This is a genomic window from Amycolatopsis sp. TNS106 (genome assembly GCF_019330265.1).
Lineage (GTDB): Bacteria > Actinomycetota > Actinomycetes > Mycobacteriales > Pseudonocardiaceae > Amycolatopsis > Amycolatopsis lurida.
The window spans coordinates 506,608-564,278 of sequence record NZ_CP024972.1 but is presented as its reverse complement, the minus strand read 5'-3'; the positions used below and the strand labels follow the sequence as shown (position 1 = coordinate 564,278).

49 protein-coding genes (2 of these 49 only partly in view) are annotated in these 57,671 nt (G+C 68.9%); 25 read left to right on the top strand and 24 right to left on the bottom strand.

Going from position 1 to position 57,671, the window contains the following annotated elements:
• From CVV72_RS02760 to CVV72_RS02740, 5 genes are all read left to right on the top strand, one after another.
• Positions 1-1,878, top strand: partial view of an alpha/beta fold hydrolase gene (locus CVV72_RS02760; RefSeq protein WP_219150891.1) — the 3' portion only. The gene continues 1,032 nt to the left of window position 1, outside the view; 1,878 of the gene's 2,910 nt are visible here — the last part of the coding sequence; its start codon lies beyond the left edge, outside the window; it ends in the stop codon at positions 1,876-1,878.
• On the top strand, positions 1,871-2,830 hold the full coding sequence (locus CVV72_RS02755; protein ID WP_219150890.1) for an ABC transporter permease: 960 nt from the start codon (positions 1,871-1,873) through the stop codon (positions 2,828-2,830). The genes CVV72_RS02760 and CVV72_RS02755 overlap by 8 nt, the downstream gene beginning before the upstream one ends.
• Before the next feature lie 257 nt (positions 2,831-3,087).
• Entirely contained in the window at positions 3,088-3,510 is a 423-nt protein-coding gene (locus tag CVV72_RS02750) for a hypothetical protein (RefSeq protein ID WP_034316212.1), read from the top strand.
• Between the two features lie 42 nt (positions 3,511-3,552).
• Positions 3,553-4,326 (top strand): enoyl-CoA hydratase/isomerase family protein, encoded by a 774-nt coding sequence (locus CVV72_RS02745; protein WP_219150889.1) that lies wholly within the window; start codon positions 3,553-3,555, stop codon positions 4,324-4,326.
• Positions 4,327-4,395: 69 nt separating this feature from the next.
• Complete coding sequence (locus CVV72_RS02740) at positions 4,396-5,805, top strand: S28 family serine protease (RefSeq protein WP_219150888.1); 1,410 nt, start codon at positions 4,396-4,398, stop codon at positions 5,803-5,805.
• 229 nt (positions 5,806-6,034) lie between these two features.
• Here CVV72_RS02740 and uvrB read toward each other — a convergent pair whose 3' ends face one another.
• Positions 6,035-8,191 carry an excinuclease ABC subunit UvrB gene (uvrB, locus tag CVV72_RS02735; RefSeq protein WP_304511367.1) on the bottom strand — a complete coding sequence of 719 codons (2,157 nt, stop codon included), beginning with the start codon at positions 8,189-8,191 and terminating at the stop codon, positions 6,035-6,037.
• A gap of 51 nt (positions 8,192-8,242) precedes the next feature.
• On the bottom strand, positions 8,243-9,508 hold the full coding sequence (locus tag CVV72_RS02730; protein WP_219150887.1) for a DUF5685 family protein: 1,266 nt from the start codon (positions 9,506-9,508) through the stop codon (positions 8,243-8,245).
• A 143-nt stretch (positions 9,509-9,651) separates the two neighbouring features.
• Between CVV72_RS02730 and CVV72_RS02725 the strand changes: the two genes are divergently transcribed.
• The 3 genes from CVV72_RS02725 to CVV72_RS02715 all read left to right on the top strand — a co-directional run bounded on the left by CVV72_RS02725 (position 9,652) and on the right by CVV72_RS02715 (position 13,448).
• Positions 9,652-10,167, top strand: coding sequence for a DUF402 domain-containing protein (locus CVV72_RS02725; protein WP_219150886.1), 516 nt, complete (start codon positions 9,652-9,654; stop codon positions 10,165-10,167).
• 138 nt (positions 10,168-10,305) lie between these two features.
• Complete coding sequence (locus tag CVV72_RS02720) at positions 10,306-11,838, top strand: glycosyltransferase family 39 protein (protein WP_219150885.1); 1,533 nt, start codon at positions 10,306-10,308, stop codon at positions 11,836-11,838.
• 89 nt (positions 11,839-11,927) lie between these two features.
• On the top strand, positions 11,928-13,448 hold the full coding sequence (locus CVV72_RS02715; protein ID WP_219150884.1) for a glycosyltransferase family 39 protein: 1,521 nt from the start codon (positions 11,928-11,930) through the stop codon (positions 13,446-13,448).
• 127 nt (positions 13,449-13,575) lie between these two features.
• Here CVV72_RS02715 and coaE read toward each other — a convergent pair whose 3' ends face one another.
• Complete coding sequence (gene coaE, locus CVV72_RS02710; protein ID WP_219150883.1) at positions 13,576-14,760, bottom strand: dephospho-CoA kinase; 1,185 nt, start codon at positions 14,758-14,760, stop codon at positions 13,576-13,578.
• 197 nt (positions 14,761-14,957) lie between these two features.
• Between coaE and CVV72_RS02705 the strand changes: the two genes are divergently transcribed.
• Positions 14,958-15,191 (top strand): hypothetical protein, encoded by a 234-nt coding sequence (locus tag CVV72_RS02705; protein ID WP_219150882.1) that lies wholly within the window; start codon positions 14,958-14,960, stop codon positions 15,189-15,191.
• 137 nt (positions 15,192-15,328) lie between these two features.
• Here the strand turns inward: CVV72_RS02705 and rpsA are convergent, their stop codons facing one another.
• Positions 15,329-16,828, bottom strand: coding sequence for a 30S ribosomal protein S1 (rpsA, locus tag CVV72_RS02700; RefSeq protein ID WP_192741575.1), 1,500 nt, complete (start codon positions 16,826-16,828; stop codon positions 15,329-15,331).
• 304 nt (positions 16,829-17,132) lie between these two features.
• Between rpsA and CVV72_RS02695 the strand changes: the two genes are divergently transcribed.
• The 6 genes from CVV72_RS02695 to CVV72_RS02670 all read left to right on the top strand — a co-directional run bounded on the left by CVV72_RS02695 (position 17,133) and on the right by CVV72_RS02670 (position 23,126).
• Positions 17,133-17,984, top strand: coding sequence for a class I SAM-dependent methyltransferase (locus tag CVV72_RS02695; protein WP_219150881.1), 852 nt, complete (start codon positions 17,133-17,135; stop codon positions 17,982-17,984).
• The gene (locus CVV72_RS02690; protein WP_219150880.1) at positions 17,981-18,883 is read left to right on the top strand and encodes a GNAT family N-acetyltransferase; all 903 of its coding nucleotides are present in this window, start codon (positions 17,981-17,983) and stop codon (positions 18,881-18,883) included. The genes CVV72_RS02695 and CVV72_RS02690 overlap by 4 nt, the downstream gene beginning before the upstream one ends.
• A gap of 20 nt (positions 18,884-18,903) precedes the next feature.
• Entirely contained in the window at positions 18,904-19,833 is a 930-nt protein-coding gene (locus tag CVV72_RS02685; RefSeq protein ID WP_219150879.1) for a GNAT family N-acetyltransferase, read from the top strand.
• 136 nt (positions 19,834-19,969) lie between these two features.
• Entirely contained in the window at positions 19,970-20,659 is a 690-nt protein-coding gene (locus CVV72_RS02680; RefSeq protein ID WP_219153783.1) for an ABC transporter ATP-binding protein, read from the top strand.
• The gene (locus CVV72_RS02675) at positions 20,656-22,551 is read left to right on the top strand and encodes a YhgE/Pip domain-containing protein (protein WP_219150878.1); all 1,896 of its coding nucleotides are present in this window, start codon (positions 20,656-20,658) and stop codon (positions 22,549-22,551) included. The genes CVV72_RS02680 and CVV72_RS02675 overlap by 4 nt, the downstream gene beginning before the upstream one ends.
• Positions 22,548-23,126, top strand: a complete 579-nt coding sequence (locus CVV72_RS02670; RefSeq protein ID WP_034315955.1) for a TetR/AcrR family transcriptional regulator — start codon at positions 22,548-22,550, stop codon at positions 23,124-23,126. The genes CVV72_RS02675 and CVV72_RS02670 overlap by 4 nt, the downstream gene beginning before the upstream one ends.
• Positions 23,127-23,283: 157 nt before the next feature.
• On the opposite strand, the gene CVV72_RS02665 is transcribed toward CVV72_RS02670, so the two are convergent.
• The 7 genes from CVV72_RS02665 to polA all read right to left on the bottom strand — a co-directional run bounded on the left by CVV72_RS02665 (position 23,284) and on the right by polA (position 34,064).
• Complete coding sequence (locus CVV72_RS02665) at positions 23,284-23,607, bottom strand: CU044_2847 family protein (RefSeq protein WP_219150877.1); 324 nt, start codon at positions 23,605-23,607, stop codon at positions 23,284-23,286.
• A 9-nt stretch (positions 23,608-23,616) separates the two neighbouring features.
• Positions 23,617-24,906 carry an ABC transporter substrate-binding protein gene (locus CVV72_RS02660; RefSeq protein WP_219150876.1) on the bottom strand — a complete coding sequence of 430 codons (1,290 nt, stop codon included), beginning with the start codon at positions 24,904-24,906 and terminating at the stop codon, positions 23,617-23,619.
• Positions 24,903-25,991, bottom strand: coding sequence for a hypothetical protein (locus tag CVV72_RS02655; RefSeq protein ID WP_219150875.1), 1,089 nt, complete (start codon positions 25,989-25,991; stop codon positions 24,903-24,905). Before CVV72_RS02655 ends, CVV72_RS02660 begins: the two co-directional genes overlap by 4 nt.
• Complete coding sequence (locus CVV72_RS02650) at positions 25,988-27,403, bottom strand: VWA domain-containing protein (protein WP_219150874.1); 1,416 nt, start codon at positions 27,401-27,403, stop codon at positions 25,988-25,990. Before CVV72_RS02650 ends, CVV72_RS02655 begins: the two co-directional genes overlap by 4 nt.
• Before the next feature lie 10 nt (positions 27,404-27,413).
• Positions 27,414-29,657: a serine/threonine-protein kinase gene (locus tag CVV72_RS02645; RefSeq protein WP_219150873.1), complete on the bottom strand. Its 2,244-nt coding sequence runs from the start codon at positions 29,655-29,657 to the stop codon at positions 27,414-27,416.
• Entirely contained in the window at positions 29,654-31,258 is a 1,605-nt protein-coding gene (locus CVV72_RS02640; RefSeq protein ID WP_255632477.1) for a serine protease, read from the bottom strand. The genes CVV72_RS02645 and CVV72_RS02640 overlap by 4 nt, the downstream gene beginning before the upstream one ends.
• A 64-nt stretch (positions 31,259-31,322) precedes the next feature.
• Positions 31,323-34,064 carry a DNA polymerase I gene (gene polA / locus CVV72_RS02635; RefSeq protein WP_219150872.1) on the bottom strand — a complete coding sequence of 914 codons (2,742 nt, stop codon included), beginning with the start codon at positions 34,062-34,064 and terminating at the stop codon, positions 31,323-31,325.
• Positions 34,065-34,248: 184 nt separating this feature from the next.
• On the opposite strand from polA, the gene CVV72_RS02630 reads away from it, so the two are divergent.
• Together CVV72_RS02630 and CVV72_RS02625 are read left to right on the top strand one after the other, a co-directional pair.
• Positions 34,249-34,677: a PaaI family thioesterase gene (locus CVV72_RS02630; protein ID WP_219150871.1), complete on the top strand. Its 429-nt coding sequence runs from the start codon at positions 34,249-34,251 to the stop codon at positions 34,675-34,677.
• 65 nt (positions 34,678-34,742) lie between these two features.
• Positions 34,743-35,711: a LysR family transcriptional regulator gene (locus CVV72_RS02625; protein ID WP_219150870.1), complete on the top strand. Its 969-nt coding sequence runs from the start codon at positions 34,743-34,745 to the stop codon at positions 35,709-35,711.
• Here CVV72_RS02625 and CVV72_RS02620 read toward each other — a convergent pair.
• Positions 35,706-36,539: a S9 family peptidase gene (locus CVV72_RS02620; protein WP_219150869.1), complete on the bottom strand. Its 834-nt coding sequence runs from the start codon at positions 36,537-36,539 to the stop codon at positions 35,706-35,708. The two genes, CVV72_RS02625 and CVV72_RS02620, sit on opposite strands and share 6 nt — an antisense overlap.
• Before the next feature lie 435 nt (positions 36,540-36,974).
• Here CVV72_RS02620 and CVV72_RS02615 point away from each other — a divergent pair, with 435 nt between their 5' ends.
• The 5 genes from CVV72_RS02615 (at position 36,975) to CVV72_RS02595 (ending at position 41,824) form a co-directional block, all read left to right on the top strand.
• Positions 36,975-38,129 (top strand): branched-chain amino acid ABC transporter substrate-binding protein, encoded by a 1,155-nt coding sequence (locus tag CVV72_RS02615; protein WP_219150868.1) that lies wholly within the window; start codon positions 36,975-36,977, stop codon positions 38,127-38,129.
• A 114-nt stretch (positions 38,130-38,243) separates the two neighbouring features.
• Positions 38,244-39,215: a branched-chain amino acid ABC transporter permease gene (locus tag CVV72_RS02610; RefSeq protein WP_034315979.1), complete on the top strand. Its 972-nt coding sequence runs from the start codon at positions 38,244-38,246 to the stop codon at positions 39,213-39,215.
• Positions 39,212-40,351: a branched-chain amino acid ABC transporter permease gene (locus tag CVV72_RS02605; RefSeq protein WP_219150867.1), complete on the top strand. Its 1,140-nt coding sequence runs from the start codon at positions 39,212-39,214 to the stop codon at positions 40,349-40,351. Before CVV72_RS02610 ends, CVV72_RS02605 begins: the two co-directional genes overlap by 4 nt.
• Entirely contained in the window at positions 40,348-41,121 is a 774-nt protein-coding gene (locus CVV72_RS02600) for an ABC transporter ATP-binding protein (protein ID WP_219150866.1), read from the top strand. Before CVV72_RS02605 ends, CVV72_RS02600 begins: the two co-directional genes overlap by 4 nt.
• Positions 41,111-41,824 (top strand): ABC transporter ATP-binding protein, encoded by a 714-nt coding sequence (locus CVV72_RS02595; RefSeq protein WP_219150865.1) that lies wholly within the window; start codon positions 41,111-41,113, stop codon positions 41,822-41,824. Before CVV72_RS02600 ends, CVV72_RS02595 begins: the two co-directional genes overlap by 11 nt.
• Positions 41,825-42,239: 415 nt before the next feature.
• On the opposite strand, the gene CVV72_RS02590 is transcribed toward CVV72_RS02595, so the two are convergent.
• Both CVV72_RS02590 and CVV72_RS02585 read right to left on the bottom strand, forming a co-directional pair.
• Positions 42,240-42,773, bottom strand: coding sequence for a DUF4352 domain-containing protein (locus CVV72_RS02590; RefSeq protein ID WP_219150864.1), 534 nt, complete (start codon positions 42,771-42,773; stop codon positions 42,240-42,242).
• A complete protein-coding gene (locus tag CVV72_RS02585) occupies positions 42,770-43,363 on the bottom strand; it encodes an ATP-binding protein (protein WP_219150863.1) in 594 nt (197 codons plus the stop codon). The genes CVV72_RS02590 and CVV72_RS02585 overlap by 4 nt, the downstream gene beginning before the upstream one ends.
• Positions 43,364-43,395: 32 nt before the next feature.
• On the opposite strand from CVV72_RS02585, the gene CVV72_RS02580 reads away from it, so the two are divergent.
• Together CVV72_RS02580 and CVV72_RS02575 are read left to right on the top strand one after the other, a co-directional pair.
• Complete coding sequence (locus tag CVV72_RS02580; RefSeq protein ID WP_255632475.1) at positions 43,396-44,220, top strand: LysR family transcriptional regulator; 825 nt, start codon at positions 43,396-43,398, stop codon at positions 44,218-44,220.
• A 141-nt stretch (positions 44,221-44,361) separates the two neighbouring features.
• The gene (locus CVV72_RS02575; RefSeq protein WP_219150862.1) at positions 44,362-44,664 is read left to right on the top strand and encodes a DUF6506 family protein; all 303 of its coding nucleotides are present in this window, start codon (positions 44,362-44,364) and stop codon (positions 44,662-44,664) included.
• Here CVV72_RS02575 and CVV72_RS02570 read toward each other — a convergent pair.
• Positions 44,661-45,140, bottom strand: a complete 480-nt coding sequence (locus CVV72_RS02570; protein WP_219150861.1) for a MarR family winged helix-turn-helix transcriptional regulator — start codon at positions 45,138-45,140, stop codon at positions 44,661-44,663. The two genes, CVV72_RS02575 and CVV72_RS02570, sit on opposite strands and share 4 nt — an antisense overlap.
• Before the next feature lie 82 nt (positions 45,141-45,222).
• Here CVV72_RS02570 and CVV72_RS02565 point away from each other — a divergent pair, with 82 nt between their 5' ends.
• On the top strand, positions 45,223-45,864 hold the full coding sequence (locus CVV72_RS02565) for an FMN-dependent NADH-azoreductase (RefSeq protein ID WP_219150860.1): 642 nt from the start codon (positions 45,223-45,225) through the stop codon (positions 45,862-45,864).
• A 50-nt stretch (positions 45,865-45,914) separates the two neighbouring features.
• Here the strand turns inward: CVV72_RS02565 and CVV72_RS02560 are convergent, their stop codons facing one another.
• From CVV72_RS02560 to CVV72_RS02520, 9 genes are all read right to left on the bottom strand, one after another.
• Positions 45,915-49,049: a TIM-barrel domain-containing protein gene (locus tag CVV72_RS02560; protein WP_255632474.1), complete on the bottom strand. Its 3,135-nt coding sequence runs from the start codon at positions 49,047-49,049 to the stop codon at positions 45,915-45,917.
• Between the two features lie 450 nt (positions 49,050-49,499).
• Entirely contained in the window at positions 49,500-50,285 is a 786-nt protein-coding gene (locus tag CVV72_RS02555; RefSeq protein WP_034316006.1) for a DeoR/GlpR family DNA-binding transcription regulator, read from the bottom strand.
• A gap of 126 nt (positions 50,286-50,411) precedes the next feature.
• Positions 50,412-52,268 (bottom strand): DUF5107 domain-containing protein, encoded by a 1,857-nt coding sequence (locus tag CVV72_RS02550; RefSeq protein WP_219150859.1) that lies wholly within the window; start codon positions 52,266-52,268, stop codon positions 50,412-50,414.
• Entirely contained in the window at positions 52,265-53,332 is a 1,068-nt protein-coding gene (locus CVV72_RS02545) for an ABC transporter ATP-binding protein (protein WP_219150858.1), read from the bottom strand. The genes CVV72_RS02550 and CVV72_RS02545 overlap by 4 nt, the downstream gene beginning before the upstream one ends.
• Before the next feature lie 6 nt (positions 53,333-53,338).
• Positions 53,339-54,268: a carbohydrate ABC transporter permease gene (locus tag CVV72_RS02540; RefSeq protein ID WP_125682212.1), complete on the bottom strand. Its 930-nt coding sequence runs from the start codon at positions 54,266-54,268 to the stop codon at positions 53,339-53,341.
• 10 nt (positions 54,269-54,278) lie between these two features.
• Positions 54,279-55,238, bottom strand: coding sequence for a carbohydrate ABC transporter permease (locus CVV72_RS02535; protein ID WP_219150857.1), 960 nt, complete (start codon positions 55,236-55,238; stop codon positions 54,279-54,281).
• Positions 55,238-56,638, bottom strand: a complete 1,401-nt coding sequence (locus CVV72_RS02530; protein WP_219150856.1) for an ABC transporter substrate-binding protein — start codon at positions 56,636-56,638, stop codon at positions 55,238-55,240. Before CVV72_RS02530 ends, CVV72_RS02535 begins: the two co-directional genes overlap by 1 nt.
• Positions 56,639-56,719: 81 nt before the next feature.
• The gene (locus tag CVV72_RS02525) at positions 56,720-57,601 is read right to left on the bottom strand and encodes a class II fructose-bisphosphate aldolase (RefSeq protein ID WP_219150855.1); all 882 of its coding nucleotides are present in this window, start codon (positions 57,599-57,601) and stop codon (positions 56,720-56,722) included.
• 10 nt (positions 57,602-57,611) lie between these two features.
• On the bottom strand, positions 57,612-57,671 hold the final stretch of the coding sequence (locus tag CVV72_RS02520; protein WP_219150854.1) for a 1-phosphofructokinase family hexose kinase. Its footprint extends 831 nt past the window's final position; the window shows 60 of its 891 coding nt (coding positions 832-891); its start codon lies beyond the right edge, outside the window — the gene reads right to left on this strand; it ends in the stop codon at positions 57,612-57,614.

The window sequence follows — 57,671 nt, the reverse complement described above, 5'->3', positions numbered from 1 at the left end:
ACGCTGTTCGGCTTGGACCAGTCCGACGCGACCGCCCGGCAGATCACCGCGGCGGGCGGCAAGGTCCGCACGATCTGGTACACCGGCGGCCACGACGGCGGGAAGCCCGGGCAGAAACTGCGCGCGCAGATCGCCGACTTCCTCAAGTTCTCCCTCACCGGGCAGGGCACCGATCCCGGCACCGGGTTCAGCTACGACATCCAGGGCACCCTGCGGGCCAACGGCGCCCCCTCGGTCCGGACCGTGACCGCCCCGGCGTACCCGGGAGCGACCGGGGGCGCCACCGAGCGGCGGCAGTTCACCCTGGCCGGCCCGGCCCAGCCGGTCGTGCGCCCCGCCGGTGGCAATCCCGCCGCGGTGAGCGGGATCCCCGGGCTGAACGGAGCGGTGGCGGGTTCGTCCCGTCTGTCCGGACTGTTCAGTCTGGACCCGCCGGGGCAGGCCGCGCAGTTCGCGACACCGCCGCTCGACGCGCAGACGATCGCGGCCGGTTCGTCGACGGTCCGGCTCCAGATCTCGGCCGACCCCTCCACCGCGGCTCCGCAGAAGGAAGCCGTCCTGTTCGCGAAGCTCTACGACGTCAACTCGGAAGGTGTCCGCACGCTTCCGGCCAACTCCGTCGCCCCCTTCCGGGTCTCCGGTCTGCCCGCCGACGGCAGCCCGGTCGAGGTGACGGTGACCCTGCCGGGCATCGTGCGGCCCTTGGAAGCGGGGCACACGCTGCGGCTGGTCGTCGCCACGACGGACCAGGCGTTCGCGACGCCGGTCGAGCCCGCCGTGTTCCGCATCGGGCTGGCGGACGGCGGGCGGCTCGGCGTGCCGGTCGTCCCCGGTAACTCGGTCGGCGCGGGCGCGCCCACCGCGCAGTTGCTCGGGATCGCCGGAACGCTGCTGGCGGGGATCGCGATCACCGTGATCGCCGCGTTCCGCCGCCGCCGTGCCCACGACGTCGACGAGAGCCTGGCGAAGACCCCGCTGGTGATCGAAGGTCTGCGCAAGGCCTACGCGGGCGGGTTCGTCGCGGTGAAGGATCTGTCGTTCCGGGTCGAACCCGGTCAGGTGCTCGGACTGCTCGGGCCGAACGGCGCGGGCAAGACGACGACCCTTCGCATGCTGATGGGGCTCATCACCCCGACCGCGGGCACCATCCGCGTGTTCGGCCATCTGATCGCGCCCGGCGCGCCGGTGCTGTCCCGGATCGGGTCCTTTGTGGAGGGTTCCGGCTTCCTGCCGCATCTGTCCGGCAAGGAGAACCTGGAGCTGTACTGGGCGAGCACGGGCCGCCCGCGGGACAAGGCGCATTTCGCCGAGGCACTGGAGATCGCCGGCCTCGGCGACGCGGTGAACCGGCGGGTCCGCACGTACAGCCAGGGCATGCGGCAACGGCTCGCGATCGCGCAGGCGATGCTCGGCCTGCCGGAGCTCATGGTGCTCGACGAACCGACCAACGGGCTCGACCCGCCACAGATCCACCAGATGCGCGAGGTGCTCCAGCGCTACGCGGCGACCGGGCGCACCGTGGTGGTCTCGAGCCACCTGCTGGCCGAGGTCGAGCAGACCTGTACGCACGTGGTCGTGATGCACCGCGGCATGCTGGTCGCCTCGGGTGAGGTCGGCGAGCTGGCCGCGTCCAGTGGCGAGGCGACGTTCCGCGTCGACAAGCCCGCCGAAGCGGCCGAAGCGCTGCGGAAGGTCGGCGGCGTTTCCGGCGTCGACGTCGACGGCGAACTCGTCCACGCGGATCTCGACGGTCTCGCGCGTGCCGAGGCGGTCGCCGTCCTGGTGCGGGCCGGGGTGGCGGTCGAGCAGGCCGGGCCGCGGCGCCGTCTGGAAGACGCGTTCCTGCAGCTGGTCGGAGAGGACTCGAAGGGTGAGTAAGACCAATGGTTCCGGCCCGGTGACCCGGGCGGATCACGGCGTGCACACCGATCCGGCGGCACTGCTGGAGCTGACCGAGGTCGCGTCGCACGAACCGACCGAGGTCGGCCCCGACGGCGCCGTGGCGGGGTACCGCGCCGACCGGACGCTGCGGCTCGGCGTCGAACTGAAACGGCAGCTCAAACGGCGGCGGACCCAGCTGATGCTGGGGTTCGTCGCGCTGCTGCCGTTCATCCTGGTGATCGCGTTCGAGATCGGGCAGGCCAACCCGAACCGCCGCAGCGGCGGCTTCGTCGACCTCGCCACCGCGAGCGCGCCGAACTTCGTGGTGCTCGCGCTGTTCGTCTCGGGGACGTTCCTGCTCCCGATGATCGTGGCGTTGTTCTACGGCGACACGATCGCGAGCGAGGCGTCGTGGTCGAGCCTGAAGTACCTGCTCGCGATGCCGGTCCCCCGGCATCGGGTGCTGCGGCAGAAGGCGATCGTCTCCGGCATCCTGTCCGCGGTCGCGCTGATCCTGTTGCCGCTGGTTTCCCTGGTGGTCGGCGTCATCTGGTACGGCGCGGGCGACGCGATCAGCCCGACCGGGGACGCGGTGTCGTTCGGCGACAGTCTCGTCGCCATGGGTCTCGCGACGATCTACATCATCCTGCAGCTGGCGTGGGTGGCCGGTCTGGCGATGCTGCTCTCGGTCGCCACCGACGCCCCGCTGGGCGCGGTCGGCGGCGCGGTGATCGTCGCGATCGTCTCGCAGATCCTCGACCAGATCACCGCGTTGGAGGGGTTGCGCGACTACCTGCCGACACATTTCGCGTTCTCGTGGATGGACCTGATCTCGACCGACATCGACTGGACCAACATGGCCAACGGCATGCTGTCCGCGGCCTTGTACGGCACGGTCTTCTTCCTTCTGGCCGGCCGCCGGTTCGCGACGAAGGACATCACCAGCTGAGAGCGTTTCCGTACCGGAAAAGCACCGGGGTCCACCGGGAAGACGAAAACCTCTTCCCTGGTGGGCCCCGGTTTTCACTGGCCGTGGTGACCTTCACCCATTAGCGCCGGTAACCGGTGTTTCATGCGCATGAGAACATCGATTTTCCGATCATCGACCCATTGGGTGAAAACCTCGCATTCATCTTCGGAGAGCTCCGGGAAATCCTTATCTTCAGTGGAAAGGTGCCGACGCGAGCGGAAAGCGGGGATGTCACCATGACCCAGTCAGTCGAGACTCCGGTCCAAGAATTCTCTCTTGATTGGACCATGAGCGCGGGCAAGGGCGGCCGGGTCGGATTCGCCGTCTCGGGCCAGGTGACACTTCTCGACAACAATCGGTTCTACAAGATCGACGGGGTCCTCTACATCTCCGAAGGCAGCGCCTACTGCCGCGAAATCGGAAATCCGCATCTCTTCGTCCGGCGCAACGGCGTCGAGGAGAGCGGCAGGCAGTGGGGCTGGGAGACGATCTGCAACCGCAAGTCCTGCGCCAGGCTGTGTTCGATGGACGCCTACTTCGTGCGCACCGGCTACTGGGCGCCCGCCGACCGCGCCATCCAGCTCAGCATCGGCGCCGAGACCGGCTGGAACCGCAAGCGGTCCTTCAGCCCGACGGTCACCGTGCGGCTGAGGGACTAGCGGTCCACTGTAGATCCTCGCGGGCTCGGGTACGGTCGGGCCATGGCCACCTCTTCGATCCGCGTGGACGACGAAGGCGGGATCGCCGTCGTCACCCTGCAGCACGGCAAGGCGAACACCCTCGACACCGAGTTCTGCCAGGAACTGATCGTCCGGCTCGAAGACGTCCAGCTCGGCGGCCATCGCGGCGTCGTGCTGACCGGAACCGGCGGCATCTTCTCGGCGGGTGTCGACCTGCGACGAGTACACGACGGCGGCGCGGACTATCTCGAGGACTTCCTGCCCGCGCTGTCGGACGCGTTCCTCTCGGTCTTCGGTTTCCCCGGGCCGGTGGTCGCGGCCGTCAACGGGCACGCGATCGCCGGCGGGGCGGTACTGGCCGCCGCCTGCGACCGCCGTGTCCTCGCCGACGGACCCGGCCGGATCGGGATCACCGAACTGCTCGTCGGCGTGCCGTTCCCGTTGGCGGCGCTGGAGATCCTGCGGTCCGGGTTCGGTGCCGACGTCCTCGCCGAACTCGCGTTCCTCGGCGAAACCCACCTGCCCGCGGACGCGCTCCGGCTCGGCCTGGTGAACGAGGTGACCGCGCCCGGGAACGTCGTCGAGCGGGCGGTGGAGGTGGCCAGGAAGCTCGCCGAGATCCCGGCGGCCGCGTACGCGCACACGAAGGCACAACTGCACCGGCCGTTCCACGAGCGCATCGCCGAGCACCGCACCGGCGACGACGCCCACGTCCTCGACCTGTGGAGCTCCCCCGAAGCCATCGCCGCCATCAAGGCCTACGTCGAGAGGGTCCTGCGCGGCTCGACCGGATAGGCGATTGCCCACCGGCGGGGACTCTGTGAGTATCCGACCGCTCAACAGGTCCCGATGGGGAGGGCATGGATGCGGAAGCTCACGGCCGCGTGGTCGGTTCTGGCGACAACCGTTCTCGCACTGGCCGGGCTGACCCCGGCCGCGCAGGCGGCACCCGGGGACATCGAGGACGCGCTCGGGCGGATACCCGGGCTGACCGTCGTCTCGGAGAATCCGGCGCCGACCGGGTACCGGTTCTTCAAACTCGCCTACACTCAGCCGGTCGACCACCGCAGGCCGGACCGCGGCACCTTCCAGCAGCGGTTCACCTTGCTGCACAAGGAATTCCGGTCGCCGACCGTGGTGTACACGAGCGGGTACAACGTCTCGCAATCACCCAACCGCTCGGAGCCGACCCAGATCGTCGACGGCAACCAGCTGTCCATGGAGTACCGGTTCTTCACCCCCTCCCGGCCGGACCGTCCGGACTGGGGCAAGCAGCTGACGATCTGGCAGGCCGCCGCCGATCAGCACCGCGCCGTCGAGGCGTTCAAGCGGATCTATCCGGGCAAGTGGCTCGCGACGGGCGGCAGCAAGGGCGGCATGACGGCGACCTACTTCCGTAGGTTTTTCCCGGAAGACGTCGACGCGACGATCCCGTACGTCGCGCCCAACGACGTCATCAACGCGCACGACCGCTACAACCGCTTCCTGGCGAACGTCGGCGACGATCCGGCCTGCCGGTCGGCGCTGAAGGCGATCCAGCGTGACGTGCTGACCCGGCGGTCCGAGTTCGCGGCGCTCGCCGCCGCCGACGCGGCCAAGAACGGCTACACGTTCAAGACCGTCGGCTCGGCGGACGTGTCGCTGGAGATCTCCGTGATCGACTCGTACTTCGCCTTCTGGCAGTACCAACGGCAATCGGACTGCGCGACAATCCCGAAGGCGGGCGCTCCGGCGGCGGAGGTCTACGCCTGGTTCGAACGCGTCGAGAGCCTCAACACCTACTCCGACCAGAACCTCGAGGTTTACGTCCCGTACTACTTCCAGGCGTCCTACCAGCTCGGCGCCCCCGAGTCCTACGAAGGCTATCTGCGGGATCTGCTGCGCTATCCCGGCTCCAACGTGTCGCGGACGTTCGTGCCGAAGTCGGTCGACATCCCGCGGTTCGACCATCTGGCGATGCCCGACATCGACTTCTGGGTGAAATCCCAGGGGAAGCGGCTGATGTTCGTCAACGGCGAGAACGACCCGTGGAGTGCCGAGCCGTTCAAGCTCGGCTTCGGCACGAAGGACTCCTACAGCTACACGGTGCCGGGCGGGAACCACGGCGCCCGGATCTCGCAGCTTCCCGCGGCCCAGGCCGCCGAAGCGACGAACACCGTGCGGCGGTGGGCCGGTCTGCCTCCGGTCTCTCCGGGCGTCAGCACGCGTTCGGTGCCCGCCGGGTTCCCGGACTTCGACGCCGACCTGACCATGCTGGACCGCCGTCGCCTCTGACCCGCCGTCGTGATCCGGTGGACGACACGCGTGATTGCACGGACGACACGCGTGATCAGACGGACGACTCGTGGCCGAACCCGGCCGCGGTCGTGTCGTCCATCCAGTCACGCGTGTCGTCCGCCGGATCACGTGTGTCGTCCGGTCAGTCACGTGACATCGCCGGTGCTGGACCTCGTGAGTGGCAAGGACGGTGAGAGCCGCCCTTGCCGCCCACGAGGCCATGCGGCTACTTGATGCCGGCGGCGTCCATGCCCCGGAGTTCCTTCTTGAGGTCCGCGACCTCGTCCCGCAGCCGGGCGGCCAGCTCGAACTGCAGGTCGCGCGCGGCCTGCATCATCTGGTCGGTCATCTGCTGGATGAGATCCGCCAGTTCGGCGCGCGGCATCCCGGCGACGTCCTTGTCCGCGAGCATCCCGGAACTGCGCACACGGTCGCCCTGCTCGGGCTTCTTGCCGCGCGAGGAGTTCCGGCCCGAGCCGCCGACGGCGACGGATTCCGTGTCCTCCGCCTCGCTGTAGACGCGGTCCAGGATGTCGGCGATCTTCTTCCGCAGGGGCTGCGGGTCGACACCCCGCTCCTTGTTGTAGGCGACCTGCTTGGCGCGGCGGCGATCGGTCTCGTCGATGGCGTGCTGCATCGAGTCGGTGATCTTGTCCGCGTACATGTGCACCTCGCCCGACACGTTCCGGGCGGCGCGGCCGATCGTCTGGATCAGCGACGTGCCACTGCGGAGGAAGCCCTCCTTGTCGGCGTCGAGGATCGCGACCAGCGAGACCTCGGGCAGGTCGAGACCCTCACGGAGCAGGTTGATGCCGACCAGCACGTCGTAATCGCCCGCGCGCAGCTGCCGCAGCAGCTCGACCCGGCGCAGCGTGTCCACCTCGGAGTGCAGGTACCGCACCCGGATGCCCAGCTCCAGCAGGTAGTCGGTGAGGTCCTCGGCCATCTTCTTGGTGAGCGTGGTGACCAGGACGCGCTCGTCCTTCTCGGCCCGTTCGCGGATCTCGTGCACCAGGTCGTCGATCTGGCCCTCGGTGGGCTTCACGACCACCTTCGGGTCGACCAGGCCGGTGGGCCGGATGACCTGTTCGACGAACTCGCCGCCCGCCTGCCCCATCTCGTACGGCCCCGGCGTCGCCGACAGGTACACCGTCTGTCCGATCCGGTCGGTGAACTCCTCCCAGGTCAGCGGCCGGTTGTCGACCGCGCTGGGCAGCCGGAACCCGAAGTCGACCAGGTTCCGCTTCCGCGACATGTCGCCTTCGAACATGCCGCCGATCTGCGGGACGGTCTGGTGCGACTCGTCGATGACCAGCAGGAAGTCTTCCGGGAAGTAGTCGATGAGGGTCGCGGGCGCGGTGCCGGCGCCGCGGCCGTCGATATGGCGCGAGTAGTTCTCGATACCGGAACAGAACCCGACCTGGCGCATCATCTCGATGTCGTACGCGGTGCGCATCCGCAGCCGCTGGGCCTCGAGCAGTTTGCCCTGCTTCTCCAGCTCCGCCAGCCGCTCCTCGAGCTCGGCCTCGATGCCGCCGATGGCCTTCTCCATCCGCTCCGGGCCCGCCACGTAGTGGGTGGCCGGGAAGATGCGGACCTCGTCGACCTCTTTGACGATGTCTCCGGTGAGCGGGTGCAGGTAGTACAGCTTCTCGATCTCGTCGCCGAAGAACTCGACGCGGATCGCCAGCTCCTCGTACGCCGGGATGATCTCGACCGTGTCCCCTCGGGCGCGGAAGGTGCCGCGCGCGAAGGCGATGTCGTTGCGGGTGTACTGCACGTCCACCAGCGCGCGAAGGAAGACGTCCCGGTCGAGCTGCTCGCCGACCTTCAGTTTCGTCGACCGGTCGAGGTACGACTGCGGCGTGCCGAGACCGTAGATGCACGAGACGCTCGCGACCACGATGACGTCGCGGCGGGACAGCAGGTTCATCGTCGCCGAGTGCCGCAGCCGCTCGACGTCGTCGTTGATCGACGAGTCCTTCTCGATGTAGGTGTCCGTCTGCGCGATGTACGCCTCGGGCTGGTAGTAGTCGTAGTAACTGACGAAGTATTCGACCGCGTTGTGCGGGAACAGCTCCCTCAGCTCGTTCGCCAGCTGCGCGGCGAGCGTCTTGTTCGGCGCCATCACCAGCGTCGGACGCTGGACGCGCTCGATCAGCCAGGCCGTCGTCGCCGACTTGCCGGTACCCGTGGCGCCGAGCAGCACGACGTCCTTCTCGCCCGCGTTGATCCTGCGCTCGAGCTCGTCGATGGCCGCCGGCTGGTCACCGGCGGGTTTGTACTCGCTGACCACCTCGAACCGGCCGCCTGTCCGGGGGATGTCCGTGACGGGGCGGAAGTCCGACTGGGCGAGCACGGGGTGTTCGGTTGCGAAAGCCACGTCCACCAGAGTAAGCGCTGGGTCCGACAGTTTCCGTTTCGCCTGGTCGGATCAGCAGGAACAGTCACAGCAGGAACAGCAGTCACAGTCGCAGTCACAGCTGCTGTTGGGCTTGCCGCTCCACGGGCCGGGGAAGGGATCGCGGCAGCAGAACTGGCACGAACAGCACATGTAGGTCGCCACGGCGCAGCCGAAGAAGAAGTTCCTCGGCTTCGGCGGGACCCGGAACTTCGGGACCCAGCAGCCACCGCCCTGACCGTCGACCGGTCCGCCGTCGCCGCGGTGCCTGCCCTTCTTCTTCGGCGGCTCCTGCGGTGGACCTCCGCCACCGGGAGCGCCCGCCGGCGGAGGCGGCGGCTGGTGACCGCCCTGCCGGTACTGCTGGGGCGGATAAGGCTGGTGGGGATGCTGTTGCGGCTGAGGTCCGGGTCCGATCCAGCCCGGCGGCGGTTGCTGCGGGCCGTGGCCGTGGCCGAAGGCGCGCCGCACCGCCTGCCGCAGTTCGTGGACCAGCAGCGCGTGCACCAGCTTGGGCTGGTCGAACTTCACCTCGCGAAGGGCGAGTTCGACACCGAGCACGGCGTCGTCGCACAGCCGCCGAGCCTCGGCGAGCCCGGTCCCGGTGACCGTCAGCGGGTTCCACGCGCCGGCGGCCTCGTCCTCCGCGAGGTCTTCGACGGCGTCGAGCAGATGCGCGGCCCTGCCGAACAGGCGGCCGGCCTCGGCCAGCGGCGCCGCGTTCCCGGGGCGGCCCGCCAGGACGGCGGTGTGCGCGAACGCGGCCGCCGTCGCCAGTTCGGCGGGTTCGGTGGCGAGGACGGCCGAATCACCGAGGCGGACGGCGTTTTCGATCTCGGCCTGCCGGTCGACGGCCTCGGTCAGGACCGTCGTGTCGAAGCCGACCCGGATCCCCGTACGGCTTCCCTGATCCGCCCAGCGCGTCGCGACCCGCCTCGCGGCGAGTGCGACGGAACGCCGCGCGAAGGCGCCGTCGCGGTCCTCGACGTGGTCGCTGATCTTGGCCGAGGCCAGCACGAGGGAGACCGCCGCCGCCAGCTGGGCACCACCGCCCTTCGCGACCGAAGTCCCCTTCATCGCCCGAAGCGGGCAAGGGCCGGCGTCACGACGGCCTTCCGCACGCGGCGACTGCGCTTCGACGAGCGCCGAGATGATCAGTCCGTCGTAGTTCGTCACCATTCGGGCGAGATGTCCGTGTTCGTCCCGCAACGCCAGGCAAAGGCCGCAGAGATGGGCGAGCCAGTCCGCGTGCAGACCCGCGGAAAGCCGGTGGCGGCACGGCCTGATGATCCCGAACATACGTCGACTCCCCACTCACCCCACTGGCGGAACCAGCGCACCTTATCCGGACGGGCGCCGCCGTTCCTCCGAAACCCGCGAACCGTGATCGTCCACCCGGTTGGGCGGTGGCCGCGGGCGGCGCCGCCTTCCAAGATGGGCGGATGACCGCGCTGCATCCGCCCAAGGTCGAGTACTTCGACCCGGCCGCGAAGACCAACACGGATCCCAAAGGCATCGTGAGGGACGTCGAGGAATATCGCGAAGAACCCTTCGGCCTCTACATGGCGCGGCCGACGCCGGGGCGGACCCAGTTCCACTACATCGAGTCCTGGCTGCTGCCGGATCTCGGCCTGCGGATCACCGACTTCTGGTTCACTCCGGGCCACGAACGCGATCAGGACTTCTACCTCGACGTCGTCGACATCCGCCGCGAGGACGGCGTCTGGGTGGCCACCGACCTCTATCTCGACCTCGTCCTGCGGGACAAGAAATCCGTCCAGGTGATCGACACCGACGAACTCCTCGCCGCGGTCACCGCCGGGCTGCTCTCCCCCGCCGACGCCGAACGCGCGCTCGGCGTCAGCCACACGACGGTCGACGGACTGGCCACGCACGGCCACGACCTGCGCGGCTGGCTGTCCACAAAGGACATCACACTCGGCTGGCGACGGCACTGATCCTCCGCATCCATCGATCGGTTGATCCTGGCTCATCCCTTGGGTGAGCCGATCCTGACCGGCCGATGGATCCCCGGAGGGGCGGCGCCGCGGGACTCTCGATCAAGGGCGTAACCGATCGAGAGGGGGCGGATACCCGTGGTCTTGGAGGCCGAGGGACTCCGGGAACGGTCCGGTGGACGGCAACACGCGGAGGTCGCGTCGTTCGCCAGGACACCGGTGCTGGTGATCGCCGGAGCGATGGGGGCGGTCCTCGCGGCGACGGCCGGTCGCTACGGCTATTTCGGCGACGAGTTGTACTTCCTGGCGGCCGGTCGGCATCTGGACTGGGGGTATGCCGACCAGCCACCGCTGTTGCCGCTGCTGGCCAGCCTGATGGACGCGTTCGGCGCCGATTCACCGTTCGTCCTGCGGATCCCGGCGATGCTGGCGATGGTGGCGGGCGTCGTGCTGACCGCGCTCATCGCCAGGGAACTGGGCGGCGGCCGCAAAGCGCAGACCATCGCGGCGGCGACGTTCGCGGTGTCCATCCAGATGCTCGGCAGCGGGCACTACCTGGCGACCAGCACGATCGACCCGTTCCTGTGGACGCTGCTGCTCTGGCTGCTCGTCCGCTGGGTGCGGACCCGGACGGACAAGCTCCTGGTCTGGGCCGGTGTGGTGACCGGGGTCGCCCTGAACACGAAGTTCCTCGTCGGGGGCTTCTGGGTCGTCGTACTGGCCGCCGCGGTGGCGTTCGGACCGCGTGACCTCGTCCGCCGTCCGGCGCTGTGGCTCGGCGCGGTGATCGCCACCGCGATGATCGCGCCCACCCTCGTCTGGCAGGCGGCGAACGGATGGCCGCAACTGACCATGGGCGTGGCGATCTCCCAGGAGGTCTCGGAAGGCTGGGGCGGGCGGGTCACCTTCGTCCCGACGCTGGTGCTGAGCGCCGGAGTACCGGTGGGAGCGATCCTGGTCTGCTACGGACTGTGGCGCCTGCTGCGGTCCGAAAGCCTGCGGCCGTACCGGTTCCTCGGCTGGACCGCGCTCGGCATCCTCGCCCTGTTCCTGCTGGCGAACGGGCGCTACTACTACGCGGCCGGGATGTTCGCCCCGCTGTTCGCCGCGGCGGCGGTGGAGATCGAGGCAGGCCAGGCGTCGAAGTACTGGCGCTGGATCGCCACCTGGCCGGCGTACCTCGTGGCCGCGGTGATCGCGATCCCCCAGGCGCTTCCGATCCTCCCGCGGGCGGACCTGGCGAGCGCCCCGATGTGGGCGCGGCCGGTCTTCGCCGTCGAAGAGGTCGGCTGGCGGGAGATCACGGAGTCGGTGGCGCGGGTGTACCGGACCGTTCCCGATCCGGCCCGGACCGGTGTCGTCACGGCGAAGTACTGGCAGGCCGGTGCCATCGACCACTATGGACCGGAGCTCGGGCTTCCGTCGCCGTCGAGCCCCAACCGCGGTTACGTGACGCTGCCGAGACCGCCGGAATCGGCACGGGACGTCCTCTTCGTCGGGAACGACCCTTCAGGGCTTGTGCCGTACTTCACGCAGGTCCGCGAGGTCGGCGCGCTCGACAACGGGGCCGGGATCCAGAACGTGAGCCAGGGCATGAAGATCTGGCTGGCCACCGGCCGGAACGGGAGTTGGGACACGGTGTGGCCGAAACTCGCGGACTGGGGCTTCTGAGCCGCACCGGTCCTCTCACGACCGACGCGCCACGCCGGTGGCACGTAAGGTGCGGGAGGACCGGCACCCGAGGGATCTGCGAGGAATGGATGGAAGCCGCCCGCGCGGCCGAAACACCGACCGTGTCCAGTGCGGCGTTCGCCCGGCTGCCGGTGGGGCTCCTCGCCGCCGCGGCCGCGGCGGTGCTCATGGCGACGGCGTGGCGATACGGCTACTTCGGCGACGAACTGTACTTCCTCTCCGCCGGCAAGCGGCTGGCCTGGGGTTACGCGGACCAGCCGCCGGTGCTCCCGGCCTTGGCGCTGGCGATGGACACGCTCGCGCCAGGCAACGTCTTCGTCTTCCGTCTTCCCGCGGTCCTCGCGACGGCCGCCGGAGTCGTGTTCACCGGGCTCATCGCCTACGAGATGGGCGGGGACCGCCGGGCGCAGACCCGCGCCGCCGCCGCGTACGCGATCTGCGGGCAGTTCCTCGGAAGCGGGCACTACCTGGCCACTTCGACGATCGACCCGGCGCTGTGGACGCTCATCGCTTGGCTGCTCGTGCGGTGGATGCGGACCCGCGACGACACTCTGCTGCTGTGGCTGGGCGTGGCGACCGCCGTCGCGCTGAACGTCAAGCTCCTGATCGCGACGTTCTGGGTCGCCGCCGGGGTCGCGATCCTGGTCTTCGGGCCGCGGGATCTCCTGCGCAGGCCCAAACTCTGGCTCGGCGCGGGAATCGCCGCCCTCTCGATGGTGCCGACGCTCTGGTGGCAGGCCGCGAACGGCTGGCCGCAGCTGGAGATGGGTGACGTCATCGCGCACGAGACCACCGGCGGCTGGAGCGGCCGCGCGGGGTTCCTGCCCGCACTGCTGACCGGCGCCGGGCTCGGCATCGGTGTCGTCGGTGTCCTTTACGGACTCGGGGTCCTGCTGTTCTCGGCCAGGCTGCGCGAATACCGGTTCCTCGGCTGGACCGCGGTCGGCGTGATCGCGCTGTTCATCCTGTCGAACGGCCGCTACTACTACGCGGCGGGCATGTTCGGCGTCCTCTGGGCGGGCGCTGCGGTCCACTTCGGACAGTTGCGGCCGTCCTGGTGGTTCCGCTGGATCCCGACCTGGCCGGTGTTCCTGCTTTCCGCGCTGTACACGCTCCCGTACGCGCTGCCGGTGTGGCCGTCCGCCTGGCTCGCGGAAGGCCGGGACGTCCCACGCCCGGCGTACGCGCTGGAGGAGATCGGCTGGCCGGACCTCGCCCGTTCCGTCGCGGACGCCTACCACCGGCTCCCGCCGGAACAGCGGGAGCGCACCACGCTCGTCACGGCCGGGTACTGGCAGGCCGGAGCGCTGGACCGGTACGGCGCCGACTACGGGCTTCCCGCCGTGTACAGCCCCAGCCGGGGCTTCTGGTACTTCGGTCGTCCGCCCGAGACCGCGGACAGCGTCCTGTTCGTCGGGCCGGATCCGGCCCGGCTGCTGCGTTCGTTCACCGACGCCCGGATCGTCTCCCGCGTGGACAACGCGGCCTGCGTCCGCAACGTGAGCCGGGGGATGCCGATCTGGCTGGTCACCGGCCACACCGAAACGTGGGCCGCGGCGTGGCCCGGCCTGCGAGAATTCCGGGTATGACCAGCTGGATCCGGTGGCAGGACTCGCTGTGACCGTCTCCCGAGGACGGCGGGTCACCGTGGCGCCCGGATCGCAAAGTGCCAAGCTCGGGGTGCAGGATAGCGCGGGGACTGCCGGCGGCTGAGGCCTACGGGGTCCAGCCGGTCGAGTCCGCCCAAGCGCCGGCCCGGGTGAAGGCCGCGTCGACCCAGCCCTGCTTCTCGTCGGTGTAACGCTCGACCGTCCCGTCGCCGGAGTGCTTCGCGGCCATGGCGTTCTTGACCGCCGCGTAGGCGTCGCGCTCGTCCGGGTTCCGCCGCAGCCATTCCGGGAACAGCAGCGCGAGCCGCCAGGCCGGTGTCTCCTGCGAGCGGACGTGCAGATTGACCGGGCGACGGGGGTCGCCACCGAAGTGGAACCGCTTCGGCCAGGTGCCCTCTTCGCCGTGCGCGTCGTCGAACCACTCCCCTTCCGCCCGCGGGAATCCAGCGTCGGAGAGCGCGTCGGCCAGTTCCTCGGCCTTGTCCAAAGTGGACACCGTCAGCTGGAGGTCGAGGATGTCCTTGGCGGGCAGCCCCGGCACGGAGGTCGAACCGATGTGATCGACCCGCACGGCGTTGTCACCCACCACCACGCGGATCCGCGCGAGCGCCCGCTCGGCCTGCACGGGCCAGGTCTCGTCGTACGGCGCGATCTTCGGCGACATCGGCGCACGTGGCTTGCGGAGCCGGACGTTCGCCTCGAACGGGGTCAGCCTGTCCGCCCACAGCGCGTCGACCTCGGCGAGCACGATGTCGGGCGCTCCGCTGTTGTCGAACCAGACGTCGGCCACCGCCCGGCGCTGATCGGTCGTGGCCTGCGCCTTGATCCTGGCGCGCGCGTCGTTCTCGGCCATTCCGCGCGCTTCGACGAGGCGGCGGACCCGGACCTCCTCGGGCGCGTCGACCATGACGACGAGGTGGTACATCGGCGCGAGCCCGCCTTCGACCAGCAGCGGGATGTCGTGGACGATGATCGCGTCCGATGCCGCGGCCGCCATCAGCTCCGCCGTCCTGGCGCCGACCCTCGGATGGACGATGGAGTTCAGCCGCTTGCGGGACTCTTCGCCGGCGAATGCCTTGGCGGCGAGCGCGGCCCGGTCCAGCGAGCCATCGGCGGCGAGGATGTCTTTCCCGAACGCCTCGACGAGTTCGGCGAGCCCCGGTGTTCCCGGCTCGACGACCTCCCTGGCGATCTTGTCGGAGTCGATGAGGACGGCGCCGTGCTCGGAAAGCCGGTTCGCCACCGTCGATTTTCCGGCGCCGATCCCGCCGGTCAGGCCCACACGCAGCATGCCGATCACCCTAGTGGCGCGACCAGGACCGACCGCGCAGGGTCACGGGATGCGCACATCCGGCACAGACGGAGACAAAAGGCAAGTTCATAGTGACGCGAGACTCAACCTTTATGGGTGACACGCCGGGCGGTTACCGCGCTTCGGGAGCTTGATTGCGTACCGTGCGCGGCGAAGGTAGCCCACACGGAGGAACGATGGCAGACGGTAAGCACACCGGAAGGCACCGGCTCGGAACGCCGGGCCTGGTGCACTGTGTCCTCCATCGTCCCGTGGCCGACGCCCTCGCCGAATACCGGCGCACGTGGCTGAGCGCGCTCCTCGTTCCCGCCAAGCACAGCTTCGCCGGACTCCGCCGCAAGGCCCGCGCCGCGGCGCTCGAACGCATCTGGGTGCCGTCGGTCCCGTCCGTCCGGACCGCCACCTCCTGACCCTGGCTTTCTCACGCAATTCGGCACCTACTTGCGATGATCTCGGATCGCAATTAGGTGCCGAATTGCGTAAGAAAGCGGCCCCGGTCCGTGTGGACCGGGGCCGCTCTCTGTCAGCTAGTGGCTGAGCGCCTGGATCACGCGCCGCCCGACAGCTTCTCGCGGAGAGCCGCGAGCTGCTCGTCGCTGGCGAGCGTGCCACCGCTCTTGGCCTCGGCCGGAGCGGAGGTGTAGCTCTGCTCGCCCGAGTCGCTGGAGGTGACACCGGTCGCGGCGTCCGCGGCGGCCTCGGCGTCGGCCTCGGCGGCCTTCTGGACCTGCTTCATGTGAGCCTCGTAGCGGGTGTGAGCCTCGGCGTACTGACGCTCCCACTCCTCACGCTGCTTGTCGAAGCCTTCCTGCCACTCCTGGGTGTCCGGGTCGAAGCCTTCGGGGTAGATGTAGTTGCCCTCGGCGTCGTACTCGGCGGCCATGCCGTACTGGGTCGGGTCGAACTCGGTCTCCGGCGTGACACCCTCGTTCGCCTGCTTCAGCGACAGCGAGATGCGACGACGCTCGAGGTCGATGTCGATGACCTTGACCATCACGTCGCCGTTGACCTGGACGACCTGCTCCGGGATCTCCACGTGGCGCTCGGCCAGCTCGGAGATGTGCACCAGGCCCTCGATGCCCTCCTCGACGCGCACGAACGCACCGAACGGGACGAGCTTGGTGACCTTGCCCGGCACGATCTGGCCGATCGCGTGGGTGCGGGCGAACTGACGCCACGGGTCTTCCTGGGTCGCCTTCAGCGACAGCGAGACGCGCTCGCGGTCCATGTCGACGTCCAGAACCTCGACCGTGACCTCCTGGCCGACCTCGACGACCTCGGACGGGTGGTCGATGTGCTTCCAGGACAGCTCGGAGACGTGCACCAGGCCGTCGACGCCACCCAGGTCCACGAAGGCACCGAAGTTGACGATGGACGACACGACGCCCTTGCGGACCTGGCCCTTGGCGAGCGCGTTGAGGAACTCGCTGCGCACCTCGGACTGGGTCTGCTCCAGGTAGGCGCGGCGGGACAGGACCACGTTGTTGCGGTTCTTGTCCAGCTCGATGATCTTCGCCTCGAGCTCGCGGCCGACGTACGGCTGCAGGTCGCGCACGCGGCGCATCTCGACCAGCGACGCCGGCAGGAAGCCGCGCAGGCCGATGTCCAGGATGAGGCCGCCCTTGACGACCTCGATGACGGTGCCCTTGACGGGCTCGTCCTTCTCCTTGAGCTCCTCGATCGTGCCCCAGGCGCGCTCGTACTGCGCACGCTTCTTGGACAGGATCAGACGGCCTTCCTTGTCCTCCTTCTGGAGGACCAGGGCTTCGACCTCATCGCCGACGGTGACAACCTCAGCCGGGTCGACATCGTGCTTGATGGAGAGCTCGCGCGAGGGGATGACACCCTCGGTCTTGTAGCCGATGTCGAGCAGGACCTCGTCACGGTCGACCTTGACGATGGTTCCTTCGACGATGTCGCCATCGTTGAAGTACTTGATCGTCTTGTCGATCGCAGCGAGGAAGTCTTCCTCCGACCCGATGTCGTTGATAGCGACTTGCTGGGGCCCGGCGGGGGCGGTCGGGGCGGTGGCGGTGTCGGTCGTCATTAGGCGGGTTGCTCCGGTGGATGGGAAGTAGTGGGTTTGCAGTTAGGGCACCATGGGCTCTTCCGGCATGAGGCGACCACATAAGCAAACGTCCACAGGGAACGACCGCGAGCATCACCGCATCCGGTACGCGACCCCCTGACCCGGACGCTGAGCGAACCGGGGGAAAGAGTAGCGCGAACCCACTGCGCTAACAGATATCCTACGCGGCCCCCTGTACACGGCACAATCAGGGTCGCCCCCACGATCACGGCGGGCGGATAAACTGTCCCGCGCAGCCCTGACCTGGGGAAAGGATATCGGTTTGAGCCAGCAGTCCGTCACCGAGCCCGAACGGCACGCAGAGGCCGAGGAGCGGCTCGGCACCGCGGGGGTCGCCTACCGGGCGGTCTCGGCGCCGGAGGCCACCGCCGCGAACCTGGCTTGGTGGGACGCCGACGCCGACGACTACCAGGCCACCCACGGTGGCTTCCTCGGCGACGCGGACTTCGTCTGGTGCCCGGAGGGTGTCCGGGAGGCCGACGTCGCGCTTCTGGGTGAAGTCGGCGGCAAGCGGATCCTCGAGGTCGGCTGCGGACAGGCGGCGTGCTCGCGCTGGCTCGCCGCGCAGGGCGCCGACGCGGTGGCGACCGACCTGTCCGGGGGCATGCTCCGGCACGCGAGGGAGGGCAACGAACGGACCGGCACCCCCGTCCCGCTCGTGCAGGCGACGGCGGAATCCCTCCCGTTCGCCGACGCGAGCTTCGACGCGGCCTGCTCGGCCTTCGGCGCGGTGCCGTTCGTGGCGTCGGTGGACATCGTGTTCGCCGAAGTGCACCGGGTGCTCCGGCCGGGAGCCCGCTGGGTGTTCTCGGTGACCCATCCGATGCGCTGGATCTTCCCGGACGATCCCGGTCCGCAGGGTCTCACCGTCACCCAGCCGTATTTCGATCGCACGCCCTACGTCGAGGTCGACGAAGCGGGCGTCGCGACCTACGTCGAGTACCACCGCACCCTCGGCGACTACGTCCGCGCGCTCGCCGACTCCGGGTTCGCGCTGACCGACCTCATCGAGCCCGCCTGGCCGGAGGGCCACTCCCGCACGTGGGGGCAGTGGAGCCCGTTGCGCGGCAAGCTCTTCCCCGGCACGGCGATCTTCTGCACCCAGCGGGGATGACCCCGGCGGCGGAGCGGCAGCGGGCGCGGTTCGCCGCGCTCGATCCGTCGCTCCCGGCGCCGCCTCCGCTCCCGGCCGGAGAACCCGTCGAGGCGGGCGGCGCCTTCGGGACGATCGCGCACGTGCGATTCGCGGCGGGGGCCTGGCAACGGCTCTGGAGCCCGGCACATCTGCAGATCCTCTCCGCGGTCCTCCCGCTCGACGCCGGAGCGGGGATGAGCGCCCTGCTCTCCGCCTGGCGCGAGCGGATCGCGCTCGCCGACGCCGAACCCGATTCGTCGTGCACCCTCACCTGGCCCAGCCGTGACGTCGCGGTGTCGCGGGCATTGCTCGACCACGGGCTCGCACCGCAACTCGCGCTGGCCGTCCGGGCGCCCGCGGCGGGCGAGGCGTATTCCGTCCCCGGCGTGACCATCCGGGCGTCGGGCCATGGCGACCTGGAAGAGATCGTCGGTCTGCGCTTCGAAGAACTCCGCTACACCTCGCTGGTCGGTCACGGTGTCGTCCGGCCGGGGGCCGAGGCCCTGCTCGCGGAGGAGGTCCGGCGCGGCCTGCAGTTCGGCGGCCGTGTCTGGATCGCCGAGGAGGAAGGCGTCACGGTGGGGATGGTGAGCGGCGGCAGGCGCTCCCCGATCCCCGGAGACGCGCTCGCCGGGCGGCTGCCCGCGGGCGAATGGGGCTATGTCGGAACGCTCGCGGTGACCGCCGCCGCGCGGGGACGCGGGATCGGGCGCGCGCTGACCGCCGTCGCGCACGACGAGCTGTTCTCGCCGTCACTGCGCGGTACCTTCGTCTCGTACAATCCGGCCAATCCGCTCTCCCCGGTGTTCTGGCACCGGCAGGGTTATCGTCCACTGTGGACGACGTGGGCCGTCTGCCCCGCCTCCGCCCTGCGGTAGCGGTCGACCCTGGGGACGGGATGGAAATCGAGAAGGCGTTGTTCGACGCGCACCGCGCCCGGTTCGCGGCGATCGACCGGCTCCTGCCCGATGCCGCGCCGCCCCCGGTCGGCGGCGAACGCGTGGACGCCGCCACGGCGGCGGGCGTCCAGGTCACCGGGGTGGTGCAACGTCAGCTGCACGGTCCGGACGACGTCACCCTGCTCTGGTCGGCCGCCGACGCGCGGCAGCTGTTCCCGTTCGTCGGGGACACCGGCACCGAGGGCATGGACGTGCTGCTGCGCGCGTGGCGGACGCGGATCGACGCCGAAGCGCCCGGCGAGGATTCGGCCTGCGTGATCAACTGGCCGAGCCGGGACGCCGAGGCGATCCGCGCCTTCCTCGACCACGGGCTGGTGCCGATGTCCGCGCTGGCCGTGCGCACCGGGCGCCGTCACGACGATCCGGGCGCCGTCGGCGTGACCGTCCGCCGTGCCCGGCACGAAGATTTCGACACCCTGCTCGGGCTGGCCGTGTCGACGCACGACTACATCGGCCAGGTCGCCACCCGGTACCGCCCGAACGCCGCCGAACTGCTCGCCCCGGCACTGGAACTCGCCCTCGACAAGGACGCCCCGCTGCTGTGGCTGGCCGAACGGGACGGCGTGATCGCCGCGTTCGCGCACGGCGCCTGGATCACCTCGTCACCGGGGTCGGCCGAGGCCGAACTCCTCCCCCACGGCCACTGGGGGTACGTCAACAACGTCGTCACCGTGCCCGCCCTGCGCGGGAGCGGCCTCGGCCGCACACTGATGGCGGCGGTGCACGAAGAGTTCGCCGCGGGCGGCGCGGACGGCACGTACCTCTACTACAACCCGACCAACCCGCTCTCTTCGGTGTTCTGGCACCGCCAGGGTTATCGTCCACTGTGGACGTCCTGGGAGGTCCATCCGGCTTCGGCCCTGCGTTAGCCCGTCCGGTTTGCGGGGGTTTCGTCACTCTTGCGTGTGACGTGGGCCCCTCACGGTTGTGCGCCTCCCAGGTCAGGGCTAACTTTTGAACTGACCAGTCAGTTTAAGTTCCGTGTCACCGACCTGGGAGTTCTTCGTGCGGGTTCAAGCCGACAGGGTGTCCGTGACCGGACCCCACGGCACGTTGCTGTCGCCTACTTCGCTCACCGTTTCGGGCGGTGAGCTGGCGATCGTGCACGGCGAGCCAGGGGTCGGCGTCACCGCCTTCGGGCTGGCGCTGGCAGGCAGGCTGAAGCCCGCCACCGGGACGGTCACGGTCGAGGGCGGCGATCCGCGGAAGGTCGTGGCGATCGTCGACTCCCCCGGCGTGAGCGAGCCGGACGGCGCGTTGTCGCTGCAGGTCGTCGTCGGCGAGGAACTCGAACTGGCGAAGCGCCCGGCGAACAAGGCCGCCGTCGCGAGCTGGCTGGCCGAGCACGACGCCGCCGCTTTCGCCACCACCCGCTTCGAAAACCTCGAACCGGTGACGCGGACGCGGCTGCTCACCGCCCTCGCCGCGGACCGCAAGGGGGTCGGCGTCCTCGTGCTCGACACCCCGGACCGGCACACCAGCGACGTCGACAGCTGGGCGAAGCTCGCCCGCGAGCACGCCGAGCGCGGCCTCGCCGTCATCGTGCTGACCGCCACCACCCCGGTTTCGGCCCTGCCGGAGAAACCCGCCCGCTGCGGCGCCCTCGACCAGCCCGACCCGGTGCGCTGCGCGCCCGTCGAGCCCGAGCCCGCCGAAACCGCGGAGATCGAAAAGACCTCAGGAGACCAGGAATGAACCCCGTCCGGATCGCCGCCAACGAGCTGCGCCGGCTGAGCAGCGGCACCCTGCCGAAGCTCGCCATGGCCGCGCTCGTCCTGGTGCCGCTGCTCTACGCGTCCTTCTACCTCTACGCGAACTACGACCCGTACTCGCGCCTGGACAAGCTGCCCGCCGCCGTCTTCACCGCCGACACCGGCGCGAAGGACTCGGCCGGCGCGGAACGCAACGTCGGCCGCGAGGTCACCGACGAACTGGTCAAGTCCGGCACCTTCCAGTGGCACGAGGTGTCGCCGGAGGAGGCCGCGAAGGGCGTTCGTGACGACAAGTACTCGTTCGCGATCGGCATCCCGCGCGACTTCTCCACCGCGCTGCTGTCGTCGGGCAACTTCCAGCCCCAGCAGGCGACGATCACGCTGACCACGAACGACGCGAACAACTATCTGTCCGGGACCATCGCGAAACAGGTGGCCGAACAGGTTCGCAAGACGATCGCGGAGAAGGTCGGCAGCGAGGCCGCGGACAAGTTCCTGGTCGGTTTCTCCACGATCTACGGCAAGATCCAGGAAGCCTCGAACGGTGCTTCGCGGCTCGCCGACGGCGCGGTCAAGCTCAAGTCGGGACAGCAGCAACTGGCCGACGGCGCCTCCCAGCTCGCCTCCGGCAGCTCCCAGCTGGCGACCGGGCTCGGCACCCTGAAATCCAGTACCGCCGAGCTCCCCGCGCAGACGCAGAAGCTCGCCGACGGCGCCGGTAAGGTCGCCGACGGGAACCAGAAGGTCGCCGACGCCGCCTCGCTCGCGGCGACGGCCTCCGGGGACATCCAGGCCAAACTCGACGGTTACCGCACCCAGCTCGCGCAGGACCTGCGCGACCTCGGCGCCCCCGAGGCGAAGGTACAGGAGATCCTGAGCCGCCTCGACACCCTCCGGTCACCGGTCGACCAGGCGAACACGAAGATCCAGGGCGCGAACAGCCAGCTCACCCAGCTCGCGTCCGGCGCGCGGCAGGTTTCCGACGGCGCGCATCAGCTGGCCTCGGCCACGCCGCAGCTCACCAGCGGCATCGCGCAGGCCGCCGACGCGTCGAACCAGATCCGTGACGGCGCCGCGAAGCTGAACGACGGCGAGAAGTCCGCGGTCACCGGCACGAACCAGCTCGCCGACGGCGCGGTGCAACTGCGCGACGGGCTCGCCGCCGGCCTCAAGGAGATCCCGAACCCGGACGACCCCACCCGCGCGGCGACCGCCAACACCATCGCCGACCCGGTGGCGGTCAGCTCCTCGGGCGTCGCCTCGGCCGGGACCTACGGCGCGGGTCTCGCCCCGTTCTTCATCTCACTCGCGACCTGGATCGGCGCGTTCGTGCTGTTCCTGTTGCTGCGTCCGCTGTCGACTCGCGCGCTGACCGCGGGCGCGTCGCCGTTCAAGGTCGCGCTCGGCGGCTGGCTGTCCTCGGCGCTGCTCGGGATCGCGCAGGTGATCGTGCTGTTCGGCGCGGTGACCTGGCTGGTCGGCATCGACGTCGCGCATCCGCTCGGCGCGATCGGATTCGCCGTACTGGTGTCGCTGACCTTCACGTCCGTGGTGCACGCGCTCAACGCGTTCTTCGGCGCCGTCGGGAAGTTCCTCGGCCTGGTGTTGCTGGTTCTGCAACTGGTCAGCGCGGGCGGCACGTTCCCCTGGCAGACCATCCCGGACGCGTTGTACCCGTTGCACATCGTGCTGCCGATGGGGTACGCGATCGACGGATTCCGGCACCTGCTCTACAGTGGCGCCTCGATGGAGATCCTCGGTGACATCGGCGTCCTGGTCGCGTATCTCGTCGGCGGGATCCTGGTCTCGACGTTGGCGGCGCGGAAACGGCGCACCTGGACGGTTTCGGCACTGAAACCCGAGCTGGCGTTGTGAGTCCCCGGGGTGAGGCGACGAAGCAGAAGCTGTTCGAGGCGACGCTGCGGCTGTCCGCCAGCCGCGGCCTCGTCGGGCTGACGGTGGACGACATCGCGGCCGAGGCGAAGGTCGCGAAGGGCACCGTCTACTACAACTTCGGCAGCAAGGACGGTCTTGTCGACGCGCTGCTGCGCTACGGCGTCGGCGTGCTCGCGGACCGGCTGCGCGCGGCCACCGGCGACGGCGACCCGATGGACGTCATCGAGTCGCAAGTGGACGGTGCGCTGGAGTTCATCGCCGAATACCCCGGTTTCTCGCAGATCCTGGTGAGCGAGATGTGGCGCACGCCCGGCACCTGGCACGAAACGCTGACGCTGCTGCGCGAGGAGATCATCTCGATCGTGCGCGAACAGCTCCACCGGCTGGACGCCGCCGGGCGGCTGCCCGACGGCGTCCAGATCCCGACGGCGGCGGCCGGGTTGTTCGGCACGATGCTGGTGGTCGCCCTCGACTGGCAGGTGTTCCAGCCGAAGCGGACGCGGGCCGATGTGCGGGAATCGGTGATGGTGCTGATCCGGGGCCTCGGGCGTTAGCCGTAACTCGCGTGATCGAAGGCGTAACTCGCGTGCTTGGACTCGTAACTCGCGTGATCGGAGCCGGAAGACACGGTGGGGACGTGTTACGGCTTCAAGCACGCGAGTTACGGCTCTGATCACGTGAGTTACGGCTTCGAGCACGCGTGATCCGGGTTCAGGCTTCGGTCTCCCTGGTCCACTTCAGCTTGACCTCGAAGTTCCCCTCCAGGCCCGTTTTCGCGATGACCGCGCCCGCCTGCGCGGTCAGCTTGACGCCGAACTTGAGCTCGACCTCGTCCGGCCCCCTGGTCATCGACCGGAAGGTGTCCAGCGCCGCCACGGCCGCGTCCTTGACGTTCGCGAGCGCCGCTTCGAAGGATCGTTCGGCGTCGTCGACCAGGTCGTCACGCCGGGAGACCCGGGCGGTGCCGGGGACCGGGTCGATCTCGACGACCACCGAACCGCCGCCTTCGAGGGGGAACCGCGCCAGGTCGTTCACCGATGCTCCTCACTGTCCACAGTGGATTTTCAGCCATTCGCCGGGCTGGATGCTCTTCCGGACGTCGTCGAGTTGTTTCAGCAGGATCTCCAGGCGGTCCCGGTTGCTCAGGTACTCCAGGACCGCACGGTGGAACGCGCCGGTCATCGTCGCGGGCATCAGGTCCGACGCGTCGAAGCACAGCGCGGACGCCGTGGTGATCGTGTCGGCGACCCGGCGGCTGACCTGGTCCGGATAGACGTCGAGGCCGAGCTTCCGGTTGGCGGAGAAGGCGTTCGCGCGCGGTATCGACGGCCAGATCCGCTGTGCCTTCTCCGAAGCGAGGAATGCGATCAGCTTCCGTGCACCGGGGGTGTCCTGGAACATCCCGGCGAGGTCGGCGGCGACCTCGGAGACGTCCCGACCCGGGAAGGTGAGGAAATCGAAATCGGTGCCGGGCTTGGGGAACGTCCCGTCCGGTCGCGGGAAGTTCTGGTACCGGCTCATGATGAACGACGCCTGATGTTCGAGCGCGCAGCCGGGCGGATCGGTGAACATCGGCTTGCCCGCGTCGCCGAAGTCGGTCAGCAGGGCGGCCGCGGTACCGCCGCGGATCGCGGCGGGCTCGAGCAAGGAACCCCAGTCCAGCCAGGCCTGTTTGACCTCGGGCGACGTCCATTCGAGGCCGCCTGCCGCCCACTGCCAGTACTTGCCGGGGCCCGCCGAGTGCAACAGGATGTCCTCGATCCAGTCGGTTCCCGGCCAGCCCGAGGCGGGCGGGGCACCCATCCCGACGCACCAGGGCGTGCCCCCGGCGGCCGCCAGCCCGGCGGAGTACGCACGGAGCCCGGCGAACGTCGTGGGACGGATCCCGGTCAGCCGCGCCGGGTTGTACCAGATCAGGCTCTTCAGATCGGCCTTCACGGCGACCGCGTACACCTTCTCGGTGCCGATCTGCTGCAGCGTGACCCATTGCGGGCTGAACGACCGGGTCACCGCGGCGGAGAGGTCTTCGCCGAGCGGCAGCAGGTCACCCGACTTCTGGTACTTCGCCAGCACCCCGGCGTTGGGCAGAACCGCGACGTCCGGCGGCGTGCCGCGCTGGACGTCCGAAGCGAGCACCTGATCGACGGCACGGGTGCCCTCGTAGAGGTAGTCGATCCCGGTGTCGGCCTTGAAAGCGTCCAGTACCTGGCGGAACGCCCTCTCCTCCTCTCCGGTCCAGGACGCGAGGACGACGACGGGCCCGTTGTCCGCCGACGCCGAACAGCCGCCCGCGACCAGCGACAGCGCCATCACCAAGGCCAGCAGGCGTTTCACGGGCGGTACCGGTATTCGTCGATCCTGGCGTGCAGGCCGAGCAGGACGAGCCCGCCCGCGAGCAGGGTGCCCGCCGGGATCAGGAATTCCCGCCCGCCGGATTCGGCCGCGGCGGAGGCGTCGGCCGCCACCGCCCTCGCGCCCGCCGTGGCCACCCGCGTGTTGTCGGTCGACGGCGCGGAGGCCTGCCGAACCCGCTCCCGGAAGCCGTCGAGGGTCACACCGCATCCCTGCTCCTCGTCGCAGTACCCGGCCAGCAGCTCGGCGAGCCGCCGCTGGCCTTCGTCGTCGGCCGCCTGGATCTGCGCGGCCCGCGCGGCGGCGACGCCGTCGAGCCGCTCCCCGACCGAGTCCAGCCGGTCACGGCTGACCAGGGTGAACACCAGGGCGACCCCGATGGCGGCGATCAGCACGGTCGCCGCGAGCAGCGGGAGGTTCGCCACGCGGCGGAACCGTTTCCTCAGATACAGCTGGGTGAAGACCAGCAGGACGAGCAGCGCGAGCACCGGCAGAAGCCACAGCGGGAGCATCGCGAGGCTCATCCCGGTGGACGCCAGCTGCCGGTTGAGTGCCTCGCGTTGCCTGCCCTGCAACAGATCAAGCTCCTCCAGGACACCGCCCGGAGCGTGCAGCAACCGCGAGGCGTGCCAGAGGTCGACCGCGCCCAGCACAGCCGCGTCCGGCTGACGGAAGTGCACGTCGGCCTGCCCGATGGAACCCGAGTAGGCCGCGACCTGGCTTTCGATCACCTGAAGCGCGTTACCGCCTTCCTCGCCCGCCTGGTTGAACTCCGCGACCCTCGCGAGACTTTGGCTCGCCAGCGCCAGCTGGTTCGAATATTCCTGCCCCGGTCCGGCGAGCCTCGCCTCGCCGGAGGCGAAACTCGCGATCGCCGCGGCGTCGGCGGCCACCAGCGCGGCCCGGGCGGCGGTCACTTCGAGTACCGCTTGCGCGGTGCGGTCGCGGACGGTCTCCGCCGTGTTCTGGACGTTCTGGAACGCCCACAGCGACACCACCAGTACCGCGAGGGTGAGCGCCAGCAGTCCGGTGCGGAGCCGGACCAGCCGCACCCGGGTGGCCGTCACGAAACCGCCTCGCCGAACGGTCTACCGCAGCCGACGCAGAAGTTCGCCCCGGCGGGCGAAAGCGCGGGGCAGGCGGCACAGGCGAGCGGTGTTCCTCCGGGCATCGGCCGATCTTCCTGCGGACGAGCGATTTCCGAAACCCTCGACGGGATGACGACGTGCAACGCGTGACTGCGCGTCGCGTCCGGGCGCAGGCGCACGATCCCTTTCTCCGCGTCGACGATCTCCACCACCCCGGAGAGACGGCTCAGCGTCTCCTCGTCACCCGCGGAGGTGGCCAAGGCGACCGCTCGGCCCCAGTCCCGTTCGGCGCCGGCCCGGTCTCCCGCCGCGTAGGCGTCGCCGCCCGAGGTCAGCGTCTCGCCGAGAGCGGCCTGGGCGGTGTACTTCGAAATCATCGGGTGAATCAGCGTCGGCGGGACAGGGTCGCGGGTCCACCTCCCCGCGATGGCCAGCGCGTCCTCCTCGACCGTGGCTCCGGGCACGGGAACGAGTTCCGTCCACGCCAGCTGGCGGTCCTGCCCGTGCCTGGGTTCGAGGTCCGGATCGAGATCCAGGATCAGCTGGTAATCCCGCGTCTCGTCGCTCGCGAACGAACCGAGCGACAGCTCCAGCTCGCGGACGGCGACCTCCTGGCACCGGTCGGTGAGGTCGTACTCGTCGGGAAAGACCTGCTTGATCGACCGCAGCCTGCTGAACGGCATGGTGCCGACGCGCAGGCGGACCTCGGGCAGCACCTTCGTCATCGCACTTTCGACCAGCCGCCGGAAATCCTCGGCGAGTTCGTCGTCATCGACGACCGAGTCGACGTTCCCGCGCAGCACCCGGCCGATCTGGGTGAGTTCGGCGGGCTCCCAGCCGTCGCCGATCCCCCTGGCGTCGCAGACGAACCGGCCCTCGCAGCTGTTCAGCACGCTCATCAGATCGGCCCTGGTCTGCGAATCGTTGCGGCCGTCGGTGAGCAGGATCGCGTGGCGGACGGCGCCGGGCACGAGTTCGAAGAGGTCGCGTGCCTTGGCGAGCCAGGCACCCATCGCGGTGCCACCGACGGCCGCGAGGTGTTCGACGGCGGCACGTGCCTCCGCCCGGGTGGCCGCGGAGGCCGTCACCAGGCCGTCCTCGGCCGGGTAGATCATCTTCGCGCGATCGGTGCCCTGGACGACGGCGAATCGCACGCCGTCGGGCAGGACGTCGATGGCCGCCGCTGCCGCCCGCCGGGCTTCGCCGATCTTGGTGCTGGGGAAACGCATCGAACTGGAGCAGTCGATCATCAGGACTTCGGCGGCCGTCGCGGCCACGACCGCCTCACCGCCGCGGGAGACGACCCGGACGATCGCGGTCATCGCCCGGTCCCCCTCGGCCAGGAACTTGTTCTGGTGCACCTCGAGCCCCAGACTCGGTTCCCCGCTCATCGCTCCCCCTTCACACCAAGGTCACCGGTCTTACCGAGTTGGCGAGATCGATCAGCACGTCGTGCGCTTCCGGAGCAGGCGCGTGGTGGGCGAGCCGCCGATACGCCTTGTCCAGCACCGTGCGGGCGCCCGTTTCGCCCGCGCGCAGAATCTCGCCGTCGGTGATCCCGTCCTGTCCGAGGAGCACGGCGGCCAGTCCCGTCTCGCGCACGGCCGTCACCAGCCGGTCGAGGGAGTCGCCGTCGAGGTCCAGAGCGGCCAGCCGGATCACGGCGTCGTCGAGTTCGGCCGACGCCGGGAGGTCACCGGTACCCGGCATCGGCGCGGACAGCACCCGTACCCCGGCGATCCGCGCCGCCTCGTCGTAACGCGAGAATTCCGGGACCTGGTCGAGGATTTCGACGGCGGCGGCGCGGTTGCCGCGCAGCAGCCGGACCCGCGCGAGCCCGAACGCCGCGCTGACCTGCGACCGGTCCCGCACCCATAAGGCGTCGTAATACCGCTCGGCGGCGGCCGCGCCGTTGAGATGCTCCTCGCAGAGCCCCAGCGCGAGTTTCGGCGGCTCCTCGCCGGGGATGTCGCGGTATACGGCGGTGAACTTCTCCTTGGCCGCGGCGAAATCGCCCGCGCCGAGCGCGAGCAGACCCCGATGCCACGCCACTCGCCAGTCGTGGGCGGCGCGCTCGCCGAGCAGCCGTTCGGCCTCCGCCACCGCCAGCGCGCCTTCGACGGTCGCCCCGAGTTCCAGCCGCGCCCGGCACCGGCGGAACTCGACTTCGACCGAACCCGGCACCTTGTCGAGTTTCTTCAGCAGTCGCGCGGCATCGGGCGCCCGGACGGCGCGAAGGAAGTTCGCCCGCGGGTCGTCCGGATCCTCGCGCGGTACCGGGAGACCGACGGCGATCTCCGCGGCGGACGGGCGCGCGCCGAGCGAGACGGGTGTCCCGCGCGTCCAGTGCTCCAACGGCGGCGCCTGGCCGAGACCCGCGTCGAGCAGGACGGCCCCTTCGGCGAACAACGTCGATCCGGCGGGCCTGGATTGCTTGTCCCGCAAAGAAAGGATTTCGCCGAGCACGCCGTCGAGCTGGACCAGCATCTCGCGCGCGGTCGCGAACCGTTGCTCGAACGGGGCGGTCGCGCGGTCGAGGACCCGGAGGAACGATTCGATGCCGAACCGGACGCCACGCGCGTCGGTGGTGACCGACCAGCCGTCGCTGGCCTGGAAGAGTTCCCGCAGCGTCACGCCGACGGTGTGGATGTCGGACCGGACGGTGAGCCCGTGTTCCGCCCGTTCCCGCGGGGACACCTGATAGTGCTCGGTGCCGACGATCGGGCTTTCGTCGTCGGTGATCTTGCGGATGGCGCCGAAATCGATCAGCTTGATCCGCTTCTCGCCGTGGATCACGTTGTCCGGCTTCATGTCGCAGTACAGCAGGCCTTCACCGTGCAGGTAGTCGAGCGCGGTCAGGATCTCGCGCCCGTACGCCACGACGTGCTCGACGAGCAGCCGTCCTTCGCTGGAGTCCAGCGCGGCCCGGCCGCGGTTCTTGACCTCGCGCAGGGAAAGCCCGTCGACGAACTCCATGACGATGTAGCGGAGGTCCTCGTGGCCGACCACGTCGAGGATCCGGACGACGTTGGGATGGTCCAGCGCGGTGAGCACCTGGCTTTCGGTCTCCGCGATCCGGACGGCGGCGGTGTCGTTCGTGTTGATCAGGCCCTTGAGCGCGACGTACCGGTCGCCGAGGCCGGAATCCGTCGCCAGGTAGACGAACCCGAGTCCACCGCGCGCGACACAGCCGAGCACGTGGTACCGGCCGTCGACCACGTCGCCCGCCGCGAGCTTGGGCGAGAAGGAGAACGGCGTCCGGCAGACCGGGCAGAACCCCTCGGTGGGCGCGGGTCCGCCGCCGATCGAACGGCCGACCGGGGTGGCGGTGCACCCGTGCTTGCCGCAGAACCGGTCCTCCTCCGGGACATGCGGCTCGGTGAGCAGGCGGCCCGCGACGTCCGGGAGCTCGACGACCGGCAGCGGGACCCGGTCGTCCGCGCTCGCGTGGCCCGCGATCTGCTGGGAACGGGTGACCACCGTGCTGGTGATCCTGGTCGGCGCCTCGCCGGGGCCGGGGATCACCAGCGTCGGTTCCTCCCGCGGTGCGGGCTCTTCCGGTGTCCCCGGCGGCAATCCGCAGATCTTGCAGAACCCGGTCTTGCCGAGCACACCCGGGCAGCCGTCGTGTCCGCAGGCCGTCATCCGTCGATCCGTTTCCGTACGGTGTCCGCGTACCGCTCGACGGCCGCCGCCGCGGCCACGAGGTCACACGGTCCTTCGAAGAGCATCCGCCAGGCGGGTGCGTAGGCGGCATCCAGTTCGACGTCTTCGACGAGGCCGCTGTTACGGGCCATCTCCCCATACGCGTCGAGCCGGGCGCGCAGTTCCGCGCGCCGCGCGAGGTTCTCGTCGAGGAGGCGACGGAGGTCGCGGGCACGCTCGACGGTTTTGGCCACGGCTCGCTCGCAGACCGGAAGCTGCCGTCGCACCCACTCGGTGTCGCCGTCCTTCTCCGCCGAACGCAGTTGCGTCAACGCGCCTCTCAGCCGTCGCGTCTTGGCATGGACGTGCGGCACGTCGGAGAACCGGGGCGCGTCGCTCAGATTGTCCTTCTCCAGGACATCGAGTTCACCCAACCGGGTTTCCAGCTGGGCGAGGCGGCCTTCGGTGTCGTTCTCCTCGGCGGGCAGGAAGTCCGTGCTCGACCGGACCACGCTCACCCCCGGTGAGGTCTCCTCGCGGAAGGCCAGCGCGAGCCGCAGCCCGAGTTCGTGCGCGCGCTGGGCCAGCGGCACGAGCACCTCGCCGACGAGCGCGTCGGGCTCGGCCGCTTCGTCGATCCCGGAGACGACGACGGTACGGGCGGACCCGTGACGGCCGGCGGGCGAATCCACGGCGACGTCGAGCCGGTCGGAGATCCGGCGGCGGACCTCGTCGGCGGTCTTGCCGACCGCGTCGACGGCGAGCACGACACTGCCCAACGGCGGCACCGTCGGCCCGGTCACGCTCCGGCCCGCACCGCGTTCGCGATCGGCGAGGACGACGGCGCGCCGCAGCGAGGCGGCGACGGCGGAATCGTGTTCGCCCATGATGATCACCCGGACGTCCGCCCGGCCGTGCCCGCCGAGCCACCGGGCGAATTCGCGGGCGAACAACGGATCGATCGCGGGCGGTTCCGGGTAGTGCACGAAGCCGGGGTCGATCGCGGGGCTGCCTTCGGCCCAGCGGCGCAGGGCCGGCAGGTACCCGAGCATGGTCTCGACCGGGATCATCCACGAGACACGGGCGGCCTCCGTCGCGTACCGGGTCGCGACCATGCCGACGACGTGCCCGGTCTTCTCGGCGATCACCGCGGAACCGCTGAAGCCGTGGGTGATCGGCTCGGCGTCCGGTGTCCGGTGCAACTGGACGCGTTCGAGCCCGTGACCGCCATCGCCGACGACGGTCGCCAGCGACCACATGCCGTCCGAACCGGCCGGGAAGCCGTACGCGCGGACTCGCTGCCCGTCTTCGAGAGCCGCCCGGTGGAGCGGGGCACCGGAGATCTGTTCCTCGGCGTCACGCAACCGGAGCAACGCGACGTCCCCGCCGTCGTCGCCGATCGGCGCCGCCCGCGCGAGAACCGTGGCGATTCCCGGCTCCACGCCGGGAAGCGCCACGAAATCCACGGCGACGTCGTCGTGGCCTTCGATCACGTGAGCGCAGGTGAGGAGATGTTCGCCGTCGAGCATGGTCCCGGCGCCCAGGATCCGCCCACGATGATCGCGCAGCCGCACCCGCCAGCGTCTGCGCTCGGAAGTCACGCGAAAGACCCTACCGATCGTGAGTGGTAATGACGGTTCTAACCGTCATTACCACTCACGAGGCCTAATGCGCGGCGTCGTTCCAGGACCGGCCGTATCCGACCGAGACCTCCAGCGGGACCGCCAGTTCGTAAGCGGAGCCCATTCCCTGGCGCACCAACGGTTCCAGCTGCTCGCGCTCACCTTCGGCGACCTCGAGGACGAGCTCGTCGTGGACCTGCAGCAGCACGCGGCTCTTCAGCTTCGCCTCGGTCAGCGCCTTGTGCACGTTGAGCATGGCGACCTTGATGATGTCGGCCGCGCTGCCCTGGATGGGGGCGTTGAGCGCCATCCGCTCGGCCATTTCGCGGCGCTGCCGGTTGTCGCTGTTGAGGTCCGGCAGATACCGGCGGCGGCCGAAGATCGTCTCGGTGTAACCGACCTTCGCCGCGTCGCCCACGACCGAATGGAGGTAGTCGCGCACGCCGCCGAAACGGGAGAAGTACGCCTCCATCTGTTCCTTGGCCTCTTCGGTCGAGATCCGCAGCTGCTGCGAAAGCCCGTACGCCGAAAGCCCGTACGCCAAGCCGTACGACATCGCCTTCACCCGGAAACGCAGTTCCGGCGTGATCTCCTCCGGCGGCAGCGAGAACGCCCGCGACGCCACGAAAGTGTGCAGATCCTCGCCGCTGTTGAAGGCCTGGATCAGCCCTTCGTCCTGCGAGAGGTGCGCCATGATCCGCATTTCGATCTGGCTGTAGTCCGCCGTCATCAGCTCGGCGTACCCGTCACCGACGACGAAGGCGTCACGGATGCGGCGGCCTTCCTCGGTGCGGATCGGGATGTTCTGCAGGTTCGGGTCGACGGAGGAGAGCCGTCCGGTGGCGGCGATCGTCTGCAGCAGCGTGGTGTGGATACGGCCGTCGTCGGCGACCGACTTGATCAGGCCCTCGACCGTGGTGCGCAGCCTGGTCGCGTCCCGGTGCTCCAGCAGATGCTGCAGGAACGGGTGCTCGGTCTTCTCGAACAGGCTCTGCAGCGCCTCGGCATCGGTGGTGTAGCCGGTCTTGGTGCGCTTGGTCTTCGGCATGCCGAGCTCGTCGAACAGGATGACCTGCAGCTGCTTCGGCGAACCGAGGTTGACCTGCTTGCCGATGACCGCGTACGCCTCCTCCGCGGCCTGTGTCACCCGGCCGAGGTAGTGCGCTTCCAGGTTGGTCAGGTGCTCGATGTCGACCGCGATCCCCGCCGCCTCGAGGCCGGTGATCACCTGCAGCAGCGGCAGTTCGAGCTCGGCGAGCAGCTGCGCGCCGCCCAGTTCTTCGAGCTCCTTGGTCAGCGCGCCGGCGAGCTCGAAGACCGCGCGGGCCTTGACCAGCTCGGCCTGGATCTCCTTCTGCTCCATGTCCTCGGCGCCGCCGTCGAGCAGCGAAAGCTGCCCGTCCCCGGTGTCGGCCTCGGACCGCAGCTCGCGGTGCAGGTACCGCAGGGCCAGGTCGTCGAGTTCGAAAGTGCGCTGCCCCGGGCGGACCAGGTACGCCGCGAGCGCGGTGTCCATGACGAGCCCGGCGAACGTCCAGCCGCGCGCCCGGACGGCGTGCAGCGGGACCTTGAGCTCGTGGCCGATCTTCTGGATCTTCTCGTCGGCGAGCCAGGCCGTGAGCGCCTTGTCGTCCTCGGCGTCCATCGCGGTGACGTCGACATACGCGCCCTCGCCGTCCGCGGCCGCGAACGTGATGGCCTTCAGGTCGGAGCGGACCGACGCCCCGGTGGTGCGGAACGCCAGGCCGACGGGCTGGTCCTGGCCGGTGTGCGCGGACAGCCATTCCGCGAGCGCGCCCGGCGCGAGCTTCGAACCGCTGACCTCGAAACCCTCCTCGGCCTCGGGCTCGGCACTCTGCAGGGTGGCGAAGAGCCGGTCTCGCAGGACGCGGAACTCCAGCTCGTCGAACAGCGCGTGGACGGCCTCGCGGTCCCACGGGCGCAGCTCGAGCATCGTGGGGCCGAGCTCCAGCTCGACGTCGCGGATCAGCTCGGTGAGCTGGCGGTTCAGCATGACGGCGCCGAGGTGCTCGCGCAGCGCGTCGCCGACCTTGCCCTTGACCTCGTCGACGCGGTCGACCAGCTCGTTGAACGAGCCGAACTGCCTGATCCACTTCGCGGCCGTCTTCTCACCGACGCCCGGGATGCTGGGCAGGTTGTCCGAGGGGTCGCCACGCAGCGCGGCGAAGTCCGGGTACTGCGCCGGGGTGAGGCCGTACTTCTCCTCGACCGCCTCCGGGGTGAAGCGGGTCATCTCCGACACGCCGCGCTTCGGGTACAGCACGGTGACCTGGTCGGTCACCAGCTGGAGCGCGTCACGGTCACCCGTACAGATGAGGACGTCGAAACCTTCGGCGGTCGCCTGTGTCGTGAGCGTGGCGATGATGTCGTCGGCTTCGTAGTTCTCCTTGGTCAGCGCCGGGATGCCGAGGACCTTCAGCACGTCCTCGACCAGCCCGACCTGGCCCTTGAACTCGTCCGGGGTGGTGCTGCGGTTGGCCTTGTACTCCGCGTACGTCTCCGACCGGAACGTCTTGCGGGAGAGGTCGAACGCCACCGCGAGGTGGGTCGGCGCCTCGTCGCGCAGCAGGTTGATGAGCATCGAGGTGAACCCGAATACCGCGTTCGTCGTCTGCCCGGTCTTCGTCTTGAAGTTCTCCGCGGGCAGCGCGAAGAACGCGCGATACGCCATCGAATGGCCGTCGATCAGCAGCAGTTTGGGCCGCTCGGCCTGTGCGGTGGCGGGTGTGGCGTTGGCAACGGTCGTGTTCTCACTCGGGCTCACGGGAGCGAGTCTAGGGTGAGGGTCTGACAGTCCTGCCCGTCGTGTCTGTTGCGGCCTGTCGGCGGAGCTGCTCAGACCCCTTGGCGCAGGAAGCTCGCCAGGCCGGAGGCAGGACGTGAGAAAAACTCGATGACATGTGCCCAGTCGACGCGGTCGCGGGTTCACGAATGTTAAGGAGCTCTGCGTGACCGACCAAGCCCTCGAATCCTTCGCCGGGATCGACCCGGCCTTCGCCGGACAGCAGCTCAACGACAAGCTCGGGCTCGAGATCAGCGAATTCGGCCCCGAACGCGTCGTGGGCAGCATCCCGGTAGAGGGCAACCTCCAGCCCTACGGCCTCCTCCACGGCGGCGCGAACGCCGTCGTCGCCGAGGCGCTCGGTTCGATGGTCTGCGCGCTCAACGCCGGCACCGACAAGGCGACCATGGGGCTCGAACTCTCGTGCACGCACCACCGGGCGGTCCGGTCCGGGCGGGTGACCGGTGTCGCGACGCCGGTGCACGTCGGGCGCGGCACCGTGACGGCCGAGATCGTGCTGACCGACGACCAGGGGCGCCGGTCGTGCACGGCGCGGCTGACGTGCGTGGTGCGGGAGCGGCCGCCGGGCAGGTGAGTCCGTGAAGGCCTCCTTCACTACCTTGAGGGTAGGCAAGGGGGCCTTCACGTACCTTCAGGGACGTGGATCTCGACACGGCCCAGGTGCGCGCGTTCGTCGCCACCGCCGACCACGGCCATTTCGGTCGCGCGGCGGAATCCCTGTTCCTCACCCAGCAGGCGCTGTCGAAACGCGTCCGGAAGCTCGAGGACGCCCTGTCGGTCCAGCTCTTCCGCCGCACCAACCGGTCCGTCGAGCTGACCGCCGAGGGCGACCGGTTCCTCCCGCACGCGCGCGAGCTGATCCGCGCGGCCGACGCCGCGGTCGCCGCGATGGGCCTGCACGACCGCCCGCCCCGTCTCGACGTCATCGATCCGCGCCTGTCCCCCATGTACATGCTGCGCCGCATCGCCCAGCGGGACCCGGCGCTGGCGGTCGAGCGCGTCGCCGGACGCGGGCTGGCCAACGCCCTCGACCCCCTGGTCCGCGGCGAGATCGACCTCGCGTTCGGCCGCGTCGCGGACCTCGGCCGCGAAGTGCCCGCGGAACTCGAACACCGGCTGGTCCGGCTGGAGCCACTGGTCGCCCTTCTCGCACCGGAACACCCGCTCGCCGGCAGTGACGCCCTCGATGTCCTGAAATTGTCCGATCTCCGGAGCGAGGGCATCTGGATTCCGCAATTGGGCGGCCCCATCGAATGGCTTTCTTATTTGCAACGCCTATGCAAAGAATTCGACGTCCCGATCGACGACTCCGGGGTCAGTTACGACCTCAGGCACACTCTGGAACAGACTCGCTACGGGAAGCAGCGGGTCACCCTCGCCGGCGCCGACATGGACCTCGCCTCCGACCTCAATCTGCGGGTCCTGCCGTTCGAGCCTTCGCCGCTGTTCCCGTGGTCGGTGGTGTGGCGGCGCGGCGAAGGCCCGGCCGTGCGGCGCCTGCTGGCGCTCGCCGGCCGGACCAGCCACGAAGAAGGTTGGTGCACCTACGATCCCGCGCGCTCCTGGCTGCCGGACGACGACCTCAGACAGCTAGGGCGTGCTTCATAAGCCTGTTCGATGGGCTTCGCGCCCGAGGTGCCGGGCGAACCAGCGCGTGAGCTCGGCGTCGACCAGCTTCGCGTGCTCCGTCTGCGGAGCCGGTTCGAGGCCGGGCGCCTCGGCGAATTCGTGCGCCATCCCCGGGATGGTGACGAGCTCGGATCGCCCCTCCCCCAACGCCTTGTGCAGGACTTCGGCCGGTTCCGTGATCGACACGTCGTCCTCCTCGCCGATGACGAGCAGGACCGGCGCGGTCAGCTCGTCCGCCCGCCGCACGTAGTCGTACTCGTCGGCGACCGCGCGGGACCGGTCCGACCAGTGATAGGTGACGTCGTAGACCCGCTCGTTCGCCGCGATCACCGGCGCCAGCTGCGTCACCGGGTTCACCAGCGCGGCCGCCGCCACCGGGATCTCCGGGTGGGTCAGCATCTGCAACGCCACCGCGCCGCCCTGCGAACCGCCTGCCAGCCCGACCGGTCCGTCCTCAATGGACAGGCGGGAGCGCAGTTCCGCCACCGCGGCCGGGAACTCCGCCTCGACCTGCCTGGTCAGCGGTTCGACGACGTTGAGCACGTTGTCTTCGCTCGCGAGCCGGAAGAAGCCCTCGAAACCACCCTCGGGAAACCGTTTACCGGTCAGCGGCAACCCGAGGTGCACCCGCCACGCGTGCAGCCCCCGCATCGGCAGCGCCGCCGCCATGGCCGCCTCGCTGAACGGCGCGCCCAGCAGATGCCAGGTCAGCACCAGCGGCGCCGGACGTTTCCGGTCCGACGGCGGCACCGCCACGAACGGAACCCCTGCTGCCACGCCTTCGATCGCTTCGGTACTCATCGTCATGGCCACAGTCAATCGGGAGGTCAGGGCCCAGATCCAACAGCCGTTCGGACCACGACGACAACCATCGGTTGTCACGGCACCGGAGAAGAGAGGCACCGTTGACGCCCTTTGGGGCAATATCGCTACGACGAACGGTCACCTTTCGGACTGCGGGAAGGCGCGAGATACGCGCCCGAAACATGATCATTACCCACGAGCATGATCGACGTGGTAGCGGTGAATCCCCAGCGTGACCAGCCAAGACTCGCCAATCGGCAACGTTCGCCTTTTCGTGCGATTCATTCTGGTTTCGACCGTCACGATGTGGACACAGAGTGATGGGCGTCTGTCCAGATCATGGCGGAGAGGGATATCTTCCTGCCCTAACCTAGCCCCTGTGTCGGGGGCAACGCCTACCGGCGGCTGGTTGGTCATGGGAGGTAGTCGGTGTCAGGAGTGCGTTTTGGACGGGTTTTCGCCGTCGCGGCGGCTGCGTCGCTGGCGCTGGCGGGCTGCGCAGGCGGCAGCAGCTCGTCCGGCAGCGGTGACAGCAACACGCTGAAGATCGGGTTCATGGGTGACCTCACCGGTGAGAACTCCGGGATCGTGATCCCGCCCCGCAACGGCGCCAAGCTCGCTATCGACGAGTACAACAAGACGAACCCGGCGATCAAGCTGGAGCTCAAGGAATACGACAGCCAGGGCAAGCCCGAGCAGGCGACGTCGCTGATCGCGACCGCCGTCGGCCAGGACAAGATCACCGCGCTGATCGGCCCGGCGTTCTCCGGTGAGTCGAAGGCCATCGGTGGTCAGCTGGAGCAGAACAAGATCCCGAGTGTCTCGCCCTCGGCCACCAACGCGGGCCTCTCCTCGAACGGATGGAAGTACTGGCACCGCGTCGTCGCGAGCGACGCCAGCCAGGGACCGGCGATCGCCAACTTCCTCGTCACGGCGAAGTCGCCCAAGAAGGCCTACATCATCTCGGACGACCAGGAATACAGCGTCGGCCTGGCCGACAACTTCGAGAAGACCTTGAAGGAGAAGAACGTCCCGAGCGAGCGCGACAAGTTCGCCAAGGACGCGTCGGACTACTCCTCGACCGTCCAGAAGGTCAAGGCCGCGAACCCGGACATCATCCTCTTCGGTGGCTACTACGCCCAGGGTGGCCGTCTGCTCAAGCAGCTGCGTGACGGCGGCGTGACCGCCACCTTCGCCACCGGTGACGGTTCGCTCGACGCCCAGCTGGTCAGCGGTGCGGGTGCCGCGGCCGCCGAGAAGGCCGTCGTCGGCTGCCCGTGCAACATCCCGGACGCCGGCTCCACCGACGAGTTCAGCACCAAGTACAAGGCCGCGTTCAACGTCGATCCGGCGATCTACTCGAGCGAGGGTTACGACGCCGCGACCGCCATCATCAACGCGGTCAAGTCCGGCGCCAACACCTCGGAGAAGATCAACGAGGCCCTCAAGACGATCGACTTCAAGGGTGCCTCGAAGCAGATCAAGTTCAAGGAGAACGGCGAACCGTCGACGGAAGCGATCAACATCTACCAGGTCACCGGTGGTGTCCTGAAGAACCTCGGCGTCTCGACCGAAGCCAAGCTCAACGGCTGACGGAGCAGATAGGAACACCTAACGGAAGCGGGGGCGCTGTGCGATCACAGCACCCCCGCTTCCCGCAAATGTGGCGAAAGAAATCCTCGCCCCGTCCCGTAAGGCATCCACGTCATGCTTCAAGATCTGCAAGCCCAGTTCCTCGGTAGCACCATCGGCGGACTGGTCGCCGGAAGCATCTACGCCCTCATCGCCCTCGGCTACACAATGGTCTACGGCGTGCTCCGGCTCATCAACTTCGCGCATTCCGAAATCTTCATGATCGGGACGGTCACGTCCCTGTTCGTCCTGATCACCATCGCGGGTGGCACCGCCCCGATCACGCTCGGCGTGTTCGGGATGATCGCCGTACTGCTGTTGATCATCATCGCTTCGGCCGCCGTATCCGGTGGTGCGGCGGTCCTGCTGGAACAAGTGGCCTACCGGCCGCTCCGCAAGAAGGGCGCGACCCGGCTCGCCGCCCTGATCTCCGCCATCGGCGCCTCGCTGTTCCTCCAGGAGCTGTTCGGCCTCGAGATCATCGAATGGATCACCGACAAATCCGGTCGTGTGCAACAGAACGCGCCGCGGTTCATCCCGCACGAGGAGCTTTTCCACATCGGCAACGGGGTCGTGCGCACGGACCACGTCTTCGTCGTCGTCGGCGCCGTGATCATGATGGTCGTCCTCGACCAGCTGGTCAGCCGTACTCGCATCGGCCGCGGTATCCGTGCCACCGCACAGGATCCCGAAGCCGCCGTGCTGATGGGCGTCAGCATCGACAAGATCGTGCGCCTCACGTTCCTGCTCGGTGGCGCGATGGCCGGCGTCGCGGCGGCGCTGTACGTCATGGAGTACGAGAACACCGATTACCGCATCGGCTTCCTCCTCGGTATCAAGGCGTTCACCGCGGCCGTGCTGGGAGGTATCGGCAACCTGCGCGGCGCTCTGCTCGGTGGCATCGTGCTCGGCCTGGTGGAGAACTGGAGTTCCATCTTCTTCGGTTCGGCTTGGAAGGACGTCACCGCCTTCGTGGTACTGGTGCTGGTCCTGATGTTCCGACCCACCGGCATCCTCGGTGAATCGCTGCAGCGGGCACGCGCATGAAGGGCAACGAAGAAGTGGCTGAAAAGTCCCCAGAGAACGGCAAGGCCGGGCGCGCCGGCTTTCACCCCGTGGACGGCATGCGGGATTGGTGGGCACGCGCCCCGCATTGGCAGCGTTATGGCGTGTACCTAGCCCTGATCATCGGCGCGCTGATCCTTCCCGCGCCCGCGATCGGCTCGTTCATGTCCCCGGAATCGGACTGGACCACGGTCCTGATCTTCCCGGTCGGGGTGTACATCCTGCTGGCGATCGGCTTGAACATCGTGGTCGGTCACGCGGGCATGCTCGACCTCGGGTTCGTCGCGTTCTTCGCGATCGGCGCGTACACGCTCGCCGTGATGGGCACCCTGCACGGCTGGGGGTTCTGGGGCACGCTCGTGCTCGGCATCTTCCTGGCGGCGATGTCGGGGGTGATCCTCGGCGCTCCGACGCTCCGGCTGCGCGGTGACTATCTGGCCATCGTGACCCTCGGCTTCGGTGAGATCGTCCGGATCACCGCGACGAACACCGACTCCATCGGCGGCGCCCGCGGTATCACCAACATCCCGCACCCGGAACCCATGTTCGGGACCGAGTTCCTGCTCGACCCGGCGCCGTACTACTACCTGATCGTCGCGGCGATCGTGATCGCGATCGTCTTCTCCGTGCGGCTGCACAAGAGCCGGGTCGGCCGGGCGTGGGCGGCCATCCGCGAGGACGAGGACGCCGCCGAGCTGATGGGCGTCCCGACGTTCAAGTTCAAGCTGCTGGCGTTCGCCATCGGCGCCATGCTCGGCGGTATGGCCGGTGTGGTCTACGCCAGCAAGGCCGTCTTCATCGAGCCGAACAACTTCCCGTTCATCCTGTCCGCGACCATCCTCGCGGCCGTGGTGCTCGGTGGCGCGGGCAACCTGCCCGGTGTCATGCTCGGCGCGTTCCTGGTCGCCTGGCTTCCGGAGCGGTTCCGGTTCCTGTCCGAGTACCGCATCCTGATCTTCGGTGGGGTGCTGGTGCTGATGATGGCGCTGCGGCCGGAGGGCCTGCTGCCGTCGCGGCAGCGGAAGGCGGAACTACACGAAGGAACGGGCGGGATGGGTGCCATGGGCGCCGAGGTCGCGGGTCCGGATTCCGAGGCTTCGGCGGAGGTGACGAAATGAGCGCACTGCTCGAATTCGACAACGTGACGATGCGCTTCGGCGGCGTCACGGCCTTGAAGGAAGTCGACCTCGCCATCAACCAGGGTGAGATCTTCGCCCTGATCGGCCCGAACGGCGCGGGCAAGACCACGGTCTTCAACGTGATCACCGGCGTCTACCGGCCGACCGAAGGCCAGGTGCGCTTCGGCGACACCCGGGTCGACGGGATGAAGCGGTTCAAGATCAACCAGGCCGGGATCGCCCGGACGTTCCAGAACATCCGGCTGTTCCACAACATGTCGGCGCTCGAGAACGTGATGGTCGGTGCGGACTCGCACCACAAGACCGGTGCGATCTCGGCGACGCTGGGCCTGCCCGTGCACCGCAAGGAAGAGAAGCGGGGCCGCGAGCTGGCGAGGGAACTGCTGGACTTCGTCGGCATCGGCCGGGTCGAGCACAACACCGCGAAGAACCTCTCCTACGGCGACCAGCGCCGTCTGGAGATCGCGCGTGCGCTCGCGACCGACCCGAAGCTGTTGCTGCTCGACGAGCCCGCCGCCGGGATGAACCCGGCGGAGAAGAACTCGCTGCAGCAACTGATCCGCAAGATCCGTGACGACGGCCGCACCGTGCTGCTCATCGAGCACGACATGGGCCTGGTCATGCAGATCGCCGACCGGCTGGCCGTGCTCGACTTCGGCCAGAAGATCGCAGAAGGGCTCCCCCACGAGGTGCAGAACAACCAAAAGGTGATCGAGGCTTACCTGGGGGTGGCGGAAGATGCTTCTTGAGGTTCAGGACATCAACGTCCACTACGGGAAGATCGCCGCGCTCAAGGGTATGACCATCGAGGTCGACGAGGGCGAGATCGTTTCGCTCATCGGGGCCAACGGTGCCGGCAAGACCACGACGCTGAAGACGATCTCGGGGCTGCGTCCGCTGACCAGCGGCCGGATCCTCTTCGACGGCAAGGACATCTCGAAGACGCCCGGCCACAAACGGGTCGAGCTCGGGATCGGCCAGTCACCGGAAGGCCGGGGCGTGTTCCCCGGGATGACGGTGCAGGAGAACCTCCTGATGGGTGCCTACACCCGCAAGGACGACCTGAAGGCCGACCTCGACGAAGTCTACGAGCTGTTCCCGCGGCTGAACGAGCGCAAAACCCAGTTCGGCGGCACGATGTCCGGTGGCGAGCAGCAGATGATCGCCATCGGCCGCGCGCTGATGACCAAACCCAAGGTGCTGCTGCTCGACGAGCCGTCCATGGGCCTGGCGCCGATGCTGATCGCGCAGATCTTCGACATCATCCGCGAGATCAACAAGCGCGGGACCACGGTCCTGCTGGTGGAGCAGAACGCGCAGCAGGCGCTGAAGCTCTCCGACCGCGCGTACGTGCTGGAGACCGGTCGAGTGGTCAAGAGCGCCCGCGGTTCCGAGTTACTGGACGACCCGCAGGTGCGGGCCGCCTACCTCGGTGGTGATCTGGGCGTCTGACGCCTCTCGGAAAGGGCCCCGTCGCGTTTCGCGGCGGGGCCCTTTCTCTGCCGGTGGTCCGGACGGACTGTCCCCGCTTGAATTCCACGGGGCGAGCAGGGAACGCACGAGCCCCCTGTGGATGCTTCAGCCCCTCCAGGTCGTGCTTCTCATGCCGGTTTGATCATTGAGAGGTGCGGCAAGGTGGCGGTGTGTGGAAACAGGGACGTTGAGTGTCCCTATTTCCACACACCCCCACCTGAACCGGCCATGACAGGGACGGTCTCGCCGGACTGTGTGGATTTCGGGTCATCCAACGCCCCAAAATCCACACAGTGACCGGAAACGCCGCTCACGACCCGCTTGAACTGGGCCGAAAGCCCCCTTCATCGCATCAGACGCGGCTAAGGCATCGCGCGAGCCCCGGTCGGGCTTCTCAGGTCAGCTTGATGTCCGTGCCGGTGAGGTTCTTCATGTCGGTCAGCGTCGGACCGCCGAAAGCCCGCAGCACCACGGGTTTCGCCTCCTTCGGGAGATCGAAGTAGAGGTCGAACTCGACCCGCACGCCGCGCCCGAGCTCGAACTTGTCCGGCTGCCGTTTGATCGTCATGGCCTGGTTGTCGACCGCGATCACCGCGCCGGAATCGGTGACGAGCTGCTGGCGCCGCGTGTCGAAGAGGATCCCGGAGAGGCCCTTTCCCGTCACCACCAGCCGAAGCCGGACGAACTGTCCCTTCGCCTCGAATTCGGTGTGGCTGCCGGTGAGGCTGGGGAGCCCGGCGGCCACGCCGATGAGCGAGAACTCGGTCTCCCCGTTGAGCGCCGGTGGCAGGTGCAGGGCGGTCTCGTCCGGACGGACCTCACGCGCCGGCAGGTCGTAGACGGGTTTGGCGGGCGGCGGTACCTGCCCGGCCGAGCACCCCGTGAGCAGGGCCAGTACCGAAGCCGCCGCGGTCAGGCACCTTCTCATCGGACGACCTCCACCCTCAAGTACGGCCACCCGTCGACTTCCGGCAGCCGAACAGGGCCTACTTCCGCGCCCGGGGAGAAGTGCACCGTCGTTCCCGTCGTACCGTCGTCGGCGATCGGCGTCAGATCGGTGACCGGAACTCCGCGTTCGTAACGCTGGGTCCAAGAGCCGTTGTGCCGCCGGTTGGTGTGCACGAGCCAGTCGCTCAGGCCCGCCACGACCGACACCCCGCGACGCGGATGACCGTCCGGAAGCCATTGTTTTCCCGGGAAATCGAAGAAGCGCAGATCCTTGGTCGACATGACCGGTTTCTTCACGAAGCCGCCGTGCCCGTCCGCGCGGGTGTCGGTGCCCCGCCCGTCGTCCGCCACCGAGACCGAGCCGTCGGGGTGGACCGTGACGACGGCCTTCCCGTGGCCGGTGCTTTCGGCTTCCTCCGCCGCGTAGGCGAGCACTTCGAGGATCAGGTGCGCGACTCCGCCGGGGGCGAACTCCCCGGGGTTCCGGCGGACATACCTCAGATGCCCGGCGTCCACGGACCCGGCCCAGTCGTGCGTGGTGGTGCGCCATCGGGCTTCTCCGTCAGTCACGCCGCCATTCTCCTACGGGTTAGTGTGCGGCTGTGGAGATACGACGTCTTCGATATCTGTGCGCCGTGGCGGAGGAAGGGCATCTCACCCGCGCGGCGGAGCGTCTCGGCCTCCGCGCGTCGTCGCTCAGCCAGCAGATCATCGCGCTGGAACGGGAACTGGACGCGACCTTGTTCGTCCGGACCCAGGCGGGGATGACGCCCACCGCCGCCGCCCTGGCGCTGCTCCCCCACGCCCGGCGGATACTGGAGGAGGCCGAACTCGGCGCGCGGGCCGTCCGCGACGCCACCCTGGCCCGTCCGCTCCGCGTCGGTGTGACGCCGGGTGCGCCGCCTGCCATCCTGTCGGCCTTGTACGCCGAAGCGGTGGAGATCGACGACCTGCCCGCCGCGCGGCAGCTCGACCTCCTCCGCCGCGGCGCGCTCGACGCCGGACTGCTCGCCTTGCCGGAGGACGTGGACGGACTGCGCGTCGCCGTCGTGAGCGAGAGGCCGTTGGGTGTGCTCGTCTCAGACGCCCACTCCCTGGCCCGGCTCGACGAAGTGGGCTGGGAGGACCTCACCGGCCTGGACCTCCTTCTGTACGAAAGAAAGCTGGCTCCCGGCTACCACGACAGGCTGCTCGCGGACTGCGCGGCGGCGGGCTGGCGGCCTGCTCACGTCCGCGCCGGACCGCCTCGGCGGTCGCTGTTCGTCGCCGAACTGCGGCACGGTGGCGACGTCGTCGCCTTGCGTCCCCGAGAGGAACCGGCCGAAGGCCTGCGCTGGTTGCCGCTGCGGGAGGCCCCGGTCGTCCGGCACGCGCTCGTGTGGGACCCGGCGCACGAGTCTTCGGAGCGGATCGCCGCGCTGGTATGACGGCGCCCACAGCGGATCTCCGCGCCGTCCGCCCGACCTCTGCTCTTCGGCGCTCCCGGACGGCCGTACGGATCCGCCTCGTGGACGGGACCCCGCGTTCCGCGATTACCTCACGGTGATCGAGAACGAAGGAGAATCGTCATGCGACAGTGGGGTTTCGTGTACTTGGCCGAGGGCTGCGACCCGGCGCGGGACGTGTCCCGTGTGGACACCGGGCGGTGCCTGACGGTGCTGATCGGGGTCGGCCGCGTGGACCAGGTCGTCGCCGCGGCCCGGCGGCTGGTCGACGAAGGGGCGCAGCTGATCGAGTTGTGCGGCGCGTTCGGTCCCGTGTGGACGGCCCGGGTGATCGACGCGGTGGGAAGCGAGGTCCCGGTCGGAGGCGTCCTGTACGGCGCCGAGGCCACCAAGCAGCTTCACGACCTGTTCGGCCTCGGCGGCTAGCAGTTTTCGACGTGTGCGGCGTCGACGCAGGCGGCGGGCTCGGCGTGGCCCGCCGCCTGGTACAGCAGGGTGTACAGCGTCTCGCGCTGATCCTTGTCGAGCGCGCCGAGTACCTCGTCTTCGACCGCGGCGAGGGCGAACTCGGCCTTGACGAGCTGCTTCAGTCCGACATCGGTGAGTTCGACGATGTGGCGGCGCCGGTCCGCCGGTGACCGCCGGCGCTCGATCAGGTTCGCGGACTCGAGGTCGTTCAACAGCCCGACGACGTTCGTGCTGTCCATCTCCAGCGTCTTGGCGAGGTCCTGCTGCGAGCAGCCGCCGAGGTCACGCAGCACGGTCAGCGCGACGAGGTGCCGTGGCCGCAGGCCGAGCGGGGTCAGGACGGACTCGCTGCGCAGCCGGATCCGGCGGGTGACGTGGTCGAGCAGCGCGCCGCAGCGGTGCGGGGGCTGGTTCACGACCGGGAGTTCGGGCACCCGTCAAGTGTACGTTCCCCATGATGGTCGCCACAGCATCAATGGTTTGCGTTACACAAACTATCTGTGCAAGATAGTAGGCATGACGCACCTGCTGCACATCGACTCGAGCATCACGGGCGAGCACTCGATCAGCCGCCGCCTCACCGCGCGTGCCGCCGCGGCCTGGCGCGCCGCGCATCCGGAAGGCACGGTCACCTACCGCGACCTGGGCAACCACCCGGTACCGCATCTGGACGCGGCGGCCAACGCGGCCAAGGCGACCCCGCCGGAGCAGCACACCCCGGAGCAGGCCGCGGCCTGGCGGCTCATCAAGGAGCTCGTCGACGAGGTGAAGGCGGCCGACACGATCCTGCTGGGCCTGCCGCTGTACAACTTCGGCCCGCCGAGCACGGTCAAGGCCTGGGTGGACCACCTGATCGCGCCGGGACTGTCGGTCAACATGGAGACCAGGGAAGGCCTGCTCAGCGGCCGTGACTTCATCGTCGTGACCGCACGCGGCGGCGGTTACGGAGAAGGCACCCCACGCGAGGGCTGGGACCACGCGCAGGCGTGGATCCCGCACGGTATCTCGTTGACCGGCCTCGAACCGCGCTTCGTCACCGCCGAGCTGACCATGGCGATGGTCAATCCGGCGATGGCGGACCTCATCCCGCTGGCCGAAGCCAGCCAGGCCGAGGCCGAACGCGCCATCGACGCGCTGTGGACGCCCGTCGCGGCTTGACTCGTGAGTGGTAAGGACGGTTCTAACCGTCCTTACCACTCACGAGGCGCTCAGCCGATGCCCGCCGCGAAGACGTGCATCGCGGTGTTCGACGGCAAGGTCACCGCGACGACCTCCTTCCCCGCGGTCAGCGGGACGGAGTTCGCGAACACCCGGTACGGCGTGGTCGGGTACGCGGCCCCCGTGCGGGTGTTCTTGCCCAGCACGGTCGCCACCGTGGTCGCGCCGTACTGGGCCGGATCGGCGCAGCACCAGTTGGGGAATCCGAGTTCGGCCCGGCTGGTGCTGCCATCGGCGTAGCGGACGACCACCGTGCCCTTCGCCGTGCCCGTACCGGTTCCCGCCAGCACCAGCTTGGCGCCCGTACCCCGCACCGCGATCGTCTGACCGGACGCGAGCACGTTGTCCTTCTGCCCGCTACCGGTCACGGGCCAGGTCAGCTGAGCACCGAGTGCGGAGAAGCCCGCGCCGGGCTTGAGACCTGCCTCGGCGAGCCCTTCCGCCCGGAAACTGCTGCCGCCGCCATCGAGATCACCCACCGCGACGTGGGCCGCGTCGGTGACGCCGACGTTGCCGTAGGCCGCGGCCAGCGAAGCATGCGGCACGGTGACCGTCACCGAGTCGGTGACCCGGTGCTCGCCGAGCCGCGCCTGGTACGACGCCGACGCGGTGAGCTGGTAGTCGTCCGGCTTGATCCCCGCGTCCGGCGTCACCTTCACCGGGACCTGGACGGTCTTGCCGGGCATCACCAGTCGCGGCCCGGCGGGCACCTCGACTCGGAAACCCTTGGCAGGCAGGGAGAAGGAGACGTCCCGGACCGGCAGCGGCGTGCCGTTGGTGAAGCTCAGCGTGCCCGTCGCGGTCTGCCCCGGACCGGCGACCGCCGGCACGGAGAGGGCGACCGAACCGTCGCGGTCTTCGGGGAAGATCCCGCCGACCGCGCTCGTGCCGAACAGCCGGACGTCCTGACGATCACCGGCACCGATCTTGCCGGTCTTGACCCGGACGACCCCACCGGTGGCCGGGTCGAACCACCAGCCCGACGGTGCGGCGTCCAGTTCGGCTTTGCTGCCGTACTGCCGCAGGATCGAAGTGCCGGCCAGTACCGTCGCGGGCTTGCTTCCCGTGTGGACGGTCAGCTGGTAGTTCCGCGACGCGGGCTTCCCGGTGTAGGAACCGGAACTGGCGCCGATCCCAACCGTCACCGTGCCCAGGCCGGACGTCGGCGCGTCGACTGTGAACGTCTGCTTCGCCTGGTCGCCGTTCTTGTAGGCGCGAGTCACGCCGTCGTCCTCCGTGAGCGTGAAGGCACCCTTGCCCTGCGGATAGACGTCGAGGTCGAGCACGCCCTTGTCCCTGGTCTGCCACGACTTCGTGCCTTCGGCCCACATCGGTACCACGGCCCCGGCGCGGACGAACAGCGGCAGCGTGTCGAGCGGCGCGTCGTAACCGTCCACAGTGGTCGGTCCGGTGTAGGTCTTGCCGCTCCAGTAGTCGACCCAGGTGCCCTTCGGCAGGTAGATGCCGTTGCGGACGGTCGAGTTCTCGTACACCGGCGCGACCAGGAAGTCCTTGCCGGAGAGGAACTCGTACTTCGCCTTCTCGCCCCAGACGTTCGGGTCGTCCGGGTACTCGAGCGCCAGCGGGCGGACCTGCCCGACGCCGGTCTTGTGCGCCTCCACCGAATGGCTGTAGGTGTAGGGCAGCAGCCGCTCCTTGAGCAGCAGGTACTTGCGGTTGATCGAGGTGTACGGCTCGCCGTAGCGCCACGGCTGCTTGTCCGACGCGGCCCAGCCGTCCATCGTCATCGAGACCGGCAGGAACGCCTTCCACTGCAGGTCGCGGACGTAGGTCTGCGGGCTGCCGCCGAAGATGCCGTCGATGTCGCCGGTGTTGTACGCCATGCCGGACGTCGTGGCGCCGGCGTAGGTCGGGATCTGCCATTTGATGTAGTCGTACGAACCGGCCTGGTCGCCGCTCCACAGCACGCCACAGCGTTGCGCGCCCGCCCAGCTGACCGGCGTCCAGACGAAACCGCGCGCGTCGCTGTTGTCCTCGATGCCCTTGTACGCGGTGTCGCAGGCGTCCAGCGCGAACTCGTACCCCGGGCCGACCCACGCGACGTCGAGTTTGCGGACCCGGACGCCGGCCTTGACCTCCTCGACCTGGTTCGGCACGCCGTTCTCGGTCCACAGCCCGAGCTGCATGTTGTTCTTGCGGAGGCCTTCACCGGTCTGCTGGAGGTTTTCGTACCCGCAGCCGTATCCGTCGTTGACGAGCATCCAGCCGTTGGGCATGCCGTGCTCGGTGTAGCCCTCCGCGACCTTGACCGCGTCCAGCGTGTGCCGCTCACCACGGTTGGCGTTGTGCAGGTAGCAGTCGGCGTCACCGTGTTCGAGACCGTAGAGCGGTGGCAGGAAAGGCTTCCCGACCAGATCGGTGTAGCCGGTGATGACGTCCTTGAGCCCATCGCCGACGACGTACGTCGCGTCGAAGCGGCGCTCGTCGTGCGTGGTGCGCACCGGCTCGGTGAAGGCGTAGGTGCCCTGCGCAAAGGTGTTGCGCAGCACGCCGTATCCGGCTGTGGAGGCGTAGAACGGCTGCGAGTTCGGGGCTCCGCCGTCGTTCCAGTTGTAGTCGGCGAAGATCCGGATCGTCTGGTCACGGTGGCTGAAGCGGCCGTTCTGCTCGCCGCCGCCCACGAACTGCTCGGTCGCCGTCCGGGCGAGGGTCTGCGTGGTCTGCTTGCCGGTCCACGACAGCGGCGCAGACTCCTCCCAGAGCCGCTTGCGGTCCGCGCCGTCGTACAACGCGAGCCGCAGCGGGTGCTTGTACGCCCGCAGCGTCGCCTTGCCCGTGGAAATCGCCCAGTAGTCCCCCTTGTCCGTCCTTTTCGGCGTGACCGGGGCACCGGTACGCGGCAGCACGATCTTGCTTCCGGCCGGATCGGTGAACGTGCCGTCCGGCGCCAGCCAGACCCGGACGGCGCCTTCGGCCGGGAAGCCGACGCGCACCGCGGCACTTCCCGACTTCAGCGTGACCGTGGGGCCTTCGGCGGAGATCCCGGTCAGATCGCCCAGCTTGCCGGACGACGCCGCGGCCGGATCCGCGTGGGCGGCGACCGGGGAAAGCCCGAGTAAGGCCACTGCGGCCAAACAACTCAGGGATTGCGCAACTCTGCTCATTCGAGACACCTTTCGCGCATGAATACGCAAGATGTTCCCTGTATAGCGCACGGTTCGCGCAAAGTCATCCGCCGAAGCGGTGCTGCCGACTTTCGTCGGGCCGCCCGAAGATCCTTATGTCACAAAGAGTGCCCCTGTCGGCGGCGCCCACAGGAGCAGACTCGGTCAAGAGGCCTGGATCCGAACCGTCCACAAGGGACTCGAATCAAGGGCGCAGTGCCCAATTAGGGCGATTTGCACGTCTTCGCGAGGGGGTCGTGAGTGTTTTGGGTTGTTCTAACCCTCTTTACCACTCACGACCCCGCGCGGAACCGGGCATACGTGCATCAAGTGGACATTCCGTCGCCAAGAAGTGTCCCTTGTGGACACTTTCGGCAGTTGCCCGCCCTGTCAGTGTTCAGAACCAGGTCCGCGCTATCTCGACAGGAAAGGGGGCCTTCACGGACTTGGTCAGACGGCTTGGACCTCGACGCCGGCGGCCTCGAAGGCCCGCAGCACCTTCGGATCGGCGTTGGAGTCGGTGACCAGGGCGTGCACCTGCGGGGTCGCGCAAATCCGCGCGAACGCGCGACGGCCCAGCTTCGAACCGTCGGCGACCGCGACGACGCGTTCCGCCCGCTCGACCATCAGCCGGTTGATACTCGCCTCGCCCTCGTGATGCGCGAAGGCCCCTGCGTCGGCGTCGAACGCGTCGACGCCGAGGAACAGCAGGTCGATCGTCAGTTCACTGAGCACGCGCGTCGCCAGCGGACCACTGAGCTCGAACGACTGCGGACGCGCGACCCCGCCGGTGACCACGATCTTCACATGCGGCCGGACCGCGAGTTCGTGCGCGATGTTCAGCGCGTTGGTGACCACGGTCAGCCCCGGCGAATCACGGAGACCGGCCAGATCGGACCGCGTCGCCAGCGACCGCGCGACCCCGGCCGTCGTCGTCCCGCCGTTGAGGCCCACCACCATGCCCTGCGCGACGAGCGCCGCCGCGGCGACGCTGATCCGCTGCTTTTCGGGCACGTGCCGCGCGGTCTTGTACCGCAACGGCAGGTCGTAGGCGAGATCGTTGGCCACCGCGCCACCTCGGGTGCGGGTGAGCAGCTGCTGCTCCGCCAGGTGATCGAGGTCGCGCCGGATCGTGGCCGCGGAGACGTTCAGCTCCTCGGCCACGTCCTCGACGTCGATCTTTTCCCGCTGCCCCAGCAGGTCCAGCAGGGTGCTCAGCCGTTCGTGCCGGGCCATCGGCGCCACTCCTAGCTCGCTGCGGCCTATCGCGCATGACGTTGCGCTGTTGGCCACTGTTTCGAGCAGTATGCTGCATCGCGGTTGTCCGCCGCGAGCGGCACGCCGGTCGAGTGGCCCGGCCGGTCACTTCATCCGGAAGTCGTGCTGTTCCGGCAGCGGTTCCCCGGAGACCGCCGCCCAAATGTCCGACAAAGACGTTTCCCCTTCCCTGATGTTCGCGACCTCGAAACCCGTGTCGTACACGGCCTTGGCCCCGGCGGCGTCGCCGAGGGCCAGCCGGGTGCGGGCGGTCAGCAGGGCGATCCGTCCCTCCACCGGCAGCCCGGCCAGCAGCTCGCCCGCTTCGTCCGGGAGGCCGGCGGCGAGTTGCGCCGCGATGGCCTCGACGACCAGAGGACGCAGTGACGGCACGAGGGCGACCGCCCGCCGGTACAGCCATGCGGCCTCGTGCCCGGCCGTGACGACCGCGAGATTCCGCAGTGCCCAAGGGTTCTCGGCCGCCGAGACGGACTCGCGCCAGGCTCCGACAGCGTCCGAATGCCGTCCGGCGGCCCAGTGGGCGACACCTCGGTGGTACCAGGTGAGCCAGTTCTTCGGCGCGTACTCCAGGATGTCCGCCCAGTACCGGTTCACCAGCGTCGGCGGCGGCACCGCGAGCGGATCACCGTCCGGTGGCGTCCCGTCGAGCAACGCGAGCCACGGCTCCTGGTCCCGCCCGAGCGACTCGTCCGGGAACGGCGTGCCGGGCAGGCACATCGGCGCGCGCCGGTTTTCCAGCGCTCCCCAGCCGGAGCCGGTGGACAGGAAGGATTCCGGCGTGACGTCGGCGATCTTCCGCCAGGCACCGAGATACTCGTCCAGAGACTCCGCCGACGGCAGTCCGGTGGCGACGGCTTCGCGAGCAGCCGCCCAGTCGTCCCCGTGCGCCGTCGCCGGATCGACGGTGACCGGACCGTAAGCCTCCAGCCAGTCCCAGCTCTCCCCCGGCGGCAAGCGCAGATGCTCCAGCTGGGTGCGGGCCAGCCCGGCCTGGATTTCCAGGTAGCCGCCGGCGCCGGGAGCCAGCCACTCCTGCCAGCGGCGTCCACCGGTGGATTCACCCCACAGGAACAGCTTCCGGCCGCGCAGGCGGCCGGTGGACAGCTGGGCCAGCCCCGTCCCGTCGGCCTCGACGGCGGCGACCCACGGCCTTCCGGTCACTTCGAAGAAGTAGTCCGCCGCGGCTTCGGCGCGGGCTGGATAGGTCAGCTCGCCCGGCACGTCGACCAGGTCGAGCCGCCCCGAATAGCCGTAGTGCCACGCCTGGGTCGCGGGCGCCAGCACCCGGGTGCCTTCGTTCTGCGGCACCGCGATATTCGACCACCAGTACACCGGGACGTCGTGGGGATGCGGGTTCCGCACCCGCACGGCCACGAGCAGGTGCTCCGAGCCGTCGGGCAGCCAGAAGTCGATCTGGTACGGCAGGTCGCGAGTGCGTTCCCACTCCCACAGCCGCAGCACCGGCGTGCCGTCCGGCCCCTCGATCTCCGCGGCGAACATCGGCTCGCAGGTCAGCGTCGTATGCCCGGTACTCCCGAGATTCCATTCGACACCGCCCGCGAACCACGCGTCCCGCAGGGCGAGGTTCGCCGGCTGGAACACCGGATTGCGATAGAGCAGCTCGCGGCCGGACGGCTTGTGGACCAGCGAGTACAGCCGTCCGCCCAGCGACGGCAGCACGGTGGCGCGGAGTTCTTCGTTCTCCAGCACCAGCGCCGGAAGCTCGCGTTCCGTGCGCTCGCGGGTGTAGCCGTCCTGCAGCAGACACGGCAGCGGCGTGTCCAGACGGCCGTAGCCGATGTTCTCCGCCAGCTCCGGTGGCAGCTCGTCCACATTGGACACCTTGGCCACCGCTTCGGGTTTCCGAAGAGGCGGCAAGGGGTTCTCCAGCCCCAGCTCGGCGGCCGGGAGCACCAGCCCGGTGCGGTACAGGCGGGTCATGCGTCCGGGAGCCGATCGCCGGTGGCGGCGTCGAACAGGTGCACCGCGCCCGGTTGCGGCGTCAGGGTGATCGGCTCGCCGCGCTGCCACGGGGCCATGCCCGGGGTGCGGACCGTCAGCACGCGATCGCCGTCCCGGCAGTAGAGATACTGGTCGCTGCCCAGTTCCTCGACGACCTCGACGACGGCCTCGAAACCGCCGTCCCCGATCGTCCAGCCCTCGGGCCGGACGCCGACGACGATGCCGGGACCGGTCAGCGCCGAACGCTGTGCCGGGGTCAGCGGCAGCCGCGTGCCGCCTGCGACGGCGCCGTCGGTGTCCACAGTGGTCTCCAGGAGGTTCATCGCGGGCGAGCCGATGAACCCGGCGACGAACACGTTGACCGGCTTCGCGAACAGCCCGACCGGAGTGTCGCACTGCTGCAGGATCCCGTCCTTCAGCACGGCGACCCGATCGCCCATGGTCATCGCCTCGACCTGGTCGTGCGTGACGTAGAGCGTCGTGATGCCCAGCCGCCGCTGCAGGGACGCGATCTGGGTCCGCGTCTGCACCCGGAGCTTCGCGTCCAGATTGGACAGTGGCTCGTCCATCAGGAACACGCTGGGCTCCCGCACGATCGCCCGCCCCATCGCGACGCGCTGCCGCTGCCCGCCGGACAGATTCGCGGGTTTGCGGTCCAGGTACTCGGTCAGGTCGAGCACCGCCGCGGCCTCGCGCACCTTGCGTTCGCGTTCGGCCTTGGCCATCTTCGCCAGCTTCAGGTGGAAGCCGATGTTCTCCCCCACCGTCATATGCGGGTAGAGCGCGTAGTTCTGGAACACCATGGCGATGTCCCGGTCCTTCGGCGGGAGTTCGGTGACGTCGCGGTCGCCGATGTGGATGGTGCCGTCGTCGACGCCTTCCAGCCCGGCGAGCATCCGCAGCGTGGTCGACTTCCCGCAGCCGGACGGGCCGACCAGCACCAGGAATTCGCCGTCGGCGACCTCCAGGTCGAGGCCGTCGACCGCGGGGCGTTCCACGCCGGCGTAGAACCGCGTGGTGTCGGAGAAGGTCACGGTGGCCATCAGGTCCTACTTTCCGGCGCCGAGGGTCAGGCCGGTGATGATCCGGCGGGCGAGCACGAGGTAGAGCACGAGCATCGGGAGCACGACGATCGCCACCCCGGCGATCAGGCCGCCGTACTCCGACTGGTAGCTCGCGGCCCCGTAGAAGGTGAAGAGCGCGCGGGACAGCGTGAAATGCGCCTGGTCCTTGAGGAACACGATCGCCAGCAGCGTCTCGTTCCACAGGCCGATGGCGTTCAGCGTCAGCGCGGTGATCATCCCGCCGCGGGTCAGCGGCAGCATGACCGAGAAGAACGTGCGCGTCGGAGACGCACCGTCGAGCGCGGCCGCCTCCTCCAGTTCGTCCGGCAGCGACCGGAAGAACCCCGTCATGAGGAACACCGTGAACGGGATCGACAGCGCCACGTACAGCACGAACAGGCCGTACTCGTTGTCCAGGTGCACTTTGCTGAGCACCACGAACAGCGGGATGATCACGGTCTGGAACGGCACGCCCATCCCGATCGCGACGACGTTCGTCATCGGGCCGGCACCGCGGACACCGAGCCTGGTCAGGGCATACGCGCAGGGCGCGGAGACGGCGACGGTCACGACCGTCGCCAGCCCGACCAGGAGCACGGTGGTCAGCACGGCCTGCCCGAACCCGGCGTTGTTCCAGGCGTAGATGAAGTTCCGGAACGGCTTGCCGACATGGAACCACTGGTACGGCAGGGCGAACGGCTTGGTGAAGATCTCCACCGGCGTCTTGAACGACGCCGTGAGCAGCCAGTACAGCACCAGGATGTTGCCCGCGGTGAACAGCCACACGATGGTGGAACCCAGTACCCGCAACGGGCTGAACCGTTTGGAGCCGGGCGCCGGACGCGGTTTGCGTGGCGGCTTGCGCACCGGTTTCGGCGACGGGCGCGCAGGCGCCTCGACGTCGGTGACGGACATGTGATCTCCCTCAGAACTGGATCGCGTCACGGCGCATCAACCGGCGGAGCAGGACCACGAGCACGGACACCAGCGCGATCATCGCCACCGCGCAGGCACACGCGGCACCGAAGTCCGGGGTGCCGTTCGAGCCGAAGGTCCGGTCGAACACGTAGATCCCCAACGTCCACGCCTCGTTGGGCGGGGCGTAGGTGCCCGGACCGGCCAGCACGAACACCAGCTCGAAGATCTTGAGCGCGTTGATCGTCCACAGCACCCCGGCGACCCCGACGACGTCCCAGGTCATCGGCAGCGTGATGTTCTTGAACTTCTGCCACGGCGACGCGCCGCCCAGCTCGGCGTCCTCGTAGAGATACGGCGGGATGCGGTCGACCGCGGCCATCAGGATGGTGATGTAGAAACCGGAGCTGGCCCAGATCAGCGAAGCCGTCACCACACCGGTCACATTGGACGGTGCGAGGAACTTCGCCGCGTCCGCGCCGAGACTCTCCAGCACGTAGTTCGCCAGGCCCTGCTTCCCCGGCTGGTACTTGAAGACGAAGCCGAGGAACATGCCGAGCGCGACCGGCGCGACGATGTTCGGGAAGAACAGGATCGCGCGGACGATCTTGCCGCCCTTCATGTCCCGCAGCACCATCGTGAACAGGAACGCCAGCGCGAACGTGCCGATCCCGCCGAGGAACACGTAGATCAGCGTGTTGCGGAAGGCGTACTGGAACGAGTCGCTCGCCCACATCTGCGTATAGTTGGTGACGCCGTTCGGTTCCGGCGTGTCCCCCGCCCCGGCCCAGCTGGTGAAGCTCAGCACGACGGTCGCGATCGTCGGCAGGACCAGGAAGGCCAGGTACAGCACCAGCGCCGGCGCGGCAAACGGCCAGAACAGCCGTTTCTTGCGACCCAGGTGCGCCCCGGCCTTCACCGCCCGCACCGACGGCGCGGTCGGCCTCGGCGGCGTCGTGACCGTCGCCATCAGCCCTGGTTCTTCCAGAACTCGGCGCCCTTGGTGGCGAGCTGGTCCACGAACTGCTGCGGGGTGATCTGCCCCTTCAGCAGCGCGATGTCGGCGGGGTCGAAGACGTCGGTCTGCCATTTGCCGCCGGCGATACCGTCGATCCCGTCGTACTGCAGGACGTGCTCCTTCTTCGGGTCGTCCAGCGCGGCCTTGACCTGCTTGAGGTCGTCCGGCACGGCGAGGTCGGCACGCGGCACGAGGTTGTCGGCCACGATCGGGATCCCGGCGAGCAGGTCCTTGTTGAGGAAGTAGGCGATGAACGCCTTGGCCGCCTCGGGGTGCTTGGCCTTCTTGGTCACCGAGAAGCCGATCGACATCTGCTCGACGGTGTCGTGCGTGGCGCCTTCGGGCATGGGGAACTGGAAGGAGCCGTAGTTGATCTTCGTTCCGGCGCCCTGCTTGTCCAGGTACTCACGGGTCTCGCTCGGCGCCCAGCTGCCGACGTAGAGGAACCGGGAGTCGCCGTCCGCCCAGCGCTGCTGCACCTGCGGGAACTTCGCCGCGTCCCAGCCGTCGATGAAGTACTTGGGCAGCTTCGCGGTTTCGGTGGCCGCCTTGAGGAAACCGGGCTCGGTCTTCCACGCCTGGCCGGTCTTGTCGGTCGCGGCCTTGTAGAGCCCGCCCGCGCCGACGTACCGCTCGGCGAGCTGGGTGTAGAAGTACATGTTGTAGAACGGGATGTCGCCGTCGAGGCTGATGGCGGCCTTGCCGTCGGCCTTCGCCTTGTCGAACAGGCCGATCAGCTCGTCCATCGTCTTCGGCTGCTGGATGTCGCCTGCGGTGTCCTTGTTGAACCACCACGCGCTCGACTGGATCGTGTACGGGACCATGAAGTTGTGGCCCTCGCGGTCCTTGTTCTGCGGGAAGTCGTACGAGCTGGGCGAAAGCACGTCCTTGACGGTCTTGTCACCCTCGCCGACCTTCATCGCGAACACGTCGTCGACGCTCTGCGTGCCGCCCGGCGTCATGACCGCCGCGCCGACCTTGCTGACGTCCTGGTCGAACAGGTCCGGCACCGCGTCGGTGTTCAGCGCGGGCACCAGGTTCTGCGTGTAGGCCTTGCGGCCCAGCCACTGCACGTCGACCTTGACGCCGGTCTTCTCCTGGAAGCATTTGAAGGCCTTTTGGAGAACCTTGCCCTGCGGCTCGTCGGCCGTCCACATGGACCAGTACGTGAATTCCTTGTCCGTCACGGGTTTCACGCCCGCTTCCGGACAGGGCGCGTTGAGGAACTGGTCGACGCCCGGGAGCGCGTTCTCGCCGGTGCCACCGGCCGCGTCCCCGCCGCCGCATCCCGCGAGCAGGAGCGCCGCCCCTGCCATCGCTGATGTCACTGCCGTGAGCCTGCCTACCCGCATCCGCCACCACCTGGATCGAAGATCACACAAGTTCTGCTTGTTGTTGCGCAGTTTTGTGAGGTTTCGCGCACATGTCAACACTTAATCGCGCAAAGTCTGCTCAATCGTCACCTTGACCGGTTCAACATGATCAAGCTTGAGCACTCCCAGCAGCCGCCGCACCTCGACGGCGACCGCGGCGCGCCCGGCACCGAGGTACTTTCGCGGGTCCACGCGCTCCGGATGCGCGCGCCAGTCTTCCGCGGCGGCCGCGGTGAACACCTTGTTGAGCTGGGTGGCGATGTTGATCTTCGTCATCCCGGCCCGTACCGCCTCGGTCAGCCCCTCGTCCGGTACGCCGGACGAACCGTGCAGCACCAGCGGCACCGGCACGCGTTCCCGCAGGCGCGCGATCAGCTCGAAGTCCAGTGCGGCGTCACGGGTGAGCATGGCGTGCGAACTGCCCACCGCCACCGCGAGCGCGTCGACCCCGGTGGACGCGACGAACTCCGCCGCCTCGTCCGGATCGGTGCGCGCGCCGGGCGCGTGGACGCCGTCCTTGCCCCCGACCTCGCCGAGTTCGGCCTCGACCCAGACCCCGTGGTCATGGCAGTACGCGGCGACTTCCCTGGTCGTCCGCACGTTGTCGGTGTAGTCCAGTTTGGACGCGTCGAACATGACGGAGCCGAAGCCGAGCGCGACCGCCTCGCGGACGAGGTCGGCCGATTCGGCGTGGTCGAGGTGCACGGCGACCGGTGTGGCGGCGCTTCTCGCCGCGGCCAGCGCCGCCGCGCCCACCGGCGCCAGCGAGCCGTGGTACTTCACGGCGTTCTGGCTCAGCTGCACGATCACCGGCGCTTCGGCCGCGGCCGCGCCGTCGACGATGGCGGTGATGTGTTCGAGCTGGATCGCGTTGAACGCGCCGCAGCCGCGCCCGGCCGCCGCGGCGGCTCCGACGATCTCCCCGGTTCCCACCAGAGGCATGGCAGTTCTCCTAGTCCGGGCGGGCGCGCACGGCGACCAGCCCCTGTTCGGCTTGGTAGTGCGCGAGGTC

Coding starts and splice junctions, on each gene's coding strand:
- CVV72_RS02750 (WP_034316212.1), top strand. CDS start 3,088: ATGACCCAGTCAGTCGAGACTCCGGTCCAAGAATTCTCTCTTGATTGG.
- CVV72_RS02745 (WP_219150889.1), top strand. CDS start 3,553: ATGGCCACCTCTTCGATCCGCGTGGACGACGAAGGCGGGATCGCCGTC.
- CVV72_RS02740 (WP_219150888.1), top strand. CDS start 4,396: ATGCGGAAGCTCACGGCCGCGTGGTCGGTTCTGGCGACAACCGTTCTC.
- CVV72_RS02730 (WP_219150887.1), bottom strand. CDS start 9,508: ATGTTCGGGATCATCAGGCCGTGCCGCCACCGGCTTTCCGCGGGTCTG.
- CVV72_RS02725 (WP_219150886.1), top strand. CDS start 9,652: ATGACCGCGCTGCATCCGCCCAAGGTCGAGTACTTCGACCCGGCCGCG.
- CVV72_RS02715 (WP_219150884.1), top strand. CDS start 11,928: ATGGAAGCCGCCCGCGCGGCCGAAACACCGACCGTGTCCAGTGCGGCG.
- coaE (WP_219150883.1), bottom strand. CDS start 14,760: ATGCTGCGTGTGGGCCTGACCGGCGGGATCGGCGCCGGAAAATCGACG.
- CVV72_RS02705 (WP_219150882.1), top strand. CDS start 14,958: ATGGCAGACGGTAAGCACACCGGAAGGCACCGGCTCGGAACGCCGGGC.
- rpsA (WP_192741575.1), bottom strand. CDS start 16,828: ATGACGACCGACACCGCCACCGCCCCGACCGCCCCCGCCGGGCCCCAG.
- CVV72_RS02690 (WP_219150880.1), top strand. CDS start 17,981: ATGACCCCGGCGGCGGAGCGGCAGCGGGCGCGGTTCGCCGCGCTCGAT.
- CVV72_RS02685 (WP_219150879.1), top strand. CDS start 18,904: ATGGAAATCGAGAAGGCGTTGTTCGACGCGCACCGCGCCCGGTTCGCG.
- CVV72_RS02675 (WP_219150878.1), top strand. CDS start 20,656: ATGAACCCCGTCCGGATCGCCGCCAACGAGCTGCGCCGGCTGAGCAGC.
- CVV72_RS02650 (WP_219150874.1), bottom strand. CDS start 27,403: ATGAGCGGGGAACCGAGTCTGGGGCTCGAGGTGCACCAGAACAAGTTC.
- CVV72_RS02645 (WP_219150873.1), bottom strand. CDS start 29,657: ATGACGGCCTGCGGACACGACGGCTGCCCGGGTGTGCTCGGCAAGACC.
- CVV72_RS02620 (WP_219150869.1), bottom strand. CDS start 36,539: ATGACGATGAGTACCGAAGCGATCGAAGGCGTGGCAGCAGGGGTTCCG.
- CVV72_RS02610 (WP_034315979.1), top strand. CDS start 38,244: ATGCTTCAAGATCTGCAAGCCCAGTTCCTCGGTAGCACCATCGGCGGA.
- CVV72_RS02605 (WP_219150867.1), top strand. CDS start 39,212: ATGAAGGGCAACGAAGAAGTGGCTGAAAAGTCCCCAGAGAACGGCAAG.
- CVV72_RS02600 (WP_219150866.1), top strand. CDS start 40,348: ATGAGCGCACTGCTCGAATTCGACAACGTGACGATGCGCTTCGGCGGC.
- CVV72_RS02595 (WP_219150865.1), top strand. CDS start 41,111: ATGCTTCTTGAGGTTCAGGACATCAACGTCCACTACGGGAAGATCGCC.
- CVV72_RS02590 (WP_219150864.1), bottom strand. CDS start 42,773: ATGAGAAGGTGCCTGACCGCGGCGGCTTCGGTACTGGCCCTGCTCACG.
- CVV72_RS02575 (WP_219150862.1), top strand. CDS start 44,362: ATGCGACAGTGGGGTTTCGTGTACTTGGCCGAGGGCTGCGACCCGGCG.
- CVV72_RS02565 (WP_219150860.1), top strand. CDS start 45,223: ATGACGCACCTGCTGCACATCGACTCGAGCATCACGGGCGAGCACTCG.
- CVV72_RS02560 (WP_255632474.1), bottom strand. CDS start 49,049: ATGAGCAGAGTTGCGCAATCCCTGAGTTGTTTGGCCGCAGTGGCCTTA.
- CVV72_RS02555 (WP_034316006.1), bottom strand. CDS start 50,285: ATGGCCCGGCACGAACGGCTGAGCACCCTGCTGGACCTGCTGGGGCAG.
- CVV72_RS02550 (WP_219150859.1), bottom strand. CDS start 52,268: ATGACCCGCCTGTACCGCACCGGGCTGGTGCTCCCGGCCGCCGAGCTG.
- CVV72_RS02545 (WP_219150858.1), bottom strand. CDS start 53,332: ATGGCCACCGTGACCTTCTCCGACACCACGCGGTTCTACGCCGGCGTG.
- CVV72_RS02540 (WP_125682212.1), bottom strand. CDS start 54,268: ATGTCCGTCACCGACGTCGAGGCGCCTGCGCGCCCGTCGCCGAAACCG.
- CVV72_RS02535 (WP_219150857.1), bottom strand. CDS start 55,238: ATGGCGACGGTCACGACGCCGCCGAGGCCGACCGCGCCGTCGGTGCGG.
- CVV72_RS02530 (WP_219150856.1), bottom strand. CDS start 56,638: ATGCGGGTAGGCAGGCTCACGGCAGTGACATCAGCGATGGCAGGGGCG.
- CVV72_RS02525 (WP_219150855.1), bottom strand. CDS start 57,601: ATGCCTCTGGTGGGAACCGGGGAGATCGTCGGAGCCGCCGCGGCGGCC.